The sequence below is a fragment of the Mycobacterium sp. 852013-50091_SCH5140682 genome, from assembly GCF_001665685.1.
In the GTDB taxonomy this organism is placed as follows: Bacteria; Actinomycetota; Actinomycetes; order Mycobacteriales; family Mycobacteriaceae; genus Mycobacterium.
This window is the reverse complement of sequence record NZ_LZTB01000058.1, coordinates 1-56,149: the sequence shown is the minus strand read 5'-3', so window position 1 is coordinate 56,149 and position 56,149 is coordinate 1. Positions and strand designations below refer to the sequence as shown.

The window sequence follows — 56,149 nt, the reverse complement described above, 5'->3', positions numbered from 1 at the left end:
AGGTCCGCAGGTCTGCCTGCAGGCCGGCGCCGCCGGTGGCTTCAGATCCAGCGATGACGTATGCGAGGTCAACCACGGCGTCGAGCCTACGGCCACGCTGCAACCGAGTTCCGTCAGACTGCAGAATCCCACCTCACTGGGCGGCTATTCGCGTCGGCGCGCTCCGGTGGCTTGATAGATGACGCGGTTGGCGATGTCGACGGCATGGTCGGCGAAGCGTTCGAAGTAGCGGCTGAGCAGCGTCACGTCGACGGCCGTGACAGTTCCGTGGGTCCAGGCGGGATTCAGCACCCGGCTGAACAACTGTCTGTGCAACTCATCCATCGCCTCGTCGTCGACACCGAGTTGTGCCGCTCGTTCGGGATCCCGGGACAGCACAACACTTTTGGTGTCCCCGGCGATCTGTACCGCGATACGGCCCATTTCGGCGACGTAGCCTTCCACCTCGTCGGGCACTGCCTTTGCGGGATGGCGCAGGCGGCCGATGCGGGCGATGTGGGTGGCCAAGGCGCCCATCCGCCGCACGTCTGCGAGGTCTTTGAGGGCACTGACCACTGCTCGCAGGTCCCCGGCCACCGGCGCTTGACGGGCGAGAATCGTCAGCGCGTCCGCTTCGAGCAGCCCTGACAGGTAGGTGATGTCGTGGTGCCGTTCGATCACCTCTTCGGCGGCGTGCACGTCGGCTTGTAACAACGCACAGGTGGCGTCGTTCATCGCCGACCCGCTGCGATCGCACAGGTCCGCGATCCCGCCGCTCAGTGCGTCGAGCTGCGCGTGAAAGATGTTGCGCATACGGCCGGATCCTATGAGGCGCGTGATCGGCGCCCACCGTTCGAGCGCCCGCTGAGCGGGACGATGCACGGTCGCGTCCAGCCAACCCACAGGATCACCGGGGCGCAGCCCGCGCGGATCACGTGGCACGTGAGCCGCATTCCGGGATACCCACATTCGATACTGTTGGACTGCAACAATTCTCGGCAACGCCGGCTGCGCGCAAGACAGCGGGAGGACGGGGCACCGTATAGCAGATCGGGCATCGGCGAAGATAGGCCGAAACTGCGCCGATTGTCGGAAAGTTTCAGCAAGACTTCCGACCATCACGAGGTGTGATCCACATCACAATCGTCGAACATCCGACGCGGAACCACCACTCGGGCAGGCTTTTTGTGCAGGTCGCCGGAAAACTCCCGTTGCCGGGGCGGGGTGAGCGCGTCGCGCGCTACGGTACCCGCGTGAGCGTCAACGCTGCGATAGTCACCGTCGCCGACGACATCCATGCGCTGGCCGTCGCACATGAGCTGAGATCACGACCTGCAACCGAATGCGCGATCATCGAAGTCGATCGGCTGGTGAATTCAGGCGAGTTCAGCTGGCAAGCCCATTTTGCGGACTCCCAGGTGCCGTCACAGCCAGAGCCGACGCACGTCGCCAACTTGGATGTCATCTGGTGGCGTCGTGCCAACGCGCCCGATCGTGCCGACCTCTCCGGCCTGACGCCACCGCAAGCAGACGTCGTACGCAATGACTCGAAGACGGCGCTGCGCGGCATACTGCTCACCGACTTCCACGGAGCCTGGGTCAGCGACCCGAAGGCAACCGAGTCGGCAGACAACAAGCTGTGCCAGTTGCGCGCAGCACGCGATGTTGGCTTCACCGTGCCGCGCACACTGGTTTCCAACAATCCGAACGCGGTTCGCGATTTCTGCGACGAACTCCGAAATGACGTCGTGGTGAAGTTGGTGCACGATTCCAGATCTTTGGGCGCCATCTCCACCCGCATGGTCACCGCGGAGGTGCTCGACGACGATGACTCCATCCGCGTCAGCCCGACGATCTACCAGCAGTTCGTCCGGGGCACACATCACCTGCGCGCACATGTGTTCGGCGACAACGTCTATGCGGCGATGCTGGACTCCGATCGACTCGATTGGCGTGTCGATCTCACCACGCCGATGGCGAACTGGGATGTGCCAGAGAAACTTCGGCGCATGCTGTGCGACGTGGTCCGTCGACTCGGTCTACGGATGGGCATAGTCGACTTGAAACTCGACGAAGATGGCGACCCGGTCTGGTTGGAGTTGAATCCCCAGGGCCAGTTTCTTTTTGTCGAAGCCCTGGCCGGCATTCCGTTGACCACGCTATTGGCGGATTTCCTGACCAGTGAGGCGCACCGGCAACGAGCCGAGGCCTCGACGACCTAGCTATGCCATGTAGTCGCAGTCGCAGCCCTCGGTCGCAATGTTGATCCACCCGTCGCCGTTCAGGTCGCACATGGAGACCGTGCCGCCGCTGTAACCTCCGGACGCCTGGAGTGGGGCCATCCGCTGCGCGCCGATTCGTTCGCGCAGCAGCGACTCCCACTGGACAAGTTTTTCGTTGGGCACGAGCGCCGAGAGCGTCTCCAGCCGGAAATTGAACATCACCGGCGACGTGGCCATTTCGTCGGGGCCATGATCAGACGGATTCATGACAAACTCACCTCCAAGTAGAGTTTCGTCGGTATTGCCGTCGTGGATGTGGGTAGCACAATGTCAGTGACGGCGTATAAAGAAGAACATTGCGCGAAAGAACAGGGGCACCAGCACTTTACGAAACCCCACCCCCTAGTCGCCAATGCCGGAAAGCATGCGACACTCCCGACCTGTCCCGATCGTAAACTCTCGATATCCACCCCGCTCTGTTGAGCCATCAGATATGTCCGTTCTCGACCTTTTCGAGCAATTCGAGCTTCCCTTTCGGGTAGCGGAAAAGCTCACCCGTAATGCAGTCAAAATCCACTGAAGGACCCGCATTGTGGTGGCGCGAACGCCCCCTGGCCACACCCCCACGAGAGCTACGGAAAAGTGATCGGGGGTATTGCAGAGGGGAGCGGAACGTCGGGGATGTCTGCGGGCATCTCGATATGCGGCACGTCGGCCGGCATTTCGACCGTGGGGACATCGGCGGGCATCTGCACATTCGGCACGGCACTGGGCAAGGGCACGGGCGGTAGGTCACTGGGGAATGGGAACGGCGGAATGTTGGCCGGAACCGGCAGCGTGGTCTCCACATCGTCCAGCGCAGCGGGCTGACGCGATTCGGCTGCGCAGCCCACGACCATCGCCGGGATCGCGCTCATCGCAATGAATAAAGCCACGCGCTGCGCGATCCGTTTGACCGTGAAGCGCGCGCTGCCAATCCCTGTGCCGCCCACGGCTGCGACGCTACCACCGCGGCACTGCGGCCTACTGGCACTCCTGTAAGCCTGCCTGAACCGCACGAACCTCGGTGACTGCTCTCACATCTTGGGCGGATCCTGTTTAACCACGTCCGAGCACGGGGTACTTCGCGGTCACGGCGGCAGAGGGCCGCCCGGCGTCAACGGCGCATCGCACAGAGTATGCAGAGGAGCTGTTACTTATGTCGGACAAGAGCGGACCGCTGGAAGGCATCGAAGGCGTTGTGGAAGGTGTCAAGGGCAAGGCCAAGGAAGTCATCGGCTCGGTAGCGGGGCGTGACGACCTGCGCCGCGAAGGCCAGGCTCAACAGGATAAAGCTGATGCACAACGAGATGCAGCGAAGAAGGAAGCCGAAGCGGAAGCTGCGCGTAAGGCCGCCGCTGTCAACGAGGCCCGCGAGAAGGCCGAGCAGTAAGCAACCAGCTGCGGCGGGTCCGGCCAGTTCGACTGGTCGGACCCGCCTTTCGGCTTTAGCGGTCCGGGTATTCGAAAGGCCCTGGCGCAAGCGACCGATTACGCCTTTCTGCACTGATCCACCACAGGATCGACACGGCCAACACGACCGCCGCAAAAACGATCAGTCCGACGAAGGGCCAGATCGCCGATCCATACGGGCTGCCGTGCCCAAAAGACAGCCGCGGCCGCTGGTTAGTGCTGACGGCACCCTCCGTAGAAATCCGGTAGCGACCGGCCTGGGCGACTTGCGCTGTTGCGATCTGTACCCGCACGTCTCGGTTGGAGGTCGTGGTACCGCCCATGTGGTCGGTCACTACCGGGATAGGCACCCCGGCAGGCGGTTCGAAACGCAGTTTCACGGAGGGCACGATCACGCTCGCACCTGTCGTAGCGGTGACCGCGTGATAGGTGATCACCACCTCGCCTGCGGGTAGTTCCAGCTCTGCCGTGCCCGGGATGGGCACCTCACCGTATGCAGCTGCGTCGGCGAATACGAAGGCGTTCAGCAGAGCCGTGACGATGGCTCCGGCGATGCCGACAGCAAGCAAGACGCCAGAGATCGCGGTCGCGATCTTCGGGCCTTTTCGAGAGCGATTCACAGCTGGCAGTGTGCCACGACCACTATGACGAGCTAACGGTGCGCGCCGCAGCTGTCAGGTCCGCAGCCGCGGTTGCAGCCGGTCAGCGGCGACTTCCGCTCCCACTTCGAGGTCGTTGGCCAATGCGTTGGCGAACGTCACCAGACCGGCACGGTCGACGGAGTAACGCGACGATTGCCGATCGGCGGACAGTCGGTCGGCCGCGCGTCGCAGCAGGCTGGACGCGCCGATGTAGTTACCGCGCTGGACATGCGTGATCCCGACCGCGAGTTGGGCCAAACCCTGCCAGAACTCCCGCTCGTCGGCCGGACCGTTCTTCCAAGCGGCCTCGAGCACTTCGTGTGCGTGAAACGCCAAGCCGCGGTCCAGTAGCTCTTGGGCATGGTCGAGGCTCTCCGCCGGGGACTGACGAAGGTCGTCGGGGATGCGGGGGATGCCCGCATCGCCATGCGGAAGTGGGCGGCCCAAGGCGTCGCGCGGACGCGCACTCCGGGGTCGGCCGGATTCGTCGCGATCGCGGGCTGCCATGCCTCCATCATGACAACAGCACTCCACTCCCGATCCCATGGGGTTGTAGACAAGTCACGAAAAGAATCGCACCGATTTGATAGCTCCCGCTGCTGCGCACGGTTCGGAATAGTGACGACTGCCGACAAACAGTGAATCGTCTTTGCGCGCAATTCAACAGACGGATACGTGTCGCCCGGGACGGATCGTGCGACGCGGAAGGGGCTAACACGTCATGAGTCAGACCGCGCTGGCGCCGCCGAGTATCGAACCTGCCCGCGCGCAGACGCGTCGCCGAGATGTCTTCGTTCCCAGGAGCGATCAGCGCGAAAGTGCGCTGCGCCGACTGGGCCGACGACTGAGCTGGCCGCTCGGCATCTACACCACTCCCGTGGTCATCCTGATCGGCTGGGAAGCATTGGCCCGACTAGGAATCCTCGAACCAACGTATGCGCCCGCGCCGAGTGACATCGTCAGCACCGGGGTGACCTTGTTCCGTGACGGGGTCCTCGGGCCCGATCTTTCAATCTCGTTGCAGCGGGCGGCAATAGGTCTGGCGATCGGCCTGAGCGTCGGCATCGTGACGGGCGTGCTCGGTGGCTTCCTGCGCAGCGGCGAGAACTTGTTCAACGGGGTCGCGCAAATCCTGAATACCGTGCCGCTGCTGGCGATTCTGCCGCTGATGATTGTCTGGTTCGGCATCGACGAGCTGACCAAGGTGTTGCTGATCGCATTCGGCGCAGGCGTGCCGATGTACCTGAACCTGTTCGCGTCTATCCGCGGTGTGGATCAGCGGTTGATCGAGATGGCGCGCACGACCGGTGCGGGCAAGTGGCGGCAGATCAGCCGAGTGGTGGTACCCGGCGCGCTGCCGGGTTTCCTTGTCGGACTGCGATTCTCGTTGGCGTACAGCATTCTGGGCCTCGTGGCGGCCGAAACCGTGAACGCCGATGAGGGCCTCGGCTTTCTCATCACGCAGGCCCAGACGTATCTGCAGACGAACAAGGTGTTCGTCGGCTTGGTCGTTTACTCCATTCTCGGTCTGCTGGCCGACCAGATCGTCCGGATTCTCGAGCGGGTGCTGTTGCGGTGGCGCCCGGGCTATGAGGCGACATGAGCGTCTCGACAACGACGACGCGTCCTGCGGAAACGGCCGTATTCGTCGAGCAGGTCGTGAGAAAGTTCGGCGACCGGGTGGTCCTCGATCGCCTCGACCTGACGATCGACGACGACGAACTTGTCGTACTACTGGGTCCGTCCGGTTGCGGTAAGAGCACTTTGCTGCGGCTGCTCGCCGGTCTCGACCGGCCCGACGGCGGACGAATCGAGGTTCCCGCCCGGCGGGCGGTGGTGTTTCAGGCCGACAGGCTTCTTCCCTGGCAGCGCGTGTTGCGCAACGTCACTCTTGGCTTGTACGGGCCCGATGCCGACGAACGCGCCCGCACGGCGCTGAGCGAGGTCAACCTTGCCGGCCGCGAGAGAGCATGGCCGAAGGAACTCTCCGGCGGCGAGGCGCAGCGTGTCGCGCTGGCCCGTGCGCTGGTGGCCGAGCCCGAACTCGTCTTGCTCGACGAGCCGTTCGCGTCGCTGGACGCGATCACCCGGCTGCGCATGCATGACCTGGTACGTGCGCTGCGCCGTAGACACAGTGTCTCGATGCTGCTCGTCACTCACGACGTCGACGAGGCGATCGCGCTCGCGGATCGCATCGTCGTCATGAGCAATGGACGCATCGGGGCTTCCCACCGCGTGACGTTGTCCGCAGCCCAACGCGAGACCAGCGTCGCCCGCGAGGAGATTCGCTCGGCGCTGCTCGCCGACCTCGGCCTCGCCAGCAAGTCCTGATTCCTCTGTCAACCCCACCCAGGAGAGAGCCTGTGTCTGGCAAATCTTTTCGAACGTTCGGCGCCGCGGTGTTGCTCACCGCGGCCAGCGTGCTCGGCGCATGCTCCTCGTCGCACGACAAGACTCCTCTGGCTGGTACTTCTGCAGCGAATGAGCACCCCGACTGGAGTCAGTTCACGTTCACGCTCGGCGACAACGGTGGCGATGGCAGCGAAGAGCTGGCGAAAGTGACGGGCGCATTCGACGACGCGCCGTACAAAGTCAAGTTCGCACGCTTCGACTTCGGGCCCCCGCTGGTGCAGGCAACCGCCACCGGCGACATCGACCTGGGCTATGTCGGCGATGTGCCCCCGATCACCGGGGCGGCCCAGCAGTACGGCTTCAAGATCGTCGCCGTCCAGCGCGGCGCCGACCAGACCAAGGCCGCCGAGAACATCATCGTGCCGAAGGGCTCGCCGATTCATACGCTCGCTGATCTCAAGGGCAAGAAACTCGCCATCCCGCAAGGCAGTTCAGCACATGGTCTCGCGTTGCTGGCACTCAAAAGCGTCGGTCTGACACACAAGGACGTCGAGCTGGTCTACCTGAGCCCGGCGGCAGGTGCGTCGGCCTTCAACACCGGCAAGGTTGATGCCTGGTCGATCTGGAATCCCCAGTCTGCCATCGCGATCAAGGATGGAGCAACAGTCATTGCCAAGGGTGTTCCGCCGATCGACCAGGTCAACAACTACTACGTCGCCACAGACAAGTCGCTGGGGGATCCGGTGCGGCGTGCGGCGCTCGCCGACGTGCTCACCCGCGTCGCGCGGATATTCAATTGGGCACAACAGCATCCCGATGAATACGCCAAAGCCATCGCGAAGGAGACCGGCGTGCCCCTCGATGACGCGAGGACCACCGTCGATTCCTACCCGTTCAAGGTCACTCAGGTGTTGCCGGACGACGTCAAGGCGCAACAGGCGCTCAGCGACGCGTTCTTCGACGCTGGTGAGATCAAGAAGAAGGTTGATGTCACCACCATCACTGACAACCTTCTTCCCGAAGGCTTCGACAGCACGAGGCTGTCGTGACCGGCGCGGCCGGCGCCGAGCGGCGCGAACTGCATCTCAATGCCTTCGTGATGGAGGCGGGCCACCACGAGGCGGCCTGGCGACTACCCGAGAGCAATGCGCGGGCCGACTTCGATCTGCCGCACTGGATCGATCTGGCCCGCCGTGCCGAGGAGGCGAAGTTCGACTCGCTGTTCCTCGCGGACGGCCCCGCGCTGACCGGTACCGGCGAGTTCCGGCCACCGGGCCAGCTCGAACCGCTGACCCTGCTGACGGCTTTGTCTCAGCACACCAGCCGCATCGGTCTGGTCGCGACGGTGTCGTCGACGTACAACGATCCCTACAACCTGGCACGGCGGTTGGCGTCGGTGGATCACGTCAGTGGCGGCCGGGCGGGCTGGAACATCGTCACGTCGGCGGGCGCTGACGAGGCGGCCAACTTCGGCCTCGAGGACCGCCCGAGCCACGCGCAGCGTTACGCGCGTGCCGACGAATTCCTCGACGTCGCCAAACAGCTCTGGGACAGCTGGGAATCCGAGGCCGTCGTTGCCGACAAAGCATCGGGCCGCTACGCGGATCCGGACCGCTTGCACACCATCGATCACCAGGGTGCCTTCTTCAAGGTGGCCGGTCCGCTGAACGTGCAGCGACCGCCGCAGGGCTATCCCGTGCTGGTACAGGCCGGGTCGTCGGAGGACGGTAAGGGCTTCGCCGCCCGTCACGCCGAGGCGATCTTTACCGCGCATCAGACCTACGAACGTGCCGTGGACTTCTACGGTGACATCAAAGCGCGCACCGCGGCGGCAGGCCGTGACCCCGACGGTGTGCTGGTGCTACCGGGGATCGTGCCGTTCATCGGTTCGACCGAAGCCGAAGCGCTCGAATTGGCACGGCAATTCGATGATCTGAGGGTGCCCGAGTACGGCCTGAGGCAGCTGGCGTGGAACTTCGAAACCGACCCCTCGGTGTTCGAACTGGACAAGCCGCTGCCCGACCACATTCTTGCGCGACCGAAACTGCAAGGCTCGCAGAGCCGTTCAGATCTGATCATCGAACTGGCCCAGCGCGAGAATCTGACGGTGCGCCAGATCCTGTCACGGCTCGGTGGCGGTCGCGGGCACTTTACCTTCATCGGGACACCGGATCAGGCCGTTGACACGATCGTGGCCTGGTTCGAGGGCGGCGCCGCTGACGGGTTCAACATCATGGCGCCTGCACTGCCGTCCGGCCTCGAGACGTTCATCGACCAGGTCCTGCCGATCCTGCGGCACAAAGGCCTGTTCCGGGAGGACTACCGAGGCACCACCTTGCGCGAGCACTACGGTTTGCCGTTGCCCGTCAACCAGTTCCGCCGTGATGGCTGACGTTGACACGGTCACGACCGATGTCCTGGTCGTCGGCGGCGGGCCTGCGGGGACATGGGCGGCGATCAAAGCAGCGCAGGCCGGCGTCGGCGTCGTACTGGTCGACAAGGGCTATACCGGGGCCAGCGGCGCGACCGCGTCGGTCGGGACCGGTGTGTGGTACGTCCATGACGCGCCCGAGTTGCGCGAGGCCGCGATGGCCGGCCGCGAAGCCCTTGGCGGTCATCTGGCTGATCGCGGTTGGATGGCAAGGGTTCTGGACGAGACGCATGCCCGCATGGACGAGCTCGCCGATGTGCAACGCTATCCCTTCCCGGTGGATTCGGCAGGCCGTTCGCTCCGTGACGATCTGCAGGGACCCGAGTACATGCGACGCCAGCGCACCCGGGTGCAGCGCCTCGGCGTTCGCATCCTCGATCACACGCCGGCGCTGGAACTCCTCGTCGACGACGACGGTGTGGTGTCAGGCGCCATCGCCGTGCACCGCCAATCGGGCAGAACGGTCCGCATCGAGGCCGCAGCCGTAGTTCTCGCCGCCGGCGGGTGCGCTTTCCAGTCCAAGACCATGGGCTGTGATGTCGACACCGGCGACGGTGCTCTGATGGCGGTCGAGGCAGGCGCAGTGCTGTCGGGCATGGAGTTCTCCAACGCCTACGCCATCGCCGTCAAGGGCACGTCCCTGACCAAGACCGCGTACTACTCCTGGGCGACCTTCTACCGCGCCGACAAGACCGTGCTGGAGGGGGCGGGCAGCACCACAGGTCGATCGGTGATCGCCAAAACCCTACTGTCGGAACTGGTATACGCCAGGATCGATCGCGCCACCGAGGCCGAGCAGCTCGCCATGCGCAAGGGGCAGCCCAACTTCTTCATCGTTTTCGACCGGATGGGCATCAATCCCTTCACCGACTATTTCGAGATCACTCTGCTCGCCGAAGGTACGGTGCGTGGCACCGGCGGTGTCCGCGTCGCAGACTACGACTGCTCCAGCGATGTGCCCGGCCTGTTCGTGGCGGGCGACACCGCGACGCGCGAGCTCATCTGCGGTGGATTCACCGGCGGCGGAAGCCACAACGCGGCATGGGCGGCGTCCTCGGGAAGTTGGGCCGGGCAAGGTGCAGCAGCGTTCGCCGCCCGTCGCGGACGACCAGGCACCGCGCTGCGCCCCACCGGACAGGCAGGCTTGCGGCCCGCCTGGAGAGCCGACCTCGATCACCGCGAGGTCGTGGCAGAGGTGCAGCGACAGGTCCTTCCATATGACCTGAACTATCTGCGTCATGCCGACCGCATGGCACCGGCACTGGAATCCCTGCACCTGACGTGGTCGGCAATCCGGGACGGGCTCACAGGCGCCGGCGAAGACAGCTTCCGGGCACGGGAAGCGGCGGCGATGGTCGCGCACGCGAGGTGGATGTACCACGCGGCGCTGAAGCGCACCGAAACCCGCGGCATGCACAAACGATTGGACCATCCCGCCGAAGACGCGGCCCAGCACCACCGGCTCATCATCGGCGGGCTCGACGACATCTGGACCCGGCCCGAACCGATGGCATCGGCCGGGGGACAGGCAGCGTGATCGAGATCGTCGACGAGGGCCGGTGCATCGCGTGCGATCGCTGCATCGACGTATGCCCGACGCGCGTGTTCGACCGTGGCGCGGACGGAATCCCGGTGATCGCTCGACACGACAGCTGCCAGACGTGTTTTCAGTGCGAGGCATACTGCCCGACCGACGCGCTGTTCGTCGCTCCGCTGGTGGCACCAGCACCCGCCGACTCCCCGTTCCGAGACGCCGCCGCGCTGGCGGCGTCCGGCTTGCTCGGCGGATACCGCCGCGAACTGGGTTGGGGAGGGGGCAGGTCGCTCGGCGCGCGCACAGCGGTCGGACCGCCGTTTCCGGGGTGACCGCTACAAGTGCCGGCCTGCCCCTAACCAGGTGGTCGCGTCATTCACCCGTCTGAGTGTGCGGCGAGTGCCGCGCGCAGATGATGCGCCAGCGGTCTGGGAGCGTCGTAGTGGACAAGGTGGCCGGCCCCGGGGATCAGGGTGACGTGCGCGTGCGGGATCGCAGCCGCTAGTCGCGACGCCTGCTCTGCCGGTATCCAGGAGTCTTCACTGCCCCAGAGGATCGTCGTCGAAGTCGTGACCTCGGGGAGCCGATCAACGATCGGGTCAGTGTCGTGGGTGCTGCACTGGGCAATCTGGGCGTAGAAAGCCTGTTGTCCCTCGGCCGAGAGCCACGGTGCCAACAGTGCCTCCTGAGTTGCGGTGTCGACCTCGTGATAGCTGGCACCCGAGATGTAGGCGCGCACCAGCGCCTCGTGCAGAGCTGGGGGTAGTTGCGTGAAGACGTCGGCGTGGTCGTGGACCAGCCGGAAAAACGGTGAGCCCCAGGGGCGCAGCGTGACGATGTCGATGAGCACAAGTGTCTGCATACAACGGCGGTGGAGCAGGTGTGCGCCAAGAGCGACCGCGCCGCCAATATCGTGTGCGATCACGGCGGGACGGTCCAGGTTCCACACATCGAGAAGCTCGACGAGTGCGCGGATCTGCGCTGCGATGGAGACGTCCTGTCCGCCGGTCATGCTTGAGCGGCCGAATCCGGGCATATCCCACAGATAGACGGTTCGACTGTGCTCAAGCTCGGCGGCAACCTGGTGCCAGACGACCGAGGACCATGGGGTCCCGTGGCACAGGACCACAGGGGCACCCGATCCGCGGCGGTGCCAGGCCGCCACGCGGCCGTCAGTCAGAGTGGTCTGCTGCCAGTTCACGTCGCGGTCCGAATTCGTCATGCCTTGCAGCCTAAACATTCAGGTTGACCTGAAGGCTAGTGTCGAGTCACGATGCCCCAGTGAGGATCAGCGACCTGGCGAACAGCCTGCATCTTGAGGCGCACGTCCTACGCCACTGGGAGGACGTGGGTCTCTTGCATCCGTCACGCTCGGCAAATGGATACCGTGACTACGACACCGAGCAGGCGACCCGAGCCCGCATCATCGCCCACTGTCGCCATGCCGGGCTTTCGCTGCCGGTCATCGCTTCACTGCTCGACCGTCGTTGGCCCGGGCGTGCGCAGATCATCACCGAGGAGATGCAGCGGCTGCGGGCCCAGGAACGCCAGCTCCGTCTGACCCGGCGGTTCCTTGATCATGTTGTGGGATGCAGGCATTCACTCATGGAACGATGCCCTAGCTGCAGTTCGTACTCCCAGAGCCGCTAGCTCTCCCGCCCGGCCCGACCGCTAGATATTCAGGCGAAAAGGCGAATCACGGTCTAGGGCTGTTCCGGTCGGCGTTCCTGGTTTCTTACGGTCGTGTGCGAATTGTTGCATGTGAAACCTGTTAACTCCCAATGTGGATAGATCGACGCTACGCTCGCCGAATGGTTCTGCATGGCTTGCTGGTGAAGGCGTCGAGCGCGGTGGTCACCGGGGCGGTGGGCGTTGCTGCATACGAGGTTGTGCGCAAGGCCGTCGCGAAGGCGCCCATTCGAGAAGCCGCCGTCACGACAACAGCGTGGGCGTTGCGCGGGGCGCGCAAGGCCGAGGAAAGCGCAGAGGCGGCGCGTCTGAAGGCTGCCGACGTGATGGCCGAGGCGCGTGAACGCATCGGTGAAGAGGTTGCCCCGCCGGCCGTCGCGGACGCCGAACACTCGCACGATCACTGACGCCGTGGTGGCACTGACCGTCGTGTCCGACGCCGCCGGACGGATGCGCGTGCAGGCACCGTGGCTACGGTCGGACGCTGTCCGCGCCGTTGCCATCGAGGATTCCGTCGACCAGGTGCCCGGCGTGCGTGCAGTGCACGCGTACCCGCGTACGGCGTCGGTGGTGGTCTGGTATTCGCCCAAACGCTGTGACCGGGACGCGGTCATCGCGGCGATCACCGCGGCGGCCGACGTTGCGCGGAATCTGGTTCCGGCCCGTGCCCCGCGGTCGGCGGACATCCGCAACGGTGACATCCTGCGTATGACCATCGGCGCAATAGCGTTGGCGCTGTTGGGCATTCGTCGGTATGCGTTCGCCCGTCCGCCGCTGCTGGGCCCGACCACCCGGACGATCGCGACCGGTGTGACTATCGCGACCGGCTACCCGTTCCTGCGGGGCGCCGTGAGGACCGTGGCGGGCGGCCGGTCGGCGGGCACCGATGTGCTGGTGTCCGCGGCCACGATCGCCAGCCTGGCGCTGCGCGAGAACGTGGTGGCCCTCACGGTGCTATGGCTGCTCAATATCGGCGAGTATCTACAGGATCTGACTCTGCGCCGGACGCGTCGCGCCATCGCGAACCTGCTCCAGGGCACCGCGGACACGGCCTGGGTTCTCCTGCCCGACGGCACCGAGGTCCAAGTGGGCGTCGAGCATCTGCAGGTCGGCGATGACGTGATCGTGCATGAGCAGGTCGCCCTCGCCGTCGACGGAACCGTCAAGGACGGTGAGGCGATCGTCGACCAGTCGGCCATCACGGGCGAGAACCTGCCGGTCGCGGTGAAGCCCGGTGCCCGGGTTTACGCCGGATCGGTTGTCGTTCGCGGCAGGTTGGTCGTCACTGCCGAGGCCGTCGGCGCGCACACCACGATCGGTCGGATCGTGGCGAGGGTTGAGGAGGCGCAGCAGGACCGCGCGCCCATCCAGACGGTCGGGGAGACCTTTTCCCGGCGGTTTGTCCCGGCGTCGTTCCTGCTCTCGGCCGCCACGCTGGTGGTCACCAGGGATGTGCGCCGGGCGATGACGATGCTGCTCGTCGCGTGCCCGTGCGCGGTCGGTCTGGCGACACCGACCGCCATCAGCGCCGCGATCGGTAACGGCGCCCGCCGGGGCATCCTGGTCAAGGGCGGTTCTCACCTCGAGTTGGCCGGCCGGGTCGACGCGGTGGTGTTCGACAAGACCGGAACCTTGACGGTGGGGCGGCCGATCGTGACCAATGTTGTTGCCTTCGCCAAAGGTTGGGAACCCGAGCACGTGCTCGCCTATGCGGCCAGTTCGGAGATCCACGCCCGTCATCCGTTGGCTGAGGCGGTGATCCGGTCCACGAGGGAACGGCATATCGAGATCCCGCCACACGAGGAGTGCGAGGTGCTCGTCGGCCTGGGCATGCGCACCCGGGCCGATGGGCGGACCATCCTGTTGGGCAGCCCATCGTTGCTGCGCCAGGACAAGGTCCGGATCACCAAGCGGGCGTCGGAGTGGGTCGACGAGCTTCGAGGGCGCGCCGAGACGCCGCTGCTCCTCGCGGTGGACGGCAAGCTCGTGGGACTCATCGGCCTGCGCGACGAGGTGCGTCCGGAGGCCGCTGCGGTGCTGCAGCGGCTGCGGGCGGGCGGGGTGCGACGCATTGTGATGATCACCGGCGACCACCCGGCCGCGGCTGCCGCGGTCGCGGCCGAACTGGGCATCACGGAGTGGCGTGCGGAGGTTATGCCCGACGACAAGCTCGAACTGGTCCGCTCACTGCGCCAGCAGGGGCACACGGTCGCGATGGTCGGCGACGGTGTCAACGACGCGCCGGCACTGGCGGCCGCCGACATCGGCATCGCGATGGGCCTGGGCGGTACCGACGTCGCCGTCGAAACGGCTGACGTCGCACTGGCCAGTGATGACCTGCGCCGGTTGCTCGACGTGCGGGCGCTCGGAGGGCGGGCGGTCGACGTGATCCAGCAGAACTACGCGATGTCCATCGCGGTCAACGCGATCGGTCTGGTGATCGGCGCCGGAGGGGCGTTGTCGCCGGTGCTCGCCGCGGTGCTGCACAACGCGTCATCGGTCGCGGTGGTAGCCAACAGTGCCAGGCTGATTCGCTACGAACTGACTAGCTGAGCCGACCTAGACGGTTCGCAGGTTGGGGGTGCCTGCTTTGCTCAGAGGCGCTTCAGTCCACGGATCGCCTGGAGGAACGGCAGAGTCGACGCGAGTCCCTTGCGCAAGTTCGGCTGTAACGTGCTGACGTTTCCCAGAGTGATGTGGCGGACGCCCTGGTCTCGCCATTCGGCGGCCTGTTCGATGATGTCGTTGGGAGTGCCGGTCAGTAAACCCTCTCTGAGCAATGATTGGGGGACTTGGCGGGTGTAAGAGAGTGCGGTTTGTTCATCGATCAATTGGGGCATGATGTCTGTTGCCCCGCCGGCAAGGCCCAGCGGATGTGAAACGCCGTGGCGCTCCCACCACGCTGCTGGGGCCAGCAGTGCAGTGGACTTGATGGCGTCGCTGTTCAGCGCCTCTTCGACGTCGTCGCGGTTGCGGCCGACGACAGCGAATCCTTGCCAGGCCCCTTTGATCGACATGGGATCGCGGCCGGCATCGGAGGCGGCGCTTCGCACTGCATCCAATCCGGCGGCGTAATCGGCGGGGGCGATCAGCGCTGGTATCCAGGCGTCGGCATAGCGGCCGGTGATTCTGAGCATGCGCGGGCCGTGTGAAGCGACCCAGATTTCGGGCCATTTCCCTTTGTGCGGAGGCAAGTCGAAGACGGCATCGTGCAGCGGGAAGTACGGCGATTCACGAGAGATCAGTTCGCCGCCGGAGTTCCAGAGGGCGCGGATGGTGGCAAGGGCTTCTTCCAACCGTGTTACCGGCTTGGACCACTCCACGCCGTAGGGTTCGTTGCCCTCACGCTCGCCCGTTCCGATTCCCAGGATCGCCCGTCCGCCGGTGAGCAGATGCAGCGTCGCAGCCGCCTGCGCAGTGACCGCGGGGTTTCGGCGACCGGCGTCGGTGACGCTGACTCCCAGCCGCAGGCGCCCGATCCGATTGCGCGCCGCGAGATGTCCAAGGACGGTCCAGGGTTCGAGGATCGCGTCGACCTTCGGGACCAGACGCGCTGCACCGACGTAGCGGCGCGTGCCGATCGAACGCGGGAACAACGAGTTCAGATGATCGCCGACCCAAAACGAGTCGGCTCCTGCGGCCACCGCGCCAAGATAGTTTGCCCGCAACGGCGCCGTCGACCATGGCCGCGCATTGACGATCTGGTCGAACACACCGACCCCGAACCGGATCTTCGAATTCGACCGTCGTCCCATAGGTCTTTGTCCTTTCCCTGTGCGCCGCTGAACTGGGCACCTTCGAGCATGGACAGCGCACTAGGTACTCGATGGTGTACGTGCCAAGTATCAGGCCGGGTGTTCACCCAGACCATCCAATTCGAGTAGTCGATTACTCTCGTCCGAGTTTTGTCGGCCTTCGACAATTGCGTTGGGAAAACACCGCACGGTGGAGGTGACATGGCTGAGGTGCCGCTGGGAGAGACTATCGAAGCGCTTCGGGCGGAGCTGTCTGTTGCCGTCGAGAAGGGCGCACATGCTGACGTGCAGTCGAGACACATCAAAATCCGCGCATCTGCCCTCACCCGTTCCGCCGCCGTTGCCACAGCTACCTCACTGTGCGGGGCGGCGGCGATGCTCGTCGCTCCCGCTGCGAGCGCAGATCCAACTCCGCTTGTTCCGCTGAGCAACGGGCTCGAAATCGCCTGCATGCCATGGGATCACGGCACACACGTGCAATGCGTGGCGCTGCCTTGGGCCTGCCCTCGGGTGCACGGCGGTTACGTCGTCGACGCCCTCCACGTGATGATCAGGGGGCACCAAGACGAATACCCCTTCCACTGCGTTAATGATGGTCAGGCTGTCAGCTGGAACATCAACGCCGACCCGAACTCGCCGTTCACGTTCGCGACACAGGCCTGCCGCAAGAAGGACTTCGAAGGTGACTGGTGCACGCCGTATGCGGACGTCACCTATACGCCACCACAGCCGGTCGAGTGCCCGGCCGGCTCGCCGACTCCGACCGTTCCGGACGGTGGCACCTGCGCACCGGTCCCTGACCCGGTCCTGACGCCGATCCAGGGCTCGACGCTCGATCTACCACCGACTCCTCCGTCGGGCCACACCGCGACCTCTGATGTGGATCTGTATGACACACCGGGCGGCAGTGGCACCGTGATCGGGATACTCAAGAAAGGCGACGCAGTTACCCTCAACGGCCCGTGTCCGATCAATAATGCCGCCAATCCCGATGACCCCAACAACGGCTGGTGCACCGTCACCAACACCACCACGAAGCTGGCGGGTGCTGTATGGGGAGAGGCGATTTCGAAGTAGTACTCGATCTACGTAAAGACCCTCACCGCTCGACATAGAGGCGCGATTACGTCCGAGAAGCGCGGCGAGACATACCTGGCTTTCGCAGTTAAGAGTTTAGGGGCGTCCTTGCCGAGGTCAGGGTCGAGGTTTTCCGATGATGGAATTTCTCACGCTCCCCATCCGAAAGACGTCGACGTACACGACGCTACCGATCGCGCGGGTTCCGTCGATTTGCTCTTGGCCGACGGTGCGCCCGGCCAAGAACCATGCGAGAGTCGTTACCAAGGTTGCATGGAACTAGCTGGTCCACAAGGTGTTACCCAGATGTGGATCGAACTTCGCACGTGCACGCACTGACGCGTGGGCGGCGCGCACGATCATTTCGGCGTCGGATTCGTGTCCCTTGGGAATCTGGATCGCAGCACTGTCGGGGTTGTCGCGGTGCGCCATCAACCAATCATAGAGCAGCCAATCCAGCGCACAGCCGACGGTCAACGGATCGGCATCGTCCGAGTCCGCGGCAGCGACGCAGGCCTCGATCGCCTCGCGGTGTTCCCGCCGGGCAGCATCTTTGTTCACCCCCGAACTGTCGAACAGCATGGTCGACAGCGTCAGTGGATATCTCTGCCCCGATTCGGCTTTGAGTATCCACCGCCCGCCCTTCCACGGTTTGTCCGCGTCGACCAGAACCATCTGCCCGTGTCCACTGAGGACCCCGACGGGAGGTTCATCGAGTTGGCCGTCGAACGGCGCCGGGCCCAACAAATCGACGGGAAATCGGGCCAAAATCGCGAACAGTGCTGCGGTGCCTACGATCTGGCCTGCACGCACATCGAAGACTATTTTGGTTTTCTCGGCAGCGAGTGCATAGTCCCGGATTAACATATCGAGACCACGGTGCAGCACAATCAAGTCGTCGCGTTCGGCGGAGTTCGGGCGTCTGCCACCGCCCAGAAGATCTCCGAACTGTGCGCCGGCGATGATCAACGCGTCGTCTAAAGCCTCCAGATGCGTGCGCACCAGCCGGTCAGGTTCATCATCACCGCTCACGAGGTCGGGCAGGGTTGTGACGACCCCGTCCGGGGTAGTCCAGTAAAAGCCGATTTGACCTTCGGCCTGAATGATTCGAGGTCTCATGATGCCTGCGCACCAAGGCGTCGATTGGTGGCCTGCAACTGTCGGTCCATGCTGTCCTTCAGTCTGGCCACCTGTCGAGGGGTGAGTCGATCACATATCCTGCCCCAGTGCACCGCCACGAGATCACCCGGGGCAACGGTGAGGCCCCTCGTGGCGTCGGTGCTCATGTCCACCCGGCGCGTCTGCGGCGGAGACAGCGACAGCTTCTGTGGCTGCCAGGACAACGGTTGCGTGGACACGATCGCGGTGACCCTGTCTGTCGACAACACCGTTCCCCACGAGATCCGGCAACTGTCCAGGACAAACAGCGGGTACTCAACAGCACCTGCGCCGAGGAGGCGGGACCACGGGTACACCCCGAATACGTGGAAACAGTGATTTGGCGCGGCCTCGCCGGCCAGTTCGGCATTGAGATGCGCCCAGTAGTGACCGGCTTGGGGAGCGATGAACTTCAGGAGCGCGTCAGCGAACGCGTGAGCGTCCAGTTCTGCACCGATACCGCCACCCAGCCAATACGATTCGACGAGGCGATAGTCAAGCCGATCAGGTATTCCCGTCATCGTCGACATGACTTCAAGGTACGGCCAGGCGCCGGTGAACTGCCTGGCCGCGTCTTCTATTTCGTCACGGCCGCGTTCGGAGAGCTCAAATTGTTGAGGCCCGCAATATCCAAGTTGGTTGGGGGCGTGGGCGTATCGTGCGAACATCTCAGCACCGCGAGTGTTGGTGAGGTCTGCGGCGGTCACAGCGGGGCGCCTTGACCTATCATGGTCGCGGCATCGCGATGCAGCCTACCGAAGTTGTAGTACGCCGCGCAGGCACCCTCGGGCGAAACCATGCAGGTGCCGATGGGTGTCTCTGGTGTGCAGGCCGTGCCGAAAACCTTGCATTCCCATGGTTTGAGTACGCCCTTGAGAACCTCGCCGCACTGACATGCTTTCGGGTCGGCCACGCGGATGCCCGGCATCGCGAAACGCTGCTCGGCGTCGAAGTCCACAAACTCGTCGCGAAGCCGCAACGCACTCTGCGAGATGAATCCCAACCCGCGCCACTCGAAGTGGGGGCGCAGCGCGAACACCTCCGCCATCAGTGCCAGCGCGGCAGGATTGCCTTCCTCATGAACGACTCGCGAATATTGGTTCTCCACCTCGCAGCGGCCTTCGCGAATTTGCCTGAGCAACATGGCTATCGAGGCGAGGATGTCCAATGGTTCAAAGCCCGCTACAACCAGGGGCTTGCCGTACACAGCAGGCACGAACCGATAGGGGCGGTTGCCTACGACGGTGGATACATGCCCGGGCCCGAGGAATCCGGACAACCGGAGATCGGGCGATTCCAGAATTGCCTTGATCGGCGGCACGATCGTGACATGGTTGCAGAAGACGGTGAAGTTCTGGACACCGAGTTCACGTGCACGCACCAGCGTGACGGCTGTCGATGGTGCAGTGGTCTCGAAACCGATTGCAAAGAAGACGGTCTGCTTCTCAGGATTGTCGACCGCGATCTTGAGCGCGTCGAGAGGGGAGTAGACGAACCGCACGTCGGCGCCACGGGCTTTGGCATCGAGTAAGCTGCCGTTGGATCCCGGGACCCGCATCATGTCACCGAAGCATGTGAAGATGACGTCCTCCTGGCGAGACAACCAGATCGCATCATCGACGCGCCCCATCGGGATCACGCACACCGGGCAGCCCGGTCCGTGTACGAGTTCGACATTGTCGGGCAGCAGATGTTCGATTCCGTGGCGATAAATCGTATGAGTATGCCCGCCACACACTTCCATGAACTTGAAATGCTCGCCCACTGCACTCGCCTGCGCGAGACCGCTGATAGCCCCGAGGAGCTTTCGGGCTGCTGCCGGGTCGCGAAATTCGTCCACAAATCGCATCGCTGCTTCTCCCTCCTCAGATGATCGACGAGTTGTCGAACGCCTGCAACTCATCTGAATAGGCTTCGCCTAGGCGCTTGACCGCCGCCAACGTCATCAGTGCTTCTGTCTCATCGATCTTGGCCATCGCGAAGCCCACATGCACGAGAACCCAGTCATCAGGCTCTGGCATGTCCTTCTCGAGCAGCCGGATGCTGATGATGCGGCGTACGCCGCTGACATCGACTTTGGCAAGACAATTGGAGGCGTCGGTGATCTCGACGATCCGCCCGGGAATTCCGAGGCACATAAGGAGTCCTTCCTCAGCAGATGCGGGGTAGAGGGTCGCCGACGAGCATGTCCACGATGCGGGTTCCCCCGAACCCCGTGCGCACAACGACGGTGGCAGCCGGTTCGTCGGTGATGTGCCCGATTTCCTCGGCGTTCTGACCGTCGGGATGCGAGCGAAGCGCGGCGAGTGCAGCCTCTGCTTCTGCGGGATCCACGACCGCGAGGAACTTTCCCTCGTTGGCGACGTAAAGCGGGTCGATTCCGAGCATTTCGCATGCACCCGCGACGTCGGGTCGGAGGGGCAAACGGCTCTCCTCCAGAACCACAGCGAGCCCGCAGGCCTGCGCGAGCTCGTTGCAGACAGTGCCCACACCGCCTCGGGTGGGATCCCGTAGCCACCTGGTCGAGGGAGCCGCGTCTAGCAGTCGCTCCACCAATGCGCTGACCGCAGCGGTGTCTGAACGGACATCTGCCTCGATCGCGAGGTCGCCGCGGGCCAGCATCACCGCCATACCGTGGTCGCCGATCGTTCCGGAAACCATGACCCTGTCGCCGGGACGTACGTTCTGCGGCGAGAGCACTCGACCTGCCGGCACCAGTCCGGCTCCGGCAGTAGTGATGAACATGCCGTCCGCCGCACCTTTGGGGACCACCTTTGTATCGCCGGTGACGATCTGGACGTCCGCATCCTGTGCGGCCGTGGCCATATCAGCGACAATCGCGCGCAACTCGTCAATCGGAAATCCTTCTTCGATCACGAACGCCGCGGTGAGCCACGACGGCACCGCGCCTGCCATTGCGAGATCATTCAAGGTTCCATGGACGGCAAGATGGCCGATCGAGCCACCCGGGAACCGCAGCGGCTGCACGACAAACGAATCGGTGGACATGGCAATCTTCTGGCCATCTGGCAAGGAGATGACGGCCCCGTCGCCGAGTGCGTCGAGATATGGATTTCGAAACGCGTCGACGAAGACCGCGTCCACCAGTGCCGCGGAGGCTTTGCCGCCGGCGCCATGGGCGAGCGTCACGACGGTATCGCGTAGCCGTGGTCGGCGCTGTCGGAATGATTCGATGCGTTCGATGACCTCACCTTCGCGAAAAGACGGTCCGGAGGCCAGGTATTCGGTCACGTGGTCTGTCATTGTGCTGCCTTTTCTGCTTGCACCGCGGCCCATAGCTCGTACCCCAAGACGGCTTGAGCTTCCTGTATCCGGTGCACACTTTGCGACCGAACGACAAGGCATATGTCTACATCAGGGTTGTCGGCGAACGCCCCTCCGTCGTAACCGGTAAAGCCGATCGTGTACACGCCGTGCGAGTGTGCTTCCCGCAGGGCGATGAGCAGGTCGGCTGAGTTGCCGCTGGTGGACATCGCCACAGCGATATCGCCGGGGCGAGCCCGGGCAATGAGCTGCCTGGCGAAAATCAGATCGAATCCGACGTCGTTGCCCAGCGCGGTCAGGACCGCCTGATCGGCTGTCAGCGACCATGCCGGTAGCGCTTCGGCTGTCGGTGGACTTGCGAATAGTGCCGCCAGAGTCGCTGCGTCGGTGGAACTTCCACCATTGCCGAACGTGAAAAGTCGACCGCCTGCGATAAACCGCCGTGCGAGCTCGTGGCCCGCGAATCTGATGAGCGGTGCGCAGGACTCCAGCGTTGATCGGCGTAGCACTGTACTCTCAACCGCTTTCGCGAGCGCGGACTCCGTCAGATCGGCGATGAGCGCACCGGTGTCGTGCTCATCGCCGTCGATGAACGGATAAAGGAAGCTGGTTGCAGCGTCGAGGCGGTGTTGATCTTGCATACTCACTGTTCGCTCACCTTGCTGATCGCCATTCCGGCATGGACGAGAATCAAGTCACCGGGGACCAGAGCACCAGTCAGGGCGGTGACAACGGGCTCAACGCCAGCTGCGGTGCGTACCATTGCTGTTCCATCTGGCCTGGCGACAATGACCTCGGCGAGGCGACCTTCGTCGCTGCAGGTGATGCACACCTCGTCGGTGCAATCCTGGGCGCGCGCAGTCAGGAGGCCCGGGTGCTCGAAGCACACGTGGGTCAGCTCCCACAGCAGGTGGTACATCAACACGAAGTCGCCGGTCGCGGGGAGGCGAGGGTCCGGATCGTCAAGCCAGAGCACATGATCGGCGGCTCCGATTGGCGGCGGGCGTCCGTTGCCGATCCACACTGTGGTGACGCCCCAAGCGCGGGCACGCCGCATGACGTCGAGTACCTGTGGTTCGGTACTGCCCGCGACCGCGATGACCACGTCCCCGGCGCGGGCCGACACCCGGACCTGGCCCGTCAGCTCTGGCCCGGTCAGAGCGACGGCAGGGAGTGCGCGCTTGCCGACGATCACGGGATGGACGAACTCCACCGAGATGTGCTGGGCATGCGGCGCGAAGGCAGGTGCGATGCACCACATCGTCGCCCCGGCCGAAAAGCGCCGCGCCAGAGACAACGCTGCGCCGGCGAGATCAGCCGCGAGCTCCCGGGTGATTCTGGTTTGTGCCGGTGCCGTCACGATGCGGCCTCGGCACCGAAAACGCCGTACTCCCGCATCGTGGTGAGCGTTACCTGCGCAGACTGTTCGTCGATGCGGGTGAGTGCGAAGCCGGCGTGGAGGATGGTGTAGTCACCGACGGCCAGATCGGGCAGATAGGCCAGACAGGCGGTCTTGACCTGCTCGCCGAACAGCACCTTTGCGAATCGTCCGCCGTCGGGTTCATCCCAGATTTCGGTGATTCTGCCGGGGATTCCTAAACACATTGCGTGGTCCTTCCGCTCGTGTTTCCGGCCTCATCGGATTCCGCCAACGACGTCAGGGCCGATATTGCAGCTTGCCCGAGCGCCAATCCACCGTCGTTGGGTGGAACGACGCGATGTGTGAGTACGGTGAAGCCGGCATCCTCGAGAACATGCTGACATTGCCTCGCCAGCAACACGTTCTGAAACACCCCTCCGGTCAGCCCTACAGTCGTGGTGTCGCCGGCCACCGCGCTGACGGTGTCGGCCACGGCAACCGCTACCGCATGATGGAAGGCAGCCGCCAGACACCCCGGGGCGTAGCCTTCGCGCAGGGCGGCGACCAACGCGGTGAACATCGGTGCCGGATCCATGATCCCGTCGGCACCCACGGTCATGTGTAGTGGCACTCGGCGTTGACTGGAGCCGACCGATGTCGCCAGTACTTCCAGTTCGATCGCCGCCTGTCCTTCGTAGGTGATGCTTTGGCGGATACCGAGCAGAGAGGCCACCGCGTCGAACAGGCGCCCCATACTGGTGGTGGGAACGCAACCTCGACCGGTGGCGAATTGTGTTCGCAGGAGGTGCAGTTCAGCCGCGCTGGCGGCGTCCACCGGAGCCAGATCGGCTGTCCACGGCACCCGAGCGTGCCACAGATGAGCCAGCGCCATCCGCCATGGGTTGCGCACCGCGGCGTCGCCGCCTGCCAGGGGCACTGCCGCGAGATGGCCTGCCCTGGTGAAATGATGACTGTCCCGCCCGAGGCGCAGGATTTCGCCGCCCCAGACGGTGTCGTCACAGCCGTAGCCGGTTCCGTCGAAGGCGACCCCGATGATGGGTTCACCGAGCATGCCGTGTTCCGCCAGCAATGAGACGACGTGGGCGTGATGGTGCTGGACGAGGTCGAGCGGCCGGTCACCGGCGTTGTGCTCGGCCCAGCCCCGCGTTACATAGCGCGGGTGCAGATCGGCGGCGACGCGTGCGGGCTTCCCACGCATATCGCATAATTCGCGCACTGAGTGGGTGAACGCCTTCAGTGTTGCGACGCTGCCCATATCGCCCATGTGCGCCGAGCAGTAGGCTAGTCGGCCATCGGTCAGGCAGAACGTGTTCTTGAGTTCGCCGCCGACCGCAAGGACGCGTGGGCTCTCGATAGCGAGATCGACGGGTAACGGCACATAACCACGGGACCGGCGGATCGGCAGCTCGCGTGCGAGGTCCCCTTGACCGAGAACGCGAACCACGGAATCGTCACAGGGGACATGAATCGGCCGGTTGTGGTCGAGCACAACGTCGGCCAGTGCTGGGACCCGTTTGGCCGCATCCTCATCGGTGTAGCAGATGGGTTCGTCCGAGTGGTTCGCGCTGGTCAGTACGATTGCCTCAGGAGGGGGCATCGTCGAATCCGGTACAGCCGCCAGCAGCAGATGGTGAAGAGGCGAGTAAGGCAGCATCAGTCCGATCAACGGATTGTCGGGAGCCACTTCCGCTGCGACCGGCGCATCGCTTCGGCGTCGTAGCAGCACCACGGGCCGTGCCGGGCCGGTCAGCACCGCGGCCTCGGCCGCGTCAACCTCGGCGTAGCGGCGGGCGACGTCGAGATCTCGGACCATGACGGCGAAGGCCTTGCCGTGCCGGGCTTTCCGCTGACGTAGCCGGCTAACCGCGGCACTGTTGTGCGGGGCACAGGCCAGGTGGTATCCGCCGATGCCTTTGATGCCGACAACGCTACCGCCGGCCAGGGCATCCTGGGTCGCGGTCAGCACGAGGTCGGTATCCTCGATCAGGACTCCTTTGCCGACCAGGCGGATCGCCGGTCCGCAGTTGGGGCATGCGATGGGCTGTGCGTGAAATCGCCGATCGTCTGGATCGTGGTACTCGACACTGCAGCGGTCGCACATGGGGAAATGTGCCATCGTGGTTGCCGGACGGTCGTAGGGGAGTGCCCGGATGATGGTGAACCGCGGGCCGCAGTCGGTACAGGTGATGAACGGATGGCGGTATCGCCTGTCAGACGGATCGAAGAGCTCGGCTACGCACGCGTCACATACGGCGATGTCAGGCGGAATGGGCGTGGGAGCGGAGCCGGAGGTGCTACTGGTGACGATGTGAAAATCGTTGTCGCCCTCTGGATGCGCAGCGAGTTCTGTCCACGATACATCGCTGACAGATGCCAATGGTGGTGCCTCGGATCTGAGTCGGTGTCCGAATTCGACGACCGCCGCAGCTGCGCCTTGCACCTCGATGAACACGGCGGCCGAGTCATTGCCCACAAATCCCGCAAGGCCCATGCCGGTGGCCAGTCGATGGACGTACGGCCTGAATCCGACGCCCTGCACCACGCCGGTCACCGTGAAGCGGCGGCGTCGCAGCGTAGCGTGTGCGGCCGGCGTCGGCGCGGGGATCATGGTCGCCGCCATATGACGACGCGGTTGTTGCCCGAGTCGGCGACTGCCAGACGATCGCCATGCAGCCAGATCCCGTACGGCCAGCATAGCGAATCGTGAGTGACGGCGCTCCAACGGTTTTCACCGTTGGCTTCGAATGTCGGCTGACCGAGTACGTGGTCGGCTGGGCGGCTGTCGTTCGGAACGCGGTCCCACAGCAATATGCGGTTGTTGGCGGTATCTGCGACTGCCAGCTGCTCGCCGAACATCGCGACCGCATACGGAAATCGAAACCTGTCCCCGCATTGCGGCCCGTACGGCCATTCGCGCGCGCTGAGGAAATCAGCCTGGCCGAGCAGTCGGTTGGCCGGCAGATCGGTGGTCGGCAGTGGCGACCAGCCCAGCACCCGGTGATCGCCCGCGTCGGCGACCAGCACCATATCCTCGCAGCCTGTGATGCTGTGAGGCCATCGGAAAGTGGCCGGCCCCACGGATTGCCCACGATTCTCTTCGCGGTGAGAACCATCAGGTTGGCCGAGCACCACATCAGCCGGCCGGCCTGGTGTCGGCAAGCCGCCGTGCCAGCCGAGCACGCGCCGATTGCCGGTATCGGCGACCCAGAACACCGACCCGACTACAGCGACACCGAATGGCCAGTACAACGTCGACGCGGAACATTCGCGCCCGCCGTTGGGTTCGACCGAGGAGCTATCAGGTTGCCCTAGCACGATATCGGGCGGTGTCGAGCTGGCCGCTGGGACCGTGTTCCAGATCAGAATGCGGTGATGCCAGGCGTCGGCGACGATGAGATGACCGTCGTGCACGAGGACACCTGTGGGCAGGTTCATGCCGTTCTCTGGACCGAGGCCGGCCGACGCGCGTCCTTCAGTGGTGCCGTCGACCTGACCGAGCACGACGTCAGCGGGCTGCTCGTCGGACGTGGGCACACCGTGCCAGATGAGCACGCGATGATTGCCGGAGTCGGCCACTACGAGGTACCGATCGTCGAAGAACACTCCTCGCGGAGAGTACATCCACGCCAATGTTGGTATGGCAGAGGGTAATGCGAGCCCTCCCGGGGCAGGTGCGCCGAGCCAGACATCGGGAATCCAGCCGCCGGAGCCCTGGACACCGCCGGCGGTGTCAGAACGTGCTTCGCGGGGCAGCAGGCTGGTCCGCACGGTCAGTCGTGTCATGGCCCGACCCGAACCCAGATCTGACCGTGGTCGACCCGCAGCGGAAGCTGCTCGAGCTGCGCGGCCGGAGCAGTCAGGCACTCCCCGGATCCGGCGTCATAGCAGAATCCGTGCCAGGGGCAGGTGAGTGTGCCATTGGAGCTGTCGAGAACGGCGTTGTCCAAGGGCAAGGCTTCGTGGGCACACTCGTTGACATAGGCCGTCAATTGCCTCCCGAGCTTGACGATCAGTACAGGCACCTTACGGCCGGAGTTTGGTGCGGTCAGTTGGAGTGCCACGAGTTCGTCGTCTGGCACCGCGGCGACCGGTCCGGCCTGTGCCCAGCCCTCTTCCGCCGGATGGCGTCCGGCCAGCAGGGACTCGGTCGAAATAAGGTTCTGCTCAGGCTCATTGGGCAGCACCTCGACTCCGATGATGGTGGCGACGGCATCGACAAGCGCCTTTTCAACAAGATTCCGCAAGGTGACCGACGACATGGAACACCCGTTACAGGCGCCCTGCAGCCGGACATACGCGATGCCATCCTCGATGCGCACCAGGCTGACATCGCCGCCGTGGCCGTGCAGTTGCGGCCGTACCGCGTCCAGTGCCCGGGCGGCGAGGGTTGCCGGATCGGGACGAATGATTCCGTGCAGGCCTAGCAGCAGGTGCACGACGGGATCGTCGACCAGTTCGAACAGCACTGGGCGGGTCGACTCGTCCGCGCGGAGGCGCCGCACAATCGTGACGAGGGCGGCCCGGTGGACGTCTTCGATCGCTGCCTTCAGTTCCTCGGCCACAGCGCGGGCCGAAGGGTCGAGCGTTTGGAGCGCCACGACGGCCTCGTCGACTCGCCTGGCGAGGTCCTCGAAGCCGGGGGCAGAAAGGGATTCGGCCGAAGGTCGTCGCGATGAAACATCGGATATGGCTGCGGACATCACGGCTTCCCAGCTTCGTCGGTATTGGAAAGAACACGTTGGCGGGCGATTTCGTCGAGTACTCCGCGGACGGACCTTACTGAGTCGACGTCGTCGAGCTCTTCGAATAAGAATCGTGCCTCGTAGAGCTTGGCCTTGGCGTCATCAAAGACTCCGAGGTGTGCGAGCACGTTGCCTTGATTGGACAGTACCCGCGCCCGGCCGAGGGGATCGGTATTGCGATCACGCGTTTGCAGCACAGCTTCGTAGATCTCGACGGCCTCGACCAGGTTGTCTCTGTGGTGGCGTGACGGCGTGTAGACGAGGGAATTGGCGAGGTTCAGCTGCATGCTTGCCCATTCCTGCGGATACTCCTCACGCGTGTACACCTGCAAGGCAGAGCGTAGCGACTGGGCTGCCACGCCGAGTCGCAATTGGCTCGATGCCTCGACCATTGGCATCGTCAGGTACGCCGTGGCCAAACCGGCATGCGCCGCAGCCCATGACAGGGCCGCGTCGGTGCGGCTGATCAACTGCAGCGTCGAGTGATAGTGCGGGATGGCGCTGACGAGCAGCTCTGGTTGATTTTGTGCACGCTCATGCAAGAGACCGGCCAGGCACAAATGGATCTCGGCGCGGGCGACATGCAATCCGTCTGCGCCGTCCAGCGCGGCGAGCGCCTTCCGGAGTAGCTCCTCGGAATCGGCACGGCCGGTATCACGACCGATCGAACCCGCTGCGCCCCAAAGCGTTCCGGATATCGGTGGCGAGACGGGGCGGACGGCATCGGCGGCCTGCATGAGCAACTCGATTGCGGCATCGGCTTTACCGTCGGCGAGGGCGTGACCAGCTTGCGCGGACAATAACACCGCCGCCATCTCTGCGCACGCCGAGCCGCTGCGTGGCGGAGTATCGGTGCGGCCCAACGTAAACAGCACGACGTCGACGAGCGCGGCGTATTCACCCAGTTGCGCACGAAGGGAATCTGTGTCGACTCCGTCCGGATCGAGCACAAAGCGGTTGTAACACGAAACGGGGTCGCTGGTATCCAGTGCTGCGATGGCGGCATCGCGCTGGCCCGCTGCGGCCAGCTCATGGGAACGCAAACTAGCCGGCCAGTTTTCGGGCAGTCGCCCCGCCAACAATTCCGCGCGCGCCGCGTCGGTATCTGGGCCGGCAGGAATGAGCATGTAGCCCAACGGCAGCGGGAACAGACCCAATGGCTGTGGCCGCGACGGCAGCCGGCGAACGTCGACCGGGCCTTGGCTGGCAACAGTGGTTGTCGTGGTCATTGCGTCAGCCATTGAGCGGTCCTCTGATGTCACGTTCGGCGGCCCGTTTGATCATCCGCGCGGACAGCTCTGCGCGGGCCTGGGTCGGATGAGTGTCGATCCGCTTGCGCACGATGCCATCGGCGAACACGACCACGATGTCGACTGCCCACCGTCCGCGTTCTTCGAACACCACAGTGTCCACGCTCAGGGCCTCGTCGGCCGAGCTCAGCTGTGGTCGCTGCGTTCTCCGGCGGGCGTCGGGTTGCTCGGTCACAATCGTCACTTCTGTTGCTCCAACGGAATCCGAAGCGCGCCATGCTCGGCATCCCAGAACGCGCGGCGCTCTCCGACCAGGATGACGTCATTGAGCAACTCGCGGACGAGAACGGCGCGATCGCCTGCCGCGGTGCGCTGCTTGAGCAACAACCCGCCGTTGCGTGGGCCCCGCAGTGGCAGCAGCCACAGCTGGCCGTCACGGATCGCGCCGACCGCAACGTGTGCGGGGAAGTGTGCTGCCGCTGCAGCCGCGGTCAAACGCAGGTAACCGTCCTCCGTGAACTGAACGGTGAGGTCACGGGCTTCGGTCGGTTCCGGCGGGCGGAGCGGCGCAATGTACTCGGCTTCAACGAGATCGATCACCTGCTCCATCGCACTGGCTACCTCAGGTGACAAGTCGGCGCCCATGGCCACGTTCGCGGCCTCGATGAGGAAAACCGTGATATCGGACGGGCAGGCGTCGCCTAATGCCCACTGCGCGAAGGCGATCGCATGGTCCCAACGGAACGAGTGGGTATGGAGCCCTTCCAACGGAGGCAGCTCCGCCAGTTCGGAACCGGGAACCCTGTATACCGTCCCGGGTGAGACTCCGGTTGCCGACGCATCGACGATCACGACTCGGTCGACCCCGCGCATTTGGAATGCCACGTCCATGCCTGCGGTTCCACCGTCGACGAGACGGAGGCCTTCGGGCACGCCCCGTTCCCATAGGTGGCGCACCAGGATTGGCCCCACCCCGTCATCGCCGCGCAGCAGATTGCCGCACCCGACGACGAGCACGGCGCAACCCGGGGGATCCAGGGCTGGGTAGGCCCCCTCGGGTTGCGCCGTGCTGCCGGGGTTGGCTGACGTCGGAATCACACCATTCCGTTGATGACGAATTTGGAGAGCTCGCGGCCCGTCTTGCCGTCGTAGGCATGGACGGTGCACACCAGGCAGGAGTCAAAGCTGCGGGCGACGTGCCCCAGCTCGACAGGATCCTCGGGATCGACGATCGGCGACCCGACAAGTGCTTTCTCGATCGGCCCGAGTACTTGTGCGCCGTCACGGGGTCCGATGTTCCATGCGGTGGGCGTCACGACCTGATAGTTCTTGATCTTGTTGTCTTCGATGACGATCCAATCCGACAGCGATCCCCGGGCAGCCTCGGTAGAGCCGAAGCCTTTACCTTCGGCGTGCTCGGTAGGTTTCGTGTAGAAGCTCTCTTTCAGGTCGAGCCGGTTGAGCCATTCCCGCGTCCACTTGTAGTACTTCGGTGCTTCATGCATACGGGCCAGTTGGCGCACGAACACACTCGGACCGATTTTGTTGTAAAGATCGACGAACAGCGGGTCATTGTCTTGATGGTCTGCAGCGTTGGGCCCACCTGCGGCCATCCGCCGTGCTAGTGGTCCGGCCTCGAGCGGTATGTGGCCCAGCGAAGGTACGTCGTAACGAGGAGACTTGGCCCAGCTGTACTTGCCGTGCTTTCGTCCCTCCTCTGGATCGATCGGAATCGTTTCCCCTTCAAAGGGATGCAGAGCTCCGGTGCCCTGATAGAACGAGTGCGTCACGTCCTCGCGCACCCGGGCCTGATCGAACTCAGACCAGGTTCCGTCGGCGAAGATCCCGGATCGCCCGATCAGGGCGGCGTTACGCCCTTCGATGGTGGGATTTTCGTAGAGTGAGGGTTCGAAGTATGTACCGGTTGCGATGTAATTTCCGACGCCCTGACCGTACTTGTCCAACCCGACATCGAGGCAGAAGCGAATGAAGAAGCCGCAATCGCTGTTGTGTTGCTCCTCGTTCTCGTCGACCCACTCGAGGACGTCTTCCCACGTCTCGTTGGCCAGCCAGCGGTCGACGGAGCAGCCCAACCATTGCTTCTCCAGCCAGTTGTCCTTCCAGTGCTCCAGGATCGCAATAGAGCGCGTGACATCGGAAAGCGTTGGCGCGCACATTACTCCACCGGGAACCATGAAGCTGGAGTGTGGCCACTGACCACCGAATATGGCGTACACCTCGACCGGCTTGGCCGACAGAACAACGCCGGGTTGGTAACTGGTACCGACGTACGGCGCAAAGCGGCGTACAGATTCTGCATAGAGCTTGGACTTCGCGTAGTTCTTGTTGGTGAGGTCGATCGCGAACAGTGCGTAGAAATAGCGGGGGATCGACTGCAAGGTCTCAGCAGCTTGGCAGATGTTTCGCACCAACGTTGCGTTCGGCGGCACGTGAGTGCGCCACGCGGTATCCAGTGCATACGCCGACTTGTACAGATGGCTGCCTCCGCAGATCCCGCAGATTCGCGGTGTCACCACCAAGCCGGCCTGAGGATCCTTGCCTCGCAGAATGATTTCGAAACCGCGGAACATCGCTGCCTCGGTCCAAGCCGAGGTGACGACTCCGTCCTCGATCGTGACACGGACGTCGAGGTCGCCCTCGACACGTCCGAGTGGGCTGACGAACAAGTCCAACGTGGTCATTCGGTAGGTCCTTTCAAGGCTGAAGCTGGGCTGTTGGAGGGCTGCGGTTACACGACGAACATGTCTTCCTTGGCCCATTGAGGGGCTGCGATACGTGCTGCAGCCGCGTGAGCCATGTAAGTGAGGTGATCGCTGCCCTCGGGGACTTCCTTGGGGATCATCCCGCTGACCTTCTGTGTCTTGAACACCGTGCCGGGTGCCAGGTCGAAATGGGGGAATTCGGGCTCGGTGCAACCAAGGCAGGGCATCCCGGCTCGTGTCTTCGAAGACTGGCGGTTCCACAGAATCCGGTTGCACGGCGAATGTGTCATCGGACCCCGGCAGCCGAATTCGTAGAACAGACAGCCCGTACGAGTGCCTTCGCCGAACGACATCGTGGATTGCTTATATTCGAAGAACTGCACGCGCGTGCAGCCGGTTTGCGTGAATGTCTTGAAGAACGTCTCTGGACGGTGCAATTCGTCCAGCGTGATCTCACCAGCACGGCCGGTGGCCAGTGCGACGATGATCTGGGTGATCCAGTCGGGGTGGGCGGGGCAGCCGGGGACGTTGATGACCGGGAGGCCCATCTTGGAGCGGAAATCGGGTCCGAGGAACCCGCCCTTGCGCCTTTTGTGGAACTGCAGTCCGGTCGACGCGGAAGGGTTCGGTTCAGTCGCAGGAATACCACCCCAGCATGCACAATCGCCGATCGCGACCACGATCTGCGCGGCGTCGCACAGGTCGGTGACCCAGTCCTTCATCGGACGATCGGCAAACATATCCATTCGGCCAGTGCCGTTCGGCGCTTCGATCACGGTGCCCTCGAAGACAAAGATGTCCAGTGGCCGTTCACCCCGTGCGCAGTCCCAGAATACCTTCTGAGCATTGCTTCCGAGCTCAAGTCCTAGCGACGGGTGCCAGAGGAGGTCGAGTCCGAAGTCGACGATCAAGTCGACGACGTTGGGCTCCTCGGCATTCAGGAACGACATCGTGTTGCCGCTGCACGCTCCTCCTTGAAACCAGAGCACAGACGCCATGAAAACTCCTCTCGGGCTTTATGTTTGGGCTGTCAGAACACGTGTGACGATGAGGGTCGGGGTGGCGCAACAGGTGTCAGACGCTTGGCGAATCCTGGGGCGCCAATCGCCTTCCGAAAGCGCGCGCGATGTGAATCATGAAGCCCAGGCCACGGGATACATCGGGGTCTTTGGTAACGCGCATCAGGGCGAAAACTCCCTTGGGGCCGCGGGGATCGGTGGCGGCGGCGCGTTTTCCTTCGAGCAGTGCCTCTCCGGCGTCTGCGAGGACGCCGGCGGTCTCTGGGTCGGTGAGGGGCGAGCGCAGCAGTGTGTCCAACGCGGGCGCGGCGTTGATGACTGCGGCGGATAACCGGGCAACCGTCTCGCTCAGAGCGCCCAGGTCGACCGCCGGCCACGAGGCCGTACCACTGCTCGCGGCAGCGAGACCTCGTACCTCGGCGAGACCTGATGCCACATTGTCCCCAATCACTTCAGCACGGCGTACCAGCTCGTCGAGGCCGACGATGATCGTGGCGATGAGGTCGGCGTGGTCGAGGATCAGCGAAATCGATGTGGCGATCTGTGGATCATCGAGTCGGGCGATGATGGCATCTCCGGGCGAGTCCGCGATGAGGTCTTCGGACTCACGACTGTCAATGAGCGAAGCATGTGCAGCCACCCCTTGCCTCCTACGCCGGTGTGTTGGTGATCACAAACGCTAGCCCCGCGTGGCCGCAGGGGCCTATCGATATCGCGCAGCAGCTGTCAGAATTGCGCAGAGTTGGGGTCGCAGATGCGCTCAATGGCATGAGGAGTCTTGAATGATTGCAGCGAACGCTTCACCAATCTGTGGATTTGCTGCCCGCTTCCAGGATGGCTGACTGTTGTGTCTCGTCTATCCAGGCTGGGTTTCATCGACACGCGGCGGACCGGCGACCCGGTGCGCCGGAAGGTGCGATCGCGTGGTGTGCCGCCGGCTCTGGCAAACAACGAGATCTTCTACACCGAGAGTGTTCGCGAAGCTGGGAAGCTACTGAGCCGGGCGCTGGCGCCGGGGTGGATCACCCTCGGTGAGGACCCGTCGGGCTTCGCATCGACTATGCATGGCGTGCGGCTGCGCAACGTCAGCATGTTGTATCTGGACTTGCATGTCCGGTCGACCCTGGAGATTCCTGTGCTCGGCCGATACTTCGGCGTGCATATGCCCATGAATGGCACCGCGCACTGTCAGCACAATGGGCACGAGTTCGAAGCGAACACGATCAGGGCCCTGGTGACGAATCCGGGCACCGCCCTCACAATGCGCTTCGACGACGACTCACCGCAGTTGCTGATCCGCATCGAAGAGCAGGCTCTGGTTGACTACCTCACCCGGCTACGTGGGCGAAGGCTAACCGCGCCTCTGGTTTTCGACCCGCAGTTCGACTTGACCACCGATGTGGCCACGCGCTGGCACGCGGCTGTGCAGCTGCTGCACACGGAGGTCTATCAGACCGGTTCGCTCGTCCATAGCGGCCATGGAATCGATGGCATCGAGGACCTGCTCATGAACAGCTTGCTGCACATTCAGCCGTCGAACTATCACGATGAGTTCATCAGGCCCTTGACGGATCCGGGTCGTAGGGTGGTCCAGGAAGCCATCAAGTACATTGACGCGCATCTGGCCGAACCGATCACGATGGACTCGCTCGCTCGCAGCGTCCACATGAGCATCCGCTCGATCCAGCAAGGCTTCCGCGACGAATTAGGGTTATCCCCAATGGCTTATATTCGCGATCGTCGTATGGAACGAGTGCACGCAGAACTGACCGATGCTCTTCCTGCCGACGGTGTGACGGTGACTGACGTGGCAACCCGTTGGGGCTTCAACCATCTCGGCAGCTTCGCCGCGGAGTATCGGAAGCGCTGGGGCATGGCACCGTCGGAAACACTGCGTCAGTGAGTCGAGGAAACGTGTATGGTCGCGTCAGACTCGAGGAGGTCGACGGTGCATGAACTCTCGATCTGCAATTCGATGCTAGCCATCGTGAGAAAGCACGCGCAGGGACGAGACGTCCTGACCGTCCACGTACAGATCGGGGCGATGCGTCAGATCGTTCCCGACACGCTCGTCTATTGCTGGTCTTTGGTGACCGAGCGCTCCGATTTGGAAGGCACCGAGCTTCAGGTCGAGCGTGTACCCGCAAAGATCCGGTGCACAAACTGTGGCTTTGAGCAGGTCCTCGACGAATTCGTGATGGCCTGTGCATCGTGCTCGGGTCATGCTGTGGACCTTGTTGAGGGTAACGAATTCCTCATCACCTCATTGGATTTGGCGGAGGTATGACCGATGGGCAGGTTTCACCGACACGACGACGGCGTCGAGCACGAGCACGAACACCCGCACGAGCTTGACCATTCGCACGATCACGGTGATCATTCCGGCTACACCACCGCGAGTGATCGCGTGGTGGTACTTGAGCGCATATTCGATGAGAATGACAAAACGGCCGCAGCGAACCGCCAGGACTTCGAGCGCGCGGGCTTGACGGCGGTGAACTTGATGTCGTCTCCCGGTGCCGGAAAGACAACGCTGCTTCGGGAAACCTTGCGCGAACTGCAGAATCGGCTCCGGATCGGAGTGGTCGAGGGTGATATCGAAACCAGCATCGACGCGGACCGGCTCAGCGGACTCGGTGCCGCGATAGCCCTGATCAACACCGCAGATGGGTTCGGAGGCGAGTGCCATCTCGATGCGCCCATGGTGCGGTCGGCACTACCTCGGCTGCCACTGGCCGATCTTGAGCTACTTGTCATCGAGAACGTGGGAAATCTCGTGTGCCCCGCAGAGTTCGATGTGGGCGCGCATGCGAGCGCCATGGTGTACGCGGTCACCGAAGGGGAAGAGAAACCGCTGAAATATCCGGTGATGTTCCGTTCGGTCGACCTCGTCATCGTCAACAAAATCGATCTGATCCCGCACCTCGACTATGACTTGTCGGCGTTCTACACCAACCTACGCACAGTAAACCCAGCGGCCAGGGTGATCGAGACGAGTGCTCGCACTGGACATGGCATCTCCGCCTGGTGCGAATGGCTGGCCGAGCTGCACTCAAGGAGAAGCTCAGGCCAAAGCGTCGGCTGAGCTCACTCGACAGGCAGCCACCCAGCCACCCACCCAAGAGGGGGATGGCCTCTTGGCGTGGTGCGGAGATCCTTTGGGCATGTTTGCAGACCGCACCACATTGGTCCAATTCCTGATAGAAGAACGTCGACGACACCCGCACGCGTCCGGCGATCTCAATGGCCTGATCCTCGATGTAGCGCTCGCCTGCAAGGCGATATCGAACCGCGTCGCGGTCGGGGCGTTGGGCGGGTTATTGGGATCGGCCGAACACACCAATGTCCAGGGCGAAGTGCAACAAAAACTCGACGTGCTCGCCAACGATTACTTCCTCCGCGCCACTGAATGGAGCGGACATGTCGCTGGAATGGTGTCTGAGGAGCTGGAGGAACCCTACTGCCCGCCGGCAGAGTATCCGCGGGGCAAGTACCTGCTGCTGTTCGATCCGCTGGATGGATCATCGAACATCGATGTGAATGTTTCTGTGGGAAGCATATTTTCGATCCTGCGGGCCCCTGAACCAGGGCGTGACGCGGAACCCCAGGATTATCTGCAGCCGGGCGCTCAGCAAGTATGTGCGGGATACGCGATTTACGGCCCGTCGACGATGCTGGTTCTATCGGTCGGTACCGGTGTACACGCGTTCACCCTTGATCCGAGCCTCGGTGAGTTCGTACTTACTCGAGAATCGATCCAAATACCCGCCCATACCAAGGAATTCGCCATCAATGCGTCCAACCAGAGGTTCTGGGAGCCGGCGGTACAGCGGTATGTGCAGGAGTGCCTGGCCGGCCGGTCGGGCCCGCGACAAAAGGATTTCAACATGCGCTGGGTCGCGTCACTGGTGGCTGAGACACATCGTATCCTCACCCGGGGAGGCGTCTTTCTGTACCCGCGGGATTCTCGTGAGCCGGCCAAGCCGGGCCGCCTACGTCTGCTGTATGAGGCGAACCCGGTGGCCTTCCTTATCGAGCAAGCGGGAGGCGCTGCCAGTACAGGTCGAAATCGGGTGCTCGATGTCATCCCCGGCGAGGTACACCAGCGGATCTCGTTGATTTTCGGTGCTCGCGAAGAGGTTACGCGAATCGCCGAATATCACTGCGAGAGCTACGATTCAACCTCGGCGCTGCCGCTGTACGGCAACCGTGGCCTGTTCCGCGCGGCTCAGGCAGGCTGACCGCGGTGTCGCGAGCACATCCGATCATCTCGGTCACCGGGTCCTCGGGTGCCGGCACCACCTCGGTGATGCGCACCTTCCAGCAGATATTTCGCCGTGAGGATGTCAACGTCGCTTATGTCGAGGGCGACAGCTTCCACCGCTTCGATCGCCTTGAGATGAAATCAGCGATTGCCGAAGCGCATGCTCGTGGTGACCACACGTTCAGCCACTTCGGTCCGGCAGCCAACCTTTTCGAGGAACTCGAGGCGTTGTTCCGAAGCTACGGAGAGAACGGGACCGGCAAAGTCCGCAAGTATCTCCACGACGACGAAGAAGCCAGGCCGTACGACCAGAGCCCTGGAACGTTCACCACTTGGGCGGACCTACCGGAGGGCACCGAACTGCTGTTCTACGAGGGCTTGCACGGTGCGATCACGACCGAGACAGTGGATGTCGCACGGCATGCCGACCTTCGCATCGGCGTGGTTCCCGTGATCAACCTGGAGTGGATCCAAAAGCTGCACCGGGACAGGTTTGTTCGCGGGTATACCTCTGAGGCCGTTACCGACACGATCCTCCGAAGAATGCCAGACTACCTGCACTACATTTGCCCGCAGTTCTCCAACACGGATGTCAACTTTCAGCGCGTGCCGGTGGTAGATACCTCGAACCCAATCATCGCCAGGACCATTCCCACGGCAGACGAATCCATGTTGATCATCCGGTTTCGTGATCCCCACGGCATCGATTTCCCGTATCTGTTGGCGATGCTGCATGATTCGTTCATGTCACGCCCGAACACCATTGTCTGCCCGGGTGGGAAAATGGATCTTGCCATGCAACTCATTTTCACGCCGATGATCCTGCGCCTGATCGATCGGCGGAAGGCCGCACTACGTGACGCGCAACTTGTCAGTCGATGAGGACGTCGCAGTAACTCATGCGATACCGAACTCTTTGATCTTGCGGTAGATGGTGGCACGCGACATTCCGAGCGCTTCGGCGGCATCGCTTTTGCTGCCGAAGTTCTCCTGAAGGCTGCGCACGATGGCATCGCGTTCGAGGGCTTCGAGCTGGGTCAGCCGTCGACGGGACACTGAGCGGCACTCGGCCGGCAGTTTGTCGGCGCCGATCGTGCCGGTACGTTGCAGGGAGACGGTTTCTGCCAACACTTTCCGTAGTTGAGCGACGTTGCCCGACCAGGGCAGTTTGGTGAGTTGGCGCATGGCCTCGGGCGCGAGTCGCACATCCGCTCCGCGGGTCAACTCGCGCAGCAGCGCGGGGACGAGCTCGTAGAGGTCTTCTATGCGGTGGCGTAATGCCGGTACGGTCACGGTGTGGGTGAAGAACGGCAGAAGCAGCGCGTCCACCCGTGGTGAGCGAGAATCTGTGCCCATGGTGGCCGCCACCCAGCCCCGCCCGGCGCAGGTCTGGAGGATGGTCGACAGAGGATCCAAAGCGTCGTCGGGCAGGGTGTCGACATTGGCCAGCACCACCGCGAAATCGTCGCCTTCCGTCTCCGCATCCAGTTCCGCGATGAAGCTCTCTGTCGTGTGGAAACCCTCGAACCGAAGTATCCGCACGGTGCGGGAGGGATTGACGTGCTGGGCGACTGCCTGTCCTAGCCTGGCCCGGCCTGATCCACACTCGCCCTCGATGACTACCCAATCGCGGTCTCGGCAGCACCGGCTGACCTGCTGGCAGCTGCGTAGCCACGAACTGCTCCGCCCCGCGAGCCGCGGGATGGTTTCCACCGAGGCAGACTGCGCAAAGCTCGATTGATTGTTCAGGTGCACATGCAAAACCGCGGTGCCGTTGGCATTTCTTTCCGAGATCATCTCTGCCAACGTGATTCTCACCGTGATCCCACTGGGCAGTGAGGCGATCGTGGTCGAGCGCCCACGCGAATTCACCATTTCCGCGGCGTGATCAAGCAGCGTGCTCTGGTCGACGGCATCGAGTGTCTGCCTCAGATGGGGGTTCATCAGAACGACTTCGCCCCCGATGGCGAGCACACCACCGGGATACCTGCGCGTGTGTTTGAGGTAAGAGTCGAGGAGCGCGGTCTCGCGCTCGTTCCGCAATGCCGTCAGGCGGTCCTCGATCTGACTGCCCGCGCTCTTCGCCAGGACGAACAAGAGGGGGTCGGACTGCCTGGCCCAACAAGTGAGGTCGACGACGCCGAGCACCCTGCGGATGACCGGATCCCGGATGGGTGAGCCGGCGCAGGCGAGCCGCTCCAGTGTCCCGACGTAGTGCTCGCTGCCGCGGATGAAGGTGGCGACGCCGGTTTCCAGTGTCGTGCCGATACCGTTGGTGCCGGCGAACTCTTCGGCGTAGCTGTATCCCCGTGCCAGCCGCACGTCGTCGAGTGCCCGCATGATTGCCGGGTCCGATAAGGTCCGGTCGAGCACCACGCCGTCGGCCGAAGTGAGGATCACGCCCACGGCTTGGTCTGCCAAGTCGCTGGCAATGCGCCGCAGGACGGGCGTGGCCGCGGCCAGCAGCGGCGTATCCGGGTCGGGCTCGCGCACGAAACTCAGGTCCACGCGGTCGGGGTGAACATCCAGCGCTTGGGAGCGTCGCCAAGAATTGAGCACGTCGGGCGTCACGAGGTTGCTGTGTGCCGCGCCGTTCGCGAGAAATTCTTCTCGAGCTCGACGGAGGTCCTCGCCGGTGCGGACGCTGTTGGCCATCTGCGGTTCCTCGACATTGAAGCGGATGCGTTAGGAGCCTAGCTGCCCACTCTGTGGGCTGCGTCTCACTTTGAGACAAGATGGCCGCGGCCCGCTCGATGTGATTCATGTCTCATAGTGAGACGTCTGTGACCTGCGCCTCGGGGTTGCATCTGTGTGCATCGAACGACCGCCGGCAGCGGCGGCCCCGCACACAGGAGGCGCACTTTGAGTAGGCAAAGCCTGACCAAGGCCCATGCAAAGATCACCGAACTCTCGTGGGAACCGACGTTCGCCACACCAGCGACGCGCTTCGGCACGGATTACACGTTCGAGAAGGCACCGAAGAAAGATCCGCTCAAGCAGATCATGCGGTCCTACTTCCCCATGGAGGAGGAGAAGGACAACCGCGTCTACGGAGCCATGGACGGCGCGATCCGCGGCAATATGTTCCGGCAGGTTCAGCAGCGATGGCTGGAATGGCAGAAGCTGTTCCTGTCGATCATCCCGTTCCCGGAGATCTCGGCCGCCCGCGCCATGCCGATGGCCATCGACGCCGTGCCCAATCCGGAGATCCACAACGGGTTGGCCGTGCAGATGATCGACGAGGTGCGGCATTCGACCATCCAGATGAACCTCAAAAAGCTGTACATGAACAACTACATCGACCCGGCCGGCTTTGACATCACCGAGAAGGCGTTCGCCAACAACTACGCCGGCACCATCGGTCGCCAGTTCGGTGAGGGATTCATCACCGGGGACGCCATCACGTCGGCCAACATCTATCTCACGGTCGTCGCCGAGACTGCTTTCACCAACACACTTTTCGTCGCGATGCCCGACGAGGCGGCAGCCAACGGTGACTACCTGCTGCCAACGGTCTTCCACTCGGTGCAATCCGACGAGTCACGGCACATCTCCAACGGTTACTCGATCCTGTTGATGGCGTTGGCCGACGAGCGCAACCGGCCGCTGCTCGAACGCGACCTGCGGTACGCATGGTGGAACAACCACTGCGTCGTGGATGCCGCAATCGGGACCTTCATCGAATACGGCACCAAGGACCGCCGCAAGGACCGCGAGAGCTACGCAGAGATGTGGCGGCGCTGGATTTATGACGACTACTACCGCAGCTACCTCTTGCCGCTGGAGAAGTACGGTCTGACGATCCCGCACGATCTCGTCGAGGAGGCGTGGAAGCGGATCGTCGACAAGCACTACGTGCACGAGGTGGCCCGCTTCTTCGCCACCGGGTGGCCGGTCAACTACTGGCGCATCGACGCCATGACCGACAAGGACTTCGAATGGTTCGAGGAGAAGTACCCGGGCTGGTACAACAAGTTCGGGCGCTGGTGGGAGGACTACAACCGGCTGGCCTACCCCGGCCGCAACAAGCCCATCGCCTTTGAAGAAGTTGGCTACCAGTACCCGCACCGCTGCTGGACATGCATGGTTCCCGCATTGATCCGTGAGGACATGATCGTCGACAAGGTGGACGGTCAATGGCGGACCTACTGCTCGGAGACCTGCCACTGGACCGACGCAGTCGCTTTCCGGAGTGAATACGAGGGTCGTCCGACGCCGAACATGGGCCGGCTCACCGGATTCCGGGAATGGGAGACCCTGCACCACGGTAAGGACCTTGCCGACATCGTAGCCGATCTCGGGTACGTCCGAGATGACGGCAAGACGCTGGTGGGGCAGCCCCACCTGGAACTTGATCCGGGCAAGATGTGGACCCTCGACGATGTCCGCGGCAATACGTTCAACAGTCCCAACGTGCTGCTCAACGAGATGAGCGACGAAGAGCGGCAGGCGCATATCGCCGCCTACCGCGCCGGTGCAGTCACCGCCTGATTACCCCGATCTCCGGTGGGTGGCGTCGGCTTGGCGCGCCACCCACCGGAATCCACCAGAGAATGCACAACTCCCATAGGAGGCATGGTGGCCGATATCCACCGCATCAGCTTCGAGCCCGTCGACATCGAGATGGACGTGGCAGAGGACGAGAACATCCTGGACGCCGCGTTCCGGCAGGGCATTCACTTGATGCACGGCTGCCGGGAAGGCCGGTGCTCAGCCTGCAAGTCCTACCTACTGGACGGCGACGTCCAGATGGACGACTACTCGACGTTCGCCTGCAACGACGCAGAGGTGGAAGAGGGCTATGTGCTGTTGTGCCGTTCACACGCCTTCAGCGACTGCACGATCGAGCTGCTGAACTTCGACGAGGACGAACTCCTCGGCGGCGTGCCGATTCAGGATGTGCGTACCAGAATCACGGCGATCGAGCCCGTCACCCGCGACATTGTGTCGTTGCGACTGGAGGCCGTCGCTCCGGCGACATTCGAGTTCAAGGCGGGGCAATACGCCGACATTCACATCCCGGGGACCGACGAGCACCGATCCTTCTCGATGGCCTCGACCTCATCCACACCCGGACACGTCGAGTTCTTGATCAAGAAGTACCCGGGCGGAAAGTTCTCCGGACTGCTCGACGAGGGGCTTGCCGCAGGCGATGAGCTCGCGCTCACCGGGCCGTACGGCACGTCGACTCTGAAGGACGGGCACATCCTGCCGGTGGTGTGTATTGCGGGTGGCGCGGGAATGGCACCCGTACTGGCGTTGCTCCGCCACATGCGCGAGACGGCCAGCCCCCGACCTGTGCGGTTCTACTACGGCGCGCGCACCGCCTCAGACCTCTTCTATCTCGATGAGATCGCCGACATAGGAAAGAGTTTGGTGGATTTCGAATTCACCGCCTGCCTGTCGGAGTCGATGGACGGGGAACTGCCCGCCGCGGTAAGCGTCGAGAACGGCAACGTCACTGATGTCGTCGCCCGCCACGAAGCCGATATCGCCAAGCACGAAATCTACCTGTGCGGCCCGCCGCCAATGGTCGACGCCGCCCTCGAGCTGCTGCAAGACCACTCGGTGCCCAAAGACCAAGTGTTCTACGACAAGTTCACCAGCCCGATCTTCGACTGAACCGTTGCAGCCCAACAGAAAGAGAGCACGATGTCCGCACCTGCAAAGCAGCGCAGCTTCCCCAAGATCGAGTTCACCGACTCGGAGGCGGGTGCGCTGGAATTCCCCAGTTCGAAGAGCCGGAAGTTCACCTACTACCAGCCCGCGAAACTGCGCTCGACGATGTACGAGGACGTCACGGTGGATGTCCAGCCCGACCCCGAGCGACACCTCACCCAAGGCTGGATCTACGGATTCGGCAACGGCCCTGGCGGCTATCCGCAGGACTGGACGGTGGCCAAGTCGATCAACTGGCATGCCTTCTTGGACCCCAACGAAGAATGGGACCAGACGATCTACCGCAACAACACCGCGGTGGTCAAGCAAGTTGAGTTGTGTCTGAAGAACGCCAAGCGAGCGAGGGCGTACGACGGCTGGAACAGCGCCTGGCTGAAGTTCCTGGAGCGCAACGTCGGTGCGTGGATGCACGCCGAGAACGGCCTCGCGCTCCACGTTTTCACATCGATCCAGCGGTCCGCGCCGACCAACATGATCAACACCGCCGTCGCCGTGAACGCAGCACACAAGCTGCGTTTCGCGCAGGATCTCGCGCTGTTCAACCTGGATCTTTCCGAGGAGGCTCACGGATTCGACGGAGCTGCGCACAAGCAGGTATGGCAATCGGCACCGGAATGGCAGCCCACGCGTGAGGTGGTCGAGCGGCTGACCGCGGTACCGGACTGGTGCGAACTGCTGTTCGCCACGAACATCGTCTTCGAACAACTCGTCGGCTCGCTGTTCCGCAGCGAACTCGTGATGCAGATCGCCGCGCGTAACGGCGATTACATCACCCCCACCATCGTCGGCACCGGTGAGCACGACTACGACCGGGATCTCGCATATGCCCGCAACCTGTTCCGGCTGCTGGCGCGCGACGAGGTCCACGGCGAGTCCAACAAGGCACTGTTCTCGTCATGGCTGGCAACCTGGGCGCCGCGCTGCCTGGATGCCGCCCGGGCGTTGCAGCCGTTGTGGTCGCAGCCGGCCGAGAAGGCAGTCACGTTCGCTTCCAGCCTCGGTGCCGCCGAGGAGAAGTTCACATCCCTGCTCGAATCCATCGAGCTCGACGTTCCCGAGGAGTTGCAGAAGTGAGCATGCAGTTCGGATCCGCGACGGAATTCTCCAACAAATGCGGTGTGACACTGATGAACACACCGATCGGTCGGGTGGTTGCCGACGTCATGGGCGCCAAGGACGGGGTGGAACTAACCGAGTATCCCTCGATGATCCGGGTCGACGGCGAGCGTCTGCTGAACTTCGACTACGCCGAACTCACAGATGCGCTGGGTGAGGAGTTCGACGGCTCCATATTCGAAGAGATCAGCTCGACCCACTACGGGCGCATGGTGCACCTGGACGACAAGACACTGCTCTTCGCCAGCCCCGAGGATGCCGCCGAGTACATCGGCTTCGACCTCACCGCGAAATAACCCGACCAGCAAGGAGTCTCGATGTACACCAAGGACGGCAACTCTTATTTCATCGTCGACGGTCACGTCCACATCTGGGACGGGCGCGCATCGAACCACAAGAACGTGCACGGCAAGCAATTCATCGATTGCTTCTACGACTACCACCGCAATCTCTCACCCGAGGAGGAGCTTTGGGACTACGACACCTACACCTACTACGGTGGTGACCGGCTCATGCGTGATCTGTTCGTCGACGGCTACGTCGACCACGCCATATTCCAGGCCACACTGCTGAGCGATTTCTACGTCAACGGTTTCGGCCAGACCGAAGAGGCGTTCGGGCTGGCGCAGCGTCATCCCGACAAGCTTACCTACAACCATGCCTACGATCCGCGATACGGTGAAGCCGGCCTGGAACAGCTGCGCAGAGACGCGGAGCGGATGAACCTGCAGGGCGTCAAGCTGTACACCGCCGAATGGCACGGCGATTCCCGCGGCTACAAGCTGGACGAGCCCTGGTCCCGGCGCTACCTCGAAGAGTGCATCGAGTTGGGCATCCGTAATATCCACGTGCACAAGGGGCCTACCATCCGGCCGCTGGACCGGGACTCGTTCGACGTCGCCGACGTCGACAAGGTAGCCACCGACTATCTGGAACTCAATTTCATCGTCGAACACGTCGGCCTGCCCCGGCTGGAGGACTTCTGCTGGATCGCCACGCAGGAATCCAACGTCTACGGTGGCTTGGCCGTCGCGATCCCGTTCATCCACACCCGTCCCCGCTACTTCGCCCAGATCATCGGCGAACTGCTCTACTGGCTGGGCGAGGACCGCATCCTGTTCGGCAGCGACTATGCGCTGTGGACGCCCCGGTGGCTGGTGGAGAAGTTCGTCGACTTCGACATTCCAGAGGACATGCGATCGGAGTACCCGTCGATCACCGTGGCGCAGAAGCAGAAAATCCTCGGGCTGAACGCCGCCGCGCTCTATGACATCGATGTGCCAGAGCAATTCCAGGGCGCCGAGGAGCAGAGCGTGGCCGCGGTCGCGGCGGCGGTACCGCTGTGACCGCGATGCTGGCCGGTCTTGACGCCCAGGTGCAGGCGGCGCTGGACACCGTGTTGGATCCCGAACTGGACCAACCGATCACCGAACTCGGGTTCGTCCGGTCGGTCGCCATCGACGACGCCGGCATCACCGTTCACCTGCGCCTGCCCACGGCGTTCTGCTCACCGAACTTCGCCTACCTGATGGCATCCGACGCCTTGGACGCTCTGCGGTCGATCGACGACATCGGTGCGGTGCGGGTGCTCCTCGACGATCACCACGACAGCGACAAGATCAACGCCGGGCTGGCCGCCGACTCCGGCTATCTCGGCACGTTCGGATCCGAGGCGCTGGAGAGCCTCGACGATCTGCGGAAGACGTTCCAGCGCAAGGCGCACACGGCAGCAATGGAACGGTGTGTGGCCACCGCCATTCGTGACGGTCTGTGTGCGCCCGACGGGATCCAACGGCTGACGCTGCGGGATCTGCAAGACGGCCGGGAGAAGTCGGCGTTGATGCGGCGGCGTTTCGCCATCGGCTTGAGCACCTGCCCTAACAGCCGGGTGCTGGTGGACGAGGATGGTCATCCGCTGGCGCCGGAAGCCGCACCGATGCGGCTGAGGTACGCGCGTTCGGTCCGTGTCTCAATTGAGGGAAACGCGCATTTCTGCCGAGGATTGCTTGCCACCCGTTACGGCGAAGCTGCCTCTTCGACAACACAATTCACCAATACCAGAACCAGGAGTCCGCAATGAAGGCCGTCCAGGTGGTCGGATACCACACCAAACTGCAATTGACCGAGGTGCCGGACCCCAAGGTCGCCGGTCCCCTGGACGTGGTGGTGCGCATCGGTGGGGCAGGGGTGTGCCGCACAGACCTGCACATCCTGGAGGGCCAGTGGGCCGAGAAATCCGGTGTGACACTGCCGTACACCATCGGCCACGAGAATGCCGGATGGGTGCACGACGTGGGGGACGCGGTGACCAACGTCGCCCCGGGCGACAAAGTGATCCTGCATCCCCTGATCACCTGCGGACTGTGCCGGGCATGCCGGTTCGGTGACGACGTCCACTGTGAGAACAGCCAGTTCCCGGGCATCGACACCAACGGTGGCTACGCCGAGTATTTACGCACCACAGCCCGCAGTGTGGTGAAGATCGACGACACACTCGAGCCCGCCGATGTGGCTGCGCTCGCCGACGCCGGGCTGACCGCCTACCACGCCGTCGCGAAGGTGGCACACGCCACCCGCCCCGGGGATGTGTGTGTGGTGATCGGCGCCGGCGGTCTGGGACACATCGGAATTCAAGTTCTTAAGGCGATTTCGGGTGCGACCGTCGTGGTGGTCGATCGCAACCCGGCGGCCGTCGCACTGGCTGTCGAGATCGGCGCCGACCGGGGCATCGTTGCCGACGGCACCCACGTGGAGCAGATCCGGGATCTCACCGGCGGTCACGGTGCCGAGGCTGTTCTCGACTTCGTCGGGGAGGGGGGTGCGACCAAGGAGGGCGTCGCCATGCTGCGTCGGGCCGGGAACTATTTCGTCGTCGGCTACGGGGAGAACATCGATGTCCCCACCATCGACATCATCTCCACCGAGATCAACTTCATCGGCAACCTTGTCGGCTCGTACAACGATCTGCAGGAACTGATGACTCTGGCCGCGCAGGGCAAGGTCGCGTTGCACACGAGCAAATACGCGCTCGACGAATTCCAAACGGCACTTGACGATCTCGACGCGGGACGGGTGCGCGGGCGCGCCATTCTCGTTCCCTGAACATCTCTTCGACAGACCCACAGAGAGGAACAAGCCATGGCCAAGGAATTGCGGTACAACACTGATGCCCGTGCCCGGTTGGAGTTCGGCGTCAACGCGCTTGCCGACGCCGTCAAGGTCACACTGGGCCCGAAAGGACGAAATGCGGTCCTGGAGAAGCTGACCGGTCCACCAACAATCACCAACGACGGTGTCACCATTGCGCGTGAGATCCAATTGGCCGATCCGTTTGCGAACATGGGGGCGCAACTGGTCAAGGAAGTGGCGATGAAGACCAATGGTGCCGTTGGGGACGGCACCACCACCGCGACTGTGCTGGCCCAGGCCATGGTCCGCGAAGGGCTGCGCGCGGTGGAAGCCGGAGCCAACCCAATGCGGTTGCGCCGCGGCATCGAACGCACGGTGCCGGTGGTGTTACAGGCGCTCACCGAACAGTCCGTGCCGGTGGGGCGCGGAGACCTGGTCCGTATCGCCACGCTGGCTGCCAGCGACGACGACGTCATCGGAGAGGCCATCTTCCGTGCGGTCGAGCATGTCGGAGAGGCGGGGGTGATCACCACCGAGGAAAGCGACGCATTGGGGCTGTCGGTCGACATCGTCGACGGGATCGAGTTCGACCACGGCTATATTTCGGCCTACATGGTGACCAATCCCGAGCGCATGGAGGCTGTGCTCGACAACCCGCTGATCCTCTTGACCAATAAGAAGATCACCGCGGTTCAGGACATCATGCCGACCATCGAGGCGGCGAAACGGGCTGATCGCCCGCTGGTGGTGCTCGCCGAGGATGTGGACGGGCACGCACTGCAGCTGCTTGTCGGCGGAAACATGCACCGGACCATGCAATCTGTGGTGGTCCGGGCCCCTGGTTTCGGCCACCGGAGGGTCGCGGAACTCGAGGACCTGGCAGTCGCCCTGGGGGGCCACGTCGTCGCCAAGGACACCGGAATCGAACTGTCCGAAGTGCTCATAGAGCATCTCGGATCGTGTGACCGCATCACCGTAACCGAGGATCAGACCACCATCGTGGGGGCCCGCGGCGAACATCACCTGGTGGACGCCCGGGTCAGCCAACTGGAGGCCCAGCGGGAGCGCGCCAGGATCGATGCCGACCGCGACAACCTTGATCTGCGTATCGCCCGGTTGACCGGCCGAGTGGCGGTCATCCGCGTTGGCGGCGCGACCAGCGTGGAGCTCAAGGAACGTATGCTGCGGGTCGAGGACGCGTTGGCGGCCACCCGGGCAGCGCTGCAAGCCGGCATCGTGGCCGGCGGCGGCACCGCACTTGCACAGGCCCACCGGGCGCTGGCCGACCTCGCGTTGCCCGGGGATGAGACGATCGGGACCCAGGTGGTGAGCCGCGCATTGGCCGAGCCGCTGCGCTGGATAGCGAACAATGCCGGGTTTGAGGGCGACGATGTCGTCCAGATCGTGCAAGACCTTCCTCTCGGTCACGGATTCAATGCGCTGACAGGCGAATACGGCGACATGTTCGACGAGGGCGTTATCGATCCGATCAAGGTCACTCGAGCGGCGCTGGAAAGCGCGGCCTCCATCGCGGCCCTGCTGATCACGACCGAAACGGCGGTCGTCGAACAGGTTCTCGGAAATCCTGGCGCCATCATCGCGCCCGGTTTCGGCGACCTGGCTGAAGGCATGGTCCGTCCGTCGAACATCTACTGACGCAGGAGGTGACATGAAAGCGCTTGTCTACCAAGGCGAGGGCCGGCGATCGTGGGAATCCGTACCCGATCCGGCGATCCGGGATGCGACCGATGTGGTGGTTCGGGTGGACGCCGTGACGATATGCGGCACCGATCTACACATTCTCAACGGTGACGTGCCAGACGTGGCTGCGGGCCGGGTACTAGGGCACGAGGCTGTCGGCACCGTGGTCGAAACCGGATCGGCGGTGACGCGAGTGGCTGTCGGGGACAGAGTGCTGGTCTCCTGTGTGAGCGCGTGCGGATCCTGCAGATACTGTCGTGCGGCCGCATTCGGACAGTGCCTGGGCGGTGGTGGCTGGATCCTGGGCCACCTCGTCGATGGCACCCAGGCGGAATACGTCAGGGTGCCGTTCGCGGACAATTCGACGTACAAAGTTCCCCACGGAATCAGCGACGAGCAGATGATCTTGCTTGCCGATATCCTGCCGACCGCCTACGAGGTAGGCGTCCTCAACGGTCGCGTTGGGCCTGCTGACGTGGTCGCGGTAGTCGGTGTCGGGCCGATCGGTCTTGCGGCGATCCTGACGTCGAAACTGTTCAGCCCCAGCCACATCGTGGCGATTGACCGGACCGAGAGCAGGCTTGACGCCGCACACAAACTCGGTGCCGACGTCCTGGTGAACAACGGGGCCGATGACCCGGTCGCCGTGATCGCGGAGTTGACCGGCGGTCCGGGTGCGGACGTGGCAATGGAGGCGGTGGGTACTCCGTCCACCTTCGAGCTGGCCACGGCGCTGGTGAGGCCGGGTGGACGTGTAGCCAACATCGGTGTCCACGGGGCACCGGTGACCCTGCATCTGGAGACCCTCTGGAGTCGGAACCTCAAGGTGACCACCGGTCTTGTCGACACGTATTCGACACCGACCCTGATCGATCTGATCGCCGGCGGGCAACTCGATACCTCCGGGCTGATCACCCACCGTTTCGCGCTGAGTGACTTCGAGACAGCCTACGACGTGTTCGGGCGAGCCGGCGAGACCGGCGCGCTCAAAATCTTGCTGGAAGGACTGCACCGATGATCTTCATCGTGGTCCGGTTCAATGTTGTGCCGGACCGCCAAGATGAATGGCTCTCACGTACTGCAGAATTCACTGCAGCGACCCGTGCAGAGCCGGGGAACCTGTGGTTCGAATGGTCGCGCAGTGTCGACAATTCATCAGAGTATTTTCTGGTAGAGGCATTCCGGGACCAGCAGGCAGGTCGCGAACACGTGGACTCCCAGCACTTCCGCGACGGCCTGGAGTCGATGCGTCCACTGCTGAGCAGGACACCGCGAATCATCCACACCGAGATCAATGGAGATGACTGGTCGGAGATGGGCGAGCTGCAGATCGGCGCAAGGACATAGCAATCGTCACTTACGCCTGTTTAGTCACCGCGAAAGTGCGCGCAACACGATCTCGGTCGTGAGTTGAGCGGTGAAGTGGCGGGACCCGCGCACTCCAGCGACTTCTACCAATCGAAATTCGCCATGCACATAGCGCCTGCTTGCGCGCGCTACTCGATCAAAAGCCGCCGTGCCGACCAATATGGTGGTATCCAGTTCCACTGTGGGGCAGTGGGTATCGCGCACCTTTCCGTCGATACCAGGCACCTTTGGGTGACCGGAATCGACAACGACCATGCCAGTGAAACGATGCCGTTGCGTGGCGGCGAGTTTCCACGCCAGTTCGCCGCCGTAGCCGTCACCAACGAGCAGCCCGCCGGTCACCTCGAGTTGGTCAAGAATGTTCACGACGCATTTGGGAGTCAGTCCGGCTTGCGCATGCACGCCGATGATGCGGAACGCAGCGACATGCAATCTTTCCCGCACGAGCGCGTACGGACCTAAGCACCGTGGTGCTTCGTCGAGCATGATGACCACGCGACCGGTGTCCGGACCGGACACGGTCACCGGCACGTGATACCCATCGATCGACTCCAGAAGGTGTGTCGAAGGGTGGTATTGGGGTCTGGTCGCGTCAACCATCGGTCATCCGTAACGGTGCCCCGGCGGCTGGGTTGCAGCGTAGGAAAATGTGGTGTAGGCGATCCTTCGGTCAGAACCCTCGGCGCGGTCGAGCCTGAAACCGGGTTCAGTCTCCGGCCGTTGCACGAGGAATGAGAACGCCGTGGTTTGACGGCCGAGACGTGCGTCGTATGCGTTCAGGCGGACATAGGACCTCGGATATGCGGTACGGCACGCGTTGACCTCCAGCATCACCCCGGCGGCGTCCTTCAGGTCGAACATCGGCAATCCCCACATTTCCCAGTACACGTTGCGTGGATGGGGGTCATCGGTGAATTCGACTGACAGTGGCCAATTGTTGTCGAGCGCGTAGTTGATCTGAGCCGCTATCTCGTCGTCTGTGAAATCCGGAAGGTAGGAGAAGGTGCCTTGGGTGATTCGCATGTACGGTCCAATCCTGGTCAGGTAAGGGTAGGTGTGGCGACGACGTCGGGAGTATCCGTGGACTCGTAGTTGAACGAGATGTCGCCCCACGTGGCCAGAGCGGTGTCGAGCGCGCGGTTCTTGGCCGCCGCCTTCTTGAGAATCTCCGGTCCCTCCTCGTAGTAGTCGCGGCCTTCATTGCGAGCCTTGATCATTGCCTCGAGCGCTACGCGATTTGCTTCGGCACCGGCAGCGATCCCCATAGGGTGACCGATGGTGCCACCGCCGAACTGAAGAACGACGTCCTCGCCCAGATAGTGGAGCAATTGATGCATCTGCCCGGCATGGATGCCTCCCGACGCAACTGGCATGACACCGGGCATAGACGCCCAATGCTGATCGAAGTAGAGACCCTTGACCGGGTCGGCCGCAACGGAGTCGAGCCGCAACGTGTCGTAGAAGCCGGCGATGGAGTTGGGATCTCCCTCGAGTTTTCCGACGACCGTGCCCGCGTGAATATGGTCCACACCAGCCAACCTCATCCACTTGGAGATCACCCGGAAGCTGATGCCATGTGTTTTCTGGCGGGTGTAGGTGCCGTGACCGGCTCTGTGCAGATGCAGTAGGACACCGTTCGCCCTGGCCCAGTTCGCCATCGATTGGATCGCGGTGTACCCGATGGTCAGGTCGATCATCACGATCACCGAACCGAGTTCCTTGGCGAATTCGGCTCGCTCGTACATCTGCTCCATTGTGCCCGCGGTGACATTGAGGTAATGACCTTTGATCTCACCGGTGGCGGCTTGTGCTCGGTTTACAGCTTCCATGCAGAACAAGAATCTGTCGCGCCAACGCATGAACGGTTGCGAGTTGATGTTCTCGTCATCTTTGGTGAAGTCCAGCCCTCCACGCAGCGCCTCGTAGACCACGCGGCCATAGTTTCGCGCTGACAGACCCAACTTGGGCTTGGTCGTGGCGCCGAGCAGAGGCCGACCGAACTTGTTCAGGTGTTCACGCTCCATCACTACACCGTGCGCTGGGCCTTGGAAAGTCTTGACGTACTGGGTTGGAATACGCATGTCTTCCAAGCGAAGTGCCTTGAGCGGTTTGAATCCGAAAACATTGCCGATGATCGAGCTTGTCAAGTTGGCGATCGACGCTTCCTCGAACAGGTCAAGATCGTAGGCAATCCAGGCGATCCATTGCCCAGGTGCGTTCGGCACTGCGTCCACGCGGTAGCACTTGGCCTGGTAATGCTCGAAGGTCGTCAGCCTGTCGGTCCATACCACTGTCCATGTGGCCGTGCTAGATTCGCCGGCAACCGCTGCCCCTGCCTCTTCTGGGGGCACGCCGGGCTGCGGCGTGATCCGAAACGCGCACAGCACATCGGAGTCTTTTGGCACATAGTCCGGTTGCCAGTAACCCATCTCGGCGTAGGGGATCACCCCGGCATTCCATCGATCTGTCATGGGTGGAATGCTGCCAGTGAACAATCAACGTGTCTATTGACATTCTTCGACCGATTCTCAAGTAAATACTTTATGGTTTCACCCCGCGCATCCACCTCCTTGGTGAGGCTGTAAGTGGTGCAGGCCGCTAACTTTCGGACCACCACCATGGAACCGAAGGGCAGGACCAGATGACGATTTGTCGACAGATTGCAGCGCAGATGATGGCGCCGGGCAAGGGGATCCTTGCCGCCGATGAGAGCATTTCCACCATGTCGAAGCGGTTGCAGCAGGCTGGAGTCGAACCGACGGCAGAGAACCGTCGCAAGTATCGGGAACTGCTCGCTACTGCACCGGCCCTGTCTGCGAGCATCTCGGGCATCATCTTTTGCGACGAGACACTGCGGCAGAACTTCAGCGATGGAACACCTTTCACGGAGGCAGTGCGCAGTCTTGGTATTCTGCCGGGAATCAAGGTCGACATCGGGGCTAAGCCGTGTCCGGGCCTGCCCGGCGAGACGATTACCGAGGGTCTCGACGGACTCCCGGAGCGATTGGCTGAGTACTCACAGATGGGTGCCGCATTCGCCAAATGGCGGGCTGTGTTCTCCATAACCGCCGAATCGCCGAGCTGCGGGGCGATTCGGGCGAATGCGAGCGCATTGGCGCGGTACGCCGCGGCATGTCAGGAAGCCGGAATTGTTCCCATCGTCGAACCCGAAGTGCTCATGGAGGGCGTTCACAATCCGAGCGTCTGCCGCGACGTGACAAGCGAAGTTCACACCGCCGTGCGAGCTGAACTTGCATTGCTCCATGTGGATCTTGCGGGGATCGTGCTCAAGCCGAACATGGTTATCGAAGGTGATGGATACGGGCGCCGATCGACGCCGGACGAGATCGCCGACATCACTGTGGATCTGCTGAGGGCATGGCCGGGCGACCTTGCCGGAGTTGCCTTCTTATCTGGCGGGCAGTCGCCAGAGCGGGCTACAGCCAATCTGGAGGCGATGCAGTCGCATCACACGCCGTGGCCACTGACGTTCTCCTTTGGCCGCGCACTGGTGTCACCTGCGTTGACGGCGTGGCATGGTGATCCCGACCGCATTGAGGCCGGGCAGGCTGCGCTACTCGAACGCGTGGCTGCCAACGGTGCCGCAGCGCGACGGCGGGCTGAACTCCAGTCAGCCTGAGTCTCGCCCGGGGACAGCGCGTTTACCCCCTCAACCGATGCGCTGTCCCCGTGGCGTTGGCGAACCTATGAATCACAGCGCGTGCGGATCTCTTATCCGATAGCTTGCACCGAGCGTCGAGTGAGGTCGACAACTTGACGCTCACCGTGATCGTATTGGACGAGCACGTAACCCGGTGAGATTGAACGGACCCACCCCAGCCGGCCGAGCACTCCTGAAGCCACTCGCACCCGGTCACCCGTTGCTAGAACGAGTTGCGATGACATTGCAGACCTCCTCTGCCAGCTGGGGTGATCTCTAGCTTGCGGTTATCCGGCGTCTCGCGCCGCACCCAACCGGGGGACGAGACGGGGGCTTTGTGTGAGTCGAACCCCTCTGCGCGGCCATCTAGTCGGGGGAGAACATGGCAAGCTCCCGGATCCTATGGTGTTGTTCGTGAAACCAAAGAGTCACCGAGAACATCACGTGACCATCCGGGTAGGCGTCACCGGCTTCGGCCGCAACTTTTACCGGGCCGTCGCGGCGCAGCAAGCCGAGGGCCCGCTCAAGGGCATCATGAAGTGCTACGACGCGCCGATCGTGTCAAGTCGAGCGACATCGTCACCGACCCGCACAGCTCGCTGTTCGACTTGGGCCTGACCAAAGTCATCGACAACGACAACCAGGCCAAGGTCGTCTCCTGGTACGACCACGTGTGGGGCTACTCCAACCGCCTCGCCGATCTGGTCGCACTGGTCGGCGAGTCGCTCTAGCCCTTGACGACTCGCTACGACGGTCAGGGCAAGAAGGACCCAGCACGGGTCGCCAGGTCGAGCAGCGGCTGGGGGATGACGCCGAAAACTACTGTGGCTGCTGCGGCTAGCGCGATAACCGTGATTGTCGGCCATTCCGGCAACACGGCCCGAGGTGTCTCGGAATCAGGTGCGTTGAAGAACATCATCACGATCACGCGGGCGTAAGCGAAAGCCGCTATGGCACTGCTGATCGCACCTACCAGGACCAGAGGCCCGCCGCCCGCGCTGGCAGCGCTCTGAAAGATCGCAAACTTGCTGACGAACCCCGCTGTCAATGGAATACCCGCCATTGACAGCAGGAACAGTGTCAGTGTGCCGGCCGCTTTGGGTGAGTATCTGCCGAGTCCGGACCAATGGAGGATGTCAGTTGCTTCTTGGCCGTCGGGTTGTCTGATCGTCGAGATCACGGCAAATGCACCCAAGGTTGTTACGGCGTACGTGACGAGGTAGAACATCGTCGCGGACAACCCATCCTGGGATCCTGACAGTCCCAGCAGCAGAAATCCAACGTTCGTGATGGACGAGTAAGCGAGCAAGCGCTTGATGTCCGTCTGGGTAACTGTCAGCACAGCAGCGACCAGCATCGTGAGGACGGCGCAGCCCCAGAGAACCGGGCGCCAGTCGGTGACCAGATTCGGCAGAGCGACGTAAAAGACGCGCAACATAGCGCCGAAGGCCGCGATCTTCGTCGCGGCGGACATAAATCCGGTGACCGGAGTCGGCGCGCCTTGGTACACGTCGGGCACCCACCAATGGAACGGAACCGCACCTACTTTGAACAGCAACCCGGCCGATAGCAGGCCAACTCCGGTAATGGCCAACGATATTGGACCGCCTTGGCCGGACAGCGATTCGGCGATACCCGACAATGTCAGTGTTCCGGAGTATCCGTAGACGAGTGCGACGCCATAGAGGAAGAGCGCAGATGAGAACGCTCCCAACAGGAAGTACTTCAAAGCGGCTTCCTGCGACATCAGCCTGCGACGTCGTGCGAGCCCACAAAGCACGTATAGGGGCAGCGAAAGCACTTCCAACGCGACGAACATGGACAGAAGGTCAGCAGACGCGCAGAATGCCAACATTCCGCCGGTCGTGAGCAGAAACAACGGAAATATCTCAGTCTGGACGATCCCAGCGGCGTCGGCCCATTGCTCTTCGCGGCTGTCAGGAATCAGCGACCCTTGGCGGGCGAAGGCGGCGAGTCGGTGTTCGGTGATCAGCGCCACCGTTGATAGGCCGACCACCAGAATCGCGCCTTGGAAAAACAGTGTCGGTCCGTCCACCATGACGGAGCCCATCACCGCGGTGCCGTGGTGGGACCCAACAAGTAGCACCGCGACGAAGGCAGACCCGAGCGCAGCCACAGTCAACGTGGCCTGGGCGCGGTACCGAGCATCTTGGGGTAGCAGCGCCTCGATGAGTATCCCGGCCACTGCGGCTCCGAAGACGATCAGCATCGGAGACAACAACGCGTACTCGATGCTGGGCTTGAGAATTGTCATTGCGCATTCATCCTCGACGCAGGAACGGTCTGGATATATGAGATCGCGGGGTTGATCACGTCAAGCGCCACCTTCGGATACACACCGAGCACCAGAAGAAGCGCGATAAGTGGAGCGACGACGATGACTTCACGAAGTTCGAGGTCGCGGAAGTGCCGTGTTTGGTCAAGGACCGGTCCGGTCATCATTCGCTGGTAGGTCCACAGGATGTAGACCGCGGAGAGCACCAGGGCGGTCGCGGCGAACACCGCCAGCACTGGGTAGCG

The 56,149-nt window shown here is 63.1% G+C and carries 58 protein-coding genes and 2 pseudogenes (1 of these 60 cut by a window edge); 29 read left to right on the top strand and 31 right to left on the bottom strand.

Translation table 11 applies throughout. The features are described 5' to 3' along the window. Both thiD and phoU read right to left on the bottom strand, forming a co-directional pair. A protein-coding gene (thiD, locus tag A5784_RS18065; RefSeq protein ID WP_064946267.1) for a bifunctional hydroxymethylpyrimidine kinase/phosphomethylpyrimidine kinase crosses the window boundary here: on the bottom strand, window positions 1-76 show its start. The gene continues 722 nt to the left of window position 1, outside the view; 76 of the gene's 798 nt are visible here — the first part of the coding sequence; the start codon lies at window positions 74-76; its stop codon lies beyond the left edge, outside the window. 68 nt (window positions 77-144) lie between these two features. Next, window positions 145-792, bottom strand: a complete 648-nt coding sequence (gene phoU / locus A5784_RS18060; protein WP_064946353.1) for a phosphate signaling complex protein PhoU — start codon at window positions 790-792, stop codon at window positions 145-147. A 440-nt stretch (window positions 793-1,232) separates the two neighbouring features. Here phoU and A5784_RS18055 point away from each other — a divergent pair, with 440 nt between their 5' ends. After that, the gene (locus A5784_RS18055) at window positions 1,233-2,201 is read left to right on the top strand and encodes an ATP-grasp domain-containing protein (protein WP_156750635.1); all 969 of its coding nucleotides are present in this window, start codon (window positions 1,233-1,235) and stop codon (window positions 2,199-2,201) included. Here A5784_RS18055 and A5784_RS18050 read toward each other — a convergent pair whose 3' ends face one another. Together A5784_RS18050 and A5784_RS18045 are read right to left on the bottom strand one after the other, a co-directional pair. Next, a complete protein-coding gene (locus A5784_RS18050) occupies window positions 2,202-2,468 on the bottom strand; it encodes a hypothetical protein (RefSeq protein ID WP_064946266.1) in 267 nt (88 codons plus the stop codon). A 365-nt stretch (window positions 2,469-2,833) separates the two neighbouring features. After that, entirely contained in the window at window positions 2,834-3,193 is a 360-nt protein-coding gene (locus A5784_RS18045; RefSeq protein WP_232006112.1) for a hypothetical protein, read from the bottom strand. Between the two features lie 206 nt (window positions 3,194-3,399). Here A5784_RS18045 and mbp1 point away from each other — a divergent pair, with 206 nt between their 5' ends. Next, the gene (mbp1, locus tag A5784_RS18040; RefSeq protein WP_064946265.1) at window positions 3,400-3,633 is read left to right on the top strand and encodes a microaggregate-binding protein 1; all 234 of its coding nucleotides are present in this window, start codon (window positions 3,400-3,402) and stop codon (window positions 3,631-3,633) included. 55 nt (window positions 3,634-3,688) lie between these two features. Here mbp1 and A5784_RS18035 read toward each other — a convergent pair whose 3' ends face one another. Together A5784_RS18035 and A5784_RS18030 are read right to left on the bottom strand one after the other, a co-directional pair. Beyond that, on the bottom strand, window positions 3,689-4,273 hold the full coding sequence (locus tag A5784_RS18035; protein WP_064946264.1) for a hypothetical protein: 585 nt from the start codon (window positions 4,271-4,273) through the stop codon (window positions 3,689-3,691). Window positions 4,274-4,327: 54 nt separating this feature from the next. Then, window positions 4,328-4,801 carry a DUF309 domain-containing protein gene (locus A5784_RS18030; RefSeq protein WP_064946263.1) on the bottom strand — a complete coding sequence of 158 codons (474 nt, stop codon included), beginning with the start codon at window positions 4,799-4,801 and terminating at the stop codon, window positions 4,328-4,330. 214 nt (window positions 4,802-5,015) lie between these two features. On the opposite strand from A5784_RS18030, the gene A5784_RS18025 reads away from it, so the two are divergent. The 6 genes from A5784_RS18025 to A5784_RS18000 are packed head-to-tail and all read left to right on the top strand — an operon-like array spanning window position 5,016 to window position 10,943. Next, the gene (locus A5784_RS18025; protein WP_064946262.1) at window positions 5,016-5,897 is read left to right on the top strand and encodes an ABC transporter permease; all 882 of its coding nucleotides are present in this window, start codon (window positions 5,016-5,018) and stop codon (window positions 5,895-5,897) included. Continuing rightward, on the top strand, window positions 5,894-6,625 hold the full coding sequence (locus A5784_RS18020; RefSeq protein ID WP_064946261.1) for an ABC transporter ATP-binding protein: 732 nt from the start codon (window positions 5,894-5,896) through the stop codon (window positions 6,623-6,625). The genes A5784_RS18025 and A5784_RS18020 overlap by 4 nt, the downstream gene beginning before the upstream one ends. A 32-nt stretch (window positions 6,626-6,657) precedes the next feature. Then, complete coding sequence (locus A5784_RS18015; protein ID WP_064946260.1) at window positions 6,658-7,695, top strand: ABC transporter substrate-binding protein; 1,038 nt, start codon at window positions 6,658-6,660, stop codon at window positions 7,693-7,695. Continuing rightward, a complete protein-coding gene (locus A5784_RS18010) occupies window positions 7,692-9,038 on the top strand; it encodes an LLM class flavin-dependent oxidoreductase (protein ID WP_286159435.1) in 1,347 nt (448 codons plus the stop codon). The genes A5784_RS18015 and A5784_RS18010 overlap by 4 nt, the downstream gene beginning before the upstream one ends. Beyond that, window positions 9,031-10,614: an FAD-dependent oxidoreductase gene (locus A5784_RS18005; protein ID WP_064946259.1), complete on the top strand. Its 1,584-nt coding sequence runs from the start codon at window positions 9,031-9,033 to the stop codon at window positions 10,612-10,614. The genes A5784_RS18010 and A5784_RS18005 overlap by 8 nt, the downstream gene beginning before the upstream one ends. Further along, window positions 10,611-10,943, top strand: a complete 333-nt coding sequence (locus tag A5784_RS18000; RefSeq protein ID WP_064946258.1) for a 4Fe-4S dicluster domain-containing protein — start codon at window positions 10,611-10,613, stop codon at window positions 10,941-10,943. Before A5784_RS18005 ends, A5784_RS18000 begins: the two co-directional genes overlap by 4 nt. A gap of 44 nt (window positions 10,944-10,987) precedes the next feature. Here A5784_RS18000 and A5784_RS17995 read toward each other — a convergent pair whose 3' ends face one another. Continuing rightward, the gene (locus A5784_RS17995) at window positions 10,988-11,833 is read right to left on the bottom strand and encodes an alpha/beta fold hydrolase (RefSeq protein ID WP_082944919.1); all 846 of its coding nucleotides are present in this window, start codon (window positions 11,831-11,833) and stop codon (window positions 10,988-10,990) included. Window positions 11,834-11,871: 38 nt separating this feature from the next. Here A5784_RS17995 and A5784_RS39840 point away from each other — a divergent pair, with 38 nt between their 5' ends. The 3 genes from A5784_RS39840 (at window position 11,872) to A5784_RS17985 (ending at window position 14,853) form a co-directional block, all read left to right on the top strand. Next, entirely contained in the window at window positions 11,872-12,261 is a 390-nt protein-coding gene (locus A5784_RS39840) for a MerR family transcriptional regulator (protein WP_082944918.1), read from the top strand. Between the two features lie 161 nt (window positions 12,262-12,422). Further along, window positions 12,423-12,707: a DUF1490 family protein gene (locus A5784_RS17990; RefSeq protein ID WP_064946257.1), complete on the top strand. Its 285-nt coding sequence runs from the start codon at window positions 12,423-12,425 to the stop codon at window positions 12,705-12,707. Between the two features lie 7 nt (window positions 12,708-12,714). After that, window positions 12,715-14,853 (top strand): heavy metal translocating P-type ATPase, encoded by a 2,139-nt coding sequence (locus A5784_RS17985; protein ID WP_197514790.1) that lies wholly within the window; start codon window positions 12,715-12,717, stop codon window positions 14,851-14,853. 41 nt (window positions 14,854-14,894) lie between these two features. On the opposite strand, the gene A5784_RS17980 is transcribed toward A5784_RS17985, so the two are convergent. Further along, window positions 14,895-16,055: an LLM class flavin-dependent oxidoreductase gene (locus tag A5784_RS17980; RefSeq protein ID WP_064946256.1), complete on the bottom strand. Its 1,161-nt coding sequence runs from the start codon at window positions 16,053-16,055 to the stop codon at window positions 14,895-14,897. Window positions 16,056-16,256: 201 nt separating this feature from the next. Here A5784_RS17980 and A5784_RS17975 point away from each other — a divergent pair, with 201 nt between their 5' ends. Continuing rightward, window positions 16,257-17,132 (top strand): hypothetical protein, encoded by an 876-nt coding sequence (locus tag A5784_RS17975; RefSeq protein WP_064946255.1) that lies wholly within the window; start codon window positions 16,257-16,259, stop codon window positions 17,130-17,132. Window positions 17,133-17,411: 279 nt separating this feature from the next. Here A5784_RS17975 and A5784_RS17970 read toward each other — a convergent pair whose 3' ends face one another. The 17 genes from A5784_RS17970 to A5784_RS17890 form a co-directional block, all read right to left on the bottom strand. Then, on the bottom strand, window positions 17,412-18,251 hold the full coding sequence (locus tag A5784_RS17970; protein ID WP_064946254.1) for a hypothetical protein: 840 nt from the start codon (window positions 18,249-18,251) through the stop codon (window positions 17,412-17,414). Further along, window positions 18,248-18,997: a DUF6390 family protein gene (locus A5784_RS17965; protein WP_064946253.1), complete on the bottom strand. Its 750-nt coding sequence runs from the start codon at window positions 18,995-18,997 to the stop codon at window positions 18,248-18,250. Before A5784_RS17965 ends, A5784_RS17970 begins: the two co-directional genes overlap by 4 nt. Then, a complete protein-coding gene (gene hypD, locus A5784_RS17960) occupies window positions 18,994-20,139 on the bottom strand; it encodes a hydrogenase formation protein HypD (protein ID WP_064946252.1) in 1,146 nt (381 codons plus the stop codon). Before hypD ends, A5784_RS17965 begins: the two co-directional genes overlap by 4 nt. A 16-nt stretch (window positions 20,140-20,155) precedes the next feature. Next, the gene (locus A5784_RS17955) at window positions 20,156-20,428 is read right to left on the bottom strand and encodes a HypC/HybG/HupF family hydrogenase formation chaperone (protein WP_064946251.1); all 273 of its coding nucleotides are present in this window, start codon (window positions 20,426-20,428) and stop codon (window positions 20,156-20,158) included. 13 nt (window positions 20,429-20,441) lie between these two features. Next, window positions 20,442-21,554 carry a hydrogenase expression/formation protein HypE gene (gene hypE / locus A5784_RS17950; RefSeq protein ID WP_082944917.1) on the bottom strand — a complete coding sequence of 371 codons (1,113 nt, stop codon included), beginning with the start codon at window positions 21,552-21,554 and terminating at the stop codon, window positions 20,442-20,444. Continuing rightward, window positions 21,551-22,216, bottom strand: coding sequence for a D-sedoheptulose-7-phosphate isomerase (locus A5784_RS17945; protein WP_064946250.1), 666 nt, complete (start codon window positions 22,214-22,216; stop codon window positions 21,551-21,553). Before A5784_RS17945 ends, hypE begins: the two co-directional genes overlap by 4 nt. Before the next feature lie 2 nt (window positions 22,217-22,218). Further along, window positions 22,219-22,938 carry a HypC/HybG/HupF family hydrogenase formation chaperone gene (locus tag A5784_RS17940; RefSeq protein ID WP_197514789.1) on the bottom strand — a complete coding sequence of 240 codons (720 nt, stop codon included), beginning with the start codon at window positions 22,936-22,938 and terminating at the stop codon, window positions 22,219-22,221. Further along, window positions 22,932-23,180 (bottom strand): HypC/HybG/HupF family hydrogenase formation chaperone, encoded by a 249-nt coding sequence (locus A5784_RS17935; protein ID WP_064946248.1) that lies wholly within the window; start codon window positions 23,178-23,180, stop codon window positions 22,932-22,934. Before A5784_RS17935 ends, A5784_RS17940 begins: the two co-directional genes overlap by 7 nt. Further along, a complete protein-coding gene (gene hypF, locus A5784_RS17930; protein WP_064946247.1) occupies window positions 23,171-25,576 on the bottom strand; it encodes a carbamoyltransferase HypF in 2,406 nt (801 codons plus the stop codon). The genes A5784_RS17935 and hypF overlap by 10 nt, the downstream gene beginning before the upstream one ends. Then, window positions 25,561-26,739 (bottom strand): NHL repeat-containing protein, encoded by a 1,179-nt coding sequence (locus A5784_RS17925; RefSeq protein WP_064946246.1) that lies wholly within the window; start codon window positions 26,737-26,739, stop codon window positions 25,561-25,563. The genes hypF and A5784_RS17925 overlap by 16 nt, the downstream gene beginning before the upstream one ends. Beyond that, the gene (locus A5784_RS17920) at window positions 26,736-27,656 is read right to left on the bottom strand and encodes a NifU family protein (RefSeq protein ID WP_064946245.1); all 921 of its coding nucleotides are present in this window, start codon (window positions 27,654-27,656) and stop codon (window positions 26,736-26,738) included. Before A5784_RS17920 ends, A5784_RS17925 begins: the two co-directional genes overlap by 4 nt. Continuing rightward, window positions 27,656-28,939 (bottom strand): hypothetical protein, encoded by a 1,284-nt coding sequence (locus A5784_RS17915; RefSeq protein ID WP_232006111.1) that lies wholly within the window; start codon window positions 28,937-28,939, stop codon window positions 27,656-27,658. The genes A5784_RS17920 and A5784_RS17915 overlap by 1 nt, the downstream gene beginning before the upstream one ends. Then, window positions 28,932-29,192, bottom strand: a complete 261-nt coding sequence (locus tag A5784_RS17910; RefSeq protein ID WP_082944916.1) for a hypothetical protein — start codon at window positions 29,190-29,192, stop codon at window positions 28,932-28,934. Before A5784_RS17910 ends, A5784_RS17915 begins: the two co-directional genes overlap by 8 nt. Continuing rightward, on the bottom strand, window positions 29,189-30,046 hold the full coding sequence (locus A5784_RS17905) for a hydrogenase maturation protease (RefSeq protein WP_082944915.1): 858 nt from the start codon (window positions 30,044-30,046) through the stop codon (window positions 29,189-29,191). The genes A5784_RS17910 and A5784_RS17905 overlap by 4 nt, the downstream gene beginning before the upstream one ends. Continuing rightward, window positions 30,043-31,650 (bottom strand): nickel-dependent hydrogenase large subunit, encoded by a 1,608-nt coding sequence (locus A5784_RS17900; RefSeq protein ID WP_064946243.1) that lies wholly within the window; start codon window positions 31,648-31,650, stop codon window positions 30,043-30,045. The genes A5784_RS17905 and A5784_RS17900 overlap by 4 nt, the downstream gene beginning before the upstream one ends. Before the next feature lie 47 nt (window positions 31,651-31,697). Then, a complete protein-coding gene (locus A5784_RS17895; RefSeq protein WP_064946242.1) occupies window positions 31,698-32,669 on the bottom strand; it encodes an NADH-quinone oxidoreductase subunit B family protein in 972 nt (323 codons plus the stop codon). A 76-nt stretch (window positions 32,670-32,745) separates the two neighbouring features. Beyond that, entirely contained in the window at window positions 32,746-33,330 is a 585-nt protein-coding gene (locus tag A5784_RS17890; protein WP_064946241.1) for a helical membrane plugin domain-containing protein, read from the bottom strand. 207 nt (window positions 33,331-33,537) lie between these two features. Between A5784_RS17890 and A5784_RS17885 the strand changes: the two genes are divergently transcribed. The 5 genes from A5784_RS17885 (at window position 33,538) to A5784_RS17865 (ending at window position 37,836) form a co-directional block, all read left to right on the top strand. Next, on the top strand, window positions 33,538-34,593 hold the full coding sequence (locus A5784_RS17885) for an AraC family transcriptional regulator (protein WP_064946240.1): 1,056 nt from the start codon (window positions 33,538-33,540) through the stop codon (window positions 34,591-34,593). A 45-nt stretch (window positions 34,594-34,638) separates the two neighbouring features. After that, on the top strand, window positions 34,639-34,977 hold the full coding sequence (locus A5784_RS17880; protein WP_064946344.1) for a hydrogenase maturation nickel metallochaperone HypA: 339 nt from the start codon (window positions 34,639-34,641) through the stop codon (window positions 34,975-34,977). A 3-nt stretch (window positions 34,978-34,980) separates the two neighbouring features. Next, complete coding sequence (hypB, locus tag A5784_RS17875) at window positions 34,981-35,775, top strand: hydrogenase nickel incorporation protein HypB (RefSeq protein WP_064946239.1); 795 nt, start codon at window positions 34,981-34,983, stop codon at window positions 35,773-35,775. A 79-nt stretch (window positions 35,776-35,854) separates the two neighbouring features. Continuing rightward, a complete protein-coding gene (locus tag A5784_RS17870; protein ID WP_064946238.1) occupies window positions 35,855-36,931 on the top strand; it encodes a class 1 fructose-bisphosphatase in 1,077 nt (358 codons plus the stop codon). A 5-nt stretch (window positions 36,932-36,936) separates the two neighbouring features. Then, complete coding sequence (locus A5784_RS17865; protein ID WP_064946237.1) at window positions 36,937-37,836, top strand: phosphoribulokinase; 900 nt, start codon at window positions 36,937-36,939, stop codon at window positions 37,834-37,836. Window positions 37,837-37,851: 15 nt separating this feature from the next. On the opposite strand, the gene A5784_RS17860 is transcribed toward A5784_RS17865, so the two are convergent. Continuing rightward, window positions 37,852-39,609: a sigma-54-dependent Fis family transcriptional regulator gene (locus A5784_RS17860; protein WP_064946236.1), complete on the bottom strand. Its 1,758-nt coding sequence runs from the start codon at window positions 39,607-39,609 to the stop codon at window positions 37,852-37,854. 207 nt (window positions 39,610-39,816) lie between these two features. On the opposite strand from A5784_RS17860, the gene A5784_RS17855 reads away from it, so the two are divergent. From A5784_RS17855 to A5784_RS17810, 10 genes are all read left to right on the top strand, one after another. Continuing rightward, on the top strand, window positions 39,817-41,445 hold the full coding sequence (locus tag A5784_RS17855; RefSeq protein ID WP_064946235.1) for an aromatic/alkene/methane monooxygenase hydroxylase/oxygenase subunit alpha: 1,629 nt from the start codon (window positions 39,817-39,819) through the stop codon (window positions 41,443-41,445). Between the two features lie 87 nt (window positions 41,446-41,532). Beyond that, window positions 41,533-42,576: a 2Fe-2S iron-sulfur cluster-binding protein gene (locus A5784_RS17850; protein ID WP_064946343.1), complete on the top strand. Its 1,044-nt coding sequence runs from the start codon at window positions 41,533-41,535 to the stop codon at window positions 42,574-42,576. Between the two features lie 30 nt (window positions 42,577-42,606). Continuing rightward, the gene (locus tag A5784_RS17845; RefSeq protein ID WP_064946234.1) at window positions 42,607-43,707 is read left to right on the top strand and encodes an aromatic/alkene monooxygenase hydroxylase subunit beta; all 1,101 of its coding nucleotides are present in this window, start codon (window positions 42,607-42,609) and stop codon (window positions 43,705-43,707) included. Further along, window positions 43,704-44,045 carry a propane 2-monooxygenase effector subunit MimD gene (mimD, locus tag A5784_RS17840; protein ID WP_062830758.1) on the top strand — a complete coding sequence of 114 codons (342 nt, stop codon included), beginning with the start codon at window positions 43,704-43,706 and terminating at the stop codon, window positions 44,043-44,045. The genes A5784_RS17845 and mimD overlap by 4 nt, the downstream gene beginning before the upstream one ends. 21 nt (window positions 44,046-44,066) lie before the next feature. Further along, window positions 44,067-45,095 (top strand): amidohydrolase family protein, encoded by a 1,029-nt coding sequence (locus tag A5784_RS17835; RefSeq protein WP_064946233.1) that lies wholly within the window; start codon window positions 44,067-44,069, stop codon window positions 45,093-45,095. 5 nt (window positions 45,096-45,100) lie between these two features. Beyond that, entirely contained in the window at window positions 45,101-45,829 is a 729-nt protein-coding gene (locus A5784_RS17830) for an iron-sulfur cluster assembly protein (RefSeq protein WP_064946342.1), read from the top strand. Continuing rightward, window positions 45,826-46,851, top strand: a complete 1,026-nt coding sequence (locus A5784_RS17825) for an NAD(P)-dependent alcohol dehydrogenase (RefSeq protein ID WP_064946232.1) — start codon at window positions 45,826-45,828, stop codon at window positions 46,849-46,851. The genes A5784_RS17830 and A5784_RS17825 overlap by 4 nt, the downstream gene beginning before the upstream one ends. A 36-nt stretch (window positions 46,852-46,887) precedes the next feature. After that, a complete protein-coding gene (groL, locus tag A5784_RS17820) occupies window positions 46,888-48,534 on the top strand; it encodes a chaperonin GroEL (RefSeq protein ID WP_064946231.1) in 1,647 nt (548 codons plus the stop codon). Window positions 48,535-48,547: 13 nt separating this feature from the next. Further along, complete coding sequence (locus tag A5784_RS17815; protein WP_064946230.1) at window positions 48,548-49,597, top strand: alcohol dehydrogenase catalytic domain-containing protein; 1,050 nt, start codon at window positions 48,548-48,550, stop codon at window positions 49,595-49,597. Continuing rightward, the gene (locus A5784_RS17810) at window positions 49,594-49,926 is read left to right on the top strand and encodes a putative quinol monooxygenase (protein WP_064946229.1); all 333 of its coding nucleotides are present in this window, start codon (window positions 49,594-49,596) and stop codon (window positions 49,924-49,926) included. Before A5784_RS17815 ends, A5784_RS17810 begins: the two co-directional genes overlap by 4 nt. Before the next feature lie 24 nt (window positions 49,927-49,950). Here A5784_RS17810 and A5784_RS17805 read toward each other — a convergent pair whose 3' ends face one another. Genes A5784_RS17805 through A5784_RS17795 form a run of 3 tightly spaced genes read right to left on the bottom strand, consistent with a single transcriptional unit; the run spans window position 49,951 to window position 52,418 of the window. Then, a complete protein-coding gene (locus A5784_RS17805) occupies window positions 49,951-50,547 on the bottom strand; it encodes an alpha/beta hydrolase (RefSeq protein ID WP_064946228.1) in 597 nt (198 codons plus the stop codon). Window positions 50,548-50,550: 3 nt separating this feature from the next. After that, entirely contained in the window at window positions 50,551-50,970 is a 420-nt protein-coding gene (locus tag A5784_RS17800; RefSeq protein WP_064946227.1) for a ribulose bisphosphate carboxylase small subunit, read from the bottom strand. A 17-nt stretch (window positions 50,971-50,987) separates the two neighbouring features. Then, window positions 50,988-52,418, bottom strand: a complete 1,431-nt coding sequence (locus tag A5784_RS17795; protein WP_064946226.1) for a form I ribulose bisphosphate carboxylase large subunit — start codon at window positions 52,416-52,418, stop codon at window positions 50,988-50,990. Between the two features lie 170 nt (window positions 52,419-52,588). Between A5784_RS17795 and A5784_RS17790 the strand changes: the two genes are divergently transcribed. Both A5784_RS17790 and A5784_RS17785 read left to right on the top strand, forming a co-directional pair. Beyond that, a complete protein-coding gene (locus tag A5784_RS17790) occupies window positions 52,589-53,587 on the top strand; it encodes a class I fructose-bisphosphate aldolase (protein ID WP_064946225.1) in 999 nt (332 codons plus the stop codon). Between the two features lie 531 nt (window positions 53,588-54,118). After that, a pseudogene (locus tag A5784_RS17785) lies at window positions 54,119-54,339 on the top strand (type I glyceraldehyde-3-phosphate dehydrogenase); the annotation flags it as partial. Between the two features lie 23 nt (window positions 54,340-54,362). Here A5784_RS17785 and nuoN read toward each other — a convergent pair. Then, window positions 54,363-55,883, bottom strand: coding sequence for an NADH-quinone oxidoreductase subunit NuoN (gene nuoN, locus A5784_RS17780; RefSeq protein WP_064946223.1), 1,521 nt, complete (start codon window positions 55,881-55,883; stop codon window positions 54,363-54,365). After that, window positions 55,880-56,149 (bottom strand): annotated as a pseudogene (locus A5784_RS17775) (hypothetical protein); the annotation flags it as partial. The pseudogene A5784_RS17775 and the gene nuoN, both read right to left, overlap by 4 nt.

What these genes read in the sequence shown, in the direction of transcription:
- A5784_RS17860 (WP_064946236.1), bottom strand. Translation starts at nt 39,609, where the DNA reads ATGGCCAACAGCGTCCGCACCGGCGAGGACCTCCGTCGAGCTCGAGAA.
- A5784_RS18020 (WP_064946261.1), top strand. Translation starts at nt 5,894, where the DNA reads ATGAGCGTCTCGACAACGACGACGCGTCCTGCGGAAACGGCCGTATTC.
- hypF (WP_064946247.1), bottom strand. Translation starts at nt 25,576, where the DNA reads ATGGCGGCGACCATGATCCCCGCGCCGACGCCGGCCGCACACGCTACG.
- mbp1 (WP_064946265.1), top strand. Translation starts at nt 3,400, where the DNA reads ATGTCGGACAAGAGCGGACCGCTGGAAGGCATCGAAGGCGTTGTGGAA.
- groL (WP_064946231.1), top strand. Translation starts at nt 46,888, where the DNA reads ATGGCCAAGGAATTGCGGTACAACACTGATGCCCGTGCCCGGTTGGAG.
- A5784_RS17845 (WP_064946234.1), top strand. Translation starts at nt 42,607, where the DNA reads ATGTCCGCACCTGCAAAGCAGCGCAGCTTCCCCAAGATCGAGTTCACC.
- A5784_RS17810 (WP_064946229.1), top strand. Translation starts at nt 49,594, where the DNA reads ATGATCTTCATCGTGGTCCGGTTCAATGTTGTGCCGGACCGCCAAGAT.
- A5784_RS17920 (WP_064946245.1), bottom strand. Translation starts at nt 27,656, where the DNA reads ATGTCCGCAGCCATATCCGATGTTTCATCGCGACGACCTTCGGCCGAA.
- hypB (WP_064946239.1), top strand. Translation starts at nt 34,981, where the DNA reads ATGGGCAGGTTTCACCGACACGACGACGGCGTCGAGCACGAGCACGAA.
- A5784_RS18025 (WP_064946262.1), top strand. Translation starts at nt 5,016, where the DNA reads ATGAGTCAGACCGCGCTGGCGCCGCCGAGTATCGAACCTGCCCGCGCG.
- A5784_RS17870 (WP_064946238.1), top strand. Translation starts at nt 35,855, where the DNA reads ATGTTTGCAGACCGCACCACATTGGTCCAATTCCTGATAGAAGAACGT.
- A5784_RS17900 (WP_064946243.1), bottom strand. Translation starts at nt 31,650, where the DNA reads ATGACCACGTTGGACTTGTTCGTCAGCCCACTCGGACGTGTCGAGGGC.
- A5784_RS17830 (WP_064946342.1), top strand. Translation starts at nt 45,101, where the DNA reads ATGCTGGCCGGTCTTGACGCCCAGGTGCAGGCGGCGCTGGACACCGTG.
- A5784_RS17955 (WP_064946251.1), bottom strand. Translation starts at nt 20,428, where the DNA reads ATGTGCCTCGGAATTCCCGGGCGGATCGTCGAGATCACCGACGCCTCC.
- phoU (WP_064946353.1), bottom strand. Translation starts at nt 792, where the DNA reads ATGCGCAACATCTTTCACGCGCAGCTCGACGCACTGAGCGGCGGGATC.
- hypD (WP_064946252.1), bottom strand. Translation starts at nt 20,139, where the DNA reads ATGCGATTTGTGGACGAATTTCGCGACCCGGCAGCAGCCCGAAAGCTC.
- A5784_RS17970 (WP_064946254.1), bottom strand. Translation starts at nt 18,251, where the DNA reads ATGAGACCTCGAATCATTCAGGCCGAAGGTCAAATCGGCTTTTACTGG.
- A5784_RS17895 (WP_064946242.1), bottom strand. Translation starts at nt 32,669, where the DNA reads ATGGCGTCTGTGCTCTGGTTTCAAGGAGGAGCGTGCAGCGGCAACACG.
- A5784_RS18005 (WP_064946259.1), top strand. Translation starts at nt 9,031, where the DNA reads ATGGCTGACGTTGACACGGTCACGACCGATGTCCTGGTCGTCGGCGGC.
- A5784_RS17945 (WP_064946250.1), bottom strand. Translation starts at nt 22,216, where the DNA reads ATGCAAGATCAACACCGCCTCGACGCTGCAACCAGCTTCCTTTATCCG.
- A5784_RS17790 (WP_064946225.1), top strand. Translation starts at nt 52,589, where the DNA reads ATGACGATTTGTCGACAGATTGCAGCGCAGATGATGGCGCCGGGCAAG.
- A5784_RS17935 (WP_064946248.1), bottom strand. Translation starts at nt 23,180, where the DNA reads ATGTGTTTAGGAATCCCCGGCAGAATCACCGAAATCTGGGATGAACCC.
- A5784_RS17990 (WP_064946257.1), top strand. Translation starts at nt 12,423, where the DNA reads ATGGTTCTGCATGGCTTGCTGGTGAAGGCGTCGAGCGCGGTGGTCACC.
- A5784_RS17825 (WP_064946232.1), top strand. Translation starts at nt 45,826, where the DNA reads ATGAAGGCCGTCCAGGTGGTCGGATACCACACCAAACTGCAATTGACC.
- A5784_RS17975 (WP_064946255.1), top strand. Translation starts at nt 16,257, where the DNA reads ATGGCTGAGGTGCCGCTGGGAGAGACTATCGAAGCGCTTCGGGCGGAG.
- hypE (WP_082944917.1), bottom strand. Translation starts at nt 21,554, where the DNA reads ATGACAGACCACGTGACCGAATACCTGGCCTCCGGACCGTCTTTTCGC.
- A5784_RS17805 (WP_064946228.1), bottom strand. Translation starts at nt 50,547, where the DNA reads ATGGTTGACGCGACCAGACCCCAATACCACCCTTCGACACACCTTCTG.
- A5784_RS18050 (WP_064946266.1), bottom strand. Translation starts at nt 2,468, where the DNA reads ATGAATCCGTCTGATCATGGCCCCGACGAAATGGCCACGTCGCCGGTG.
- A5784_RS17925 (WP_064946246.1), bottom strand. Translation starts at nt 26,739, where the DNA reads ATGACACGACTGACCGTGCGGACCAGCCTGCTGCCCCGCGAAGCACGT.
- A5784_RS17835 (WP_064946233.1), top strand. Translation starts at nt 44,067, where the DNA reads ATGTACACCAAGGACGGCAACTCTTATTTCATCGTCGACGGTCACGTC.
- A5784_RS17815 (WP_064946230.1), top strand. Translation starts at nt 48,548, where the DNA reads ATGAAAGCGCTTGTCTACCAAGGCGAGGGCCGGCGATCGTGGGAATCC.
- nuoN (WP_064946223.1), bottom strand. Translation starts at nt 55,883, where the DNA reads ATGACAATTCTCAAGCCCAGCATCGAGTACGCGTTGTTGTCTCCGATG.
- A5784_RS17915 (WP_232006111.1), bottom strand. Translation starts at nt 28,939, where the DNA reads ATGGCTGACGCAATGACCACGACAACCACTGTTGCCAGCCAAGGCCCG.
- A5784_RS17800 (WP_064946227.1), bottom strand. Translation starts at nt 50,970, where the DNA reads ATGCGAATCACCCAAGGCACCTTCTCCTACCTTCCGGATTTCACAGAC.
- A5784_RS17795 (WP_064946226.1), bottom strand. Translation starts at nt 52,418, where the DNA reads ATGACAGATCGATGGAATGCCGGGGTGATCCCCTACGCCGAGATGGGT.
- A5784_RS18030 (WP_064946263.1), bottom strand. Translation starts at nt 4,801, where the DNA reads ATGGCAGCCCGCGATCGCGACGAATCCGGCCGACCCCGGAGTGCGCGT.
- A5784_RS17980 (WP_064946256.1), bottom strand. Translation starts at nt 16,055, where the DNA reads ATGGGACGACGGTCGAATTCGAAGATCCGGTTCGGGGTCGGTGTGTTC.
- A5784_RS17995 (WP_082944919.1), bottom strand. Translation starts at nt 11,833, where the DNA reads ATGACGAATTCGGACCGCGACGTGAACTGGCAGCAGACCACTCTGACT.